Origin of the sequence: Caballeronia sp. TF1N1 (assembly GCF_022878925.1) — a bacterium.
Lineage (GTDB): Bacteria > Pseudomonadota > Gammaproteobacteria > Burkholderiales > Burkholderiaceae > Caballeronia.
Genome location: NZ_CP084627.1, coordinates 1,085,814 through 1,142,636, shown reverse-complemented (window position 1 = coordinate 1,142,636; position 56,823 = coordinate 1,085,814). Strand labels below are relative to the sequence as shown.

Below are 56,823 nucleotides of genomic sequence, written 5' to 3'. Positions count from 1 at the left end.
AAGTGCCGTTAATCAGTTTAATGCCTTTACTGCCGCATTTATGCGATTCAGCGAAAAAACGCAGCGCGAATGCGATGCGCGGGCAGCGTCAGTACAATAGCGTTTTGTTTGGCTTCAGGATTGATAGACATGACTTATTGCGTGGGTATGTGTGTGGACGAGGGCCTCGTGTTCCTTTCCGATACGCGCACGAATGCCGGTGTGGACCACGTAAGCGCCGCCCGCAAAATGACTGTTTTCGAACAGCCGGGAGACCGGGTGATCGTGCTGCTCGCGGCCGGTAACCTCGCGCTCACGCAAGCGGTGACGCACATGCTCGCCGAACCCGCGGACCCGGACGCGCCCACGCTTTATAGCGTCGCCACCATGGCGGAAGCCGCGCGCATCGTCGGCGACGCGGTGCGCGAAGTGCATCGGCGCGATGCGCTTTCGCTCGCGGAATTCAGCGTTGATTTCAACTGCAGCTTCATTCTCGGCGGTCAGATACACGGCCAGCCGCCGCGCCTCTTCATGGTTTATGCAGCCGGTAACTTCATAGAATCGACGCGCGTTTCGCCTTATTTTCAGATTGGCGAGTCGAAATACGGCAAGCCGATCATCGACCGCGTCATTACGCCGTCCACGGATCTCGACGAAGTCGCGAAATGCGCGCTTATCTCCATGGATTCGACGCTGCGTTCGAATCTCTCGGTGGGCTTGCCGCTCGACTTGCTGGTCTACGAGAAAGACGCGTTGCGCGTGACGCGTTTCGCCTCGCTCGACAACGACAGCGCGTATTACCAGATGATCCACCGCACGTGGGGCGAGCGCCTGCGGCAGATTTTCGGCGAGATTCCGAACCCTTCGTGGACCGATCTGGCCAACGTGCCGCTGCGTCCGCGCGAGTCGCGCACGATCGTGCCGCGGCTCGTCATTGGCGATCTGCCAAGTTCTGGTGAAGCGCCGGCGCAGACGCTCGCCGAGGACGTGGATTCAAACGGCAACGCGCCGCAGCAGTAGACCTTCAAGAATCCTTCAGGGCGCGTTTGCAGGGCACTGCAGCGGCTCGGCGAGGCTTGTCTTGCTCGCGTATGCCCGACGCGGCGAATCGGCCAGCACGGCGTCCATTCCAAGACACGCGGCGGCGCGATAATCCTCCGCCTGGTCGACCCCGATCGCCAGAATCCGGACCTTGCCGTTCGTCTTGAAGCAACTGACCGCCTGCGGCGTCCAGAGTCGCGCATCCACGGCGGAGCGCGCTTCGCCAAGCGTGAACGTCTCGACCAGTTCCATCTTTCTCCTGTATTCGAACGCCGTCCATGTGCCTTCGGGCGGCGGCTTTCGGCACTCGTGCTCCAGCGCGACTTGCGCCAGGCGCTCACGCGTCGCATCGCGCGATTCGAAAAGACGCGCTTCGCGATAAGGCGCAAACGCCGCCTGGTAGGCGGCATCCGTCGAATAGATCAGCACGCGCGGCCACGCGCTTTCCTCGCTCAGCACGCGGGCGACGGCGCTTGCCTGCGTTTCGGCCGGCAGCGCTTTCATGTCGAGTATGACCGTCGTGGACGATGGAATGGCCCGCAATGCCTCGGCGAGCGAGGGAATAGGCAACGGCCGCGCGCGATACGGATACTGCTTCGCGCCGTTCGCATCCGTCTGCGTGAAGTTCCAGCCCGCGTTCAGGCTTCGCAACGCGGCGAATTCGTGGCTGGCGACCGTGCCCGTGCCATTTGTGTTCGCGGAGAGATCGGCCGGACGATAGAGCACCGGGACGCCATCGCGCGTGAGTTGCACGGTGAGCCAGATCGCATCCGCGTGATTCGCGAGCGCGGTCTCAATGGCGAGCAGGGTGTTTTCAGGCGCGTCCGCCGCGCCGCCGCGATGCGCGACGATCGTTGGCAAAGCGTTGCGGGATGCGGCTGGTACAGGCGCGAAACGGCAGGCCCCGAGCAAGACAAGCCAAGCGAAACACGAGACAGCGGCGAGTTGGCGCGACAGCATGAACGAATCTCCCCCGGATGCTTGGTTATCCGAACGATTGTGCTTTATGCGCGCGCGTCGATGAAGCCCGTCGGCACAATTTGTTGCGGTTCACGCTGGCTCGAAGTGTGGGGCAAAGGCTTCGCACAAGAAAAAACAGCCACCGGAAAACCGGTGGCTGTCGAGGTGTGCTGCACTATCGTGTGACGCGGTACTCGCGTACCGGGCCATCCGCTTGTTCTTAGAACTTGTGACGCACGCCGATGATGACGATTTCTTGATGGCTGCTGCCGCTGTCGTAGCCGTAGGAACCGATCGAGGCTTGCGCCGAGTTGATGCCGCCCGTCGTGCCGTCGCGCTGATCGCCGCTTGCGTGCTGGTAAGCCGCAACTGCGTAGAAGTCCGTGCGCTTCGACAGCGAGTAGTCCGCACCCAGGCTGGCCTGGTGGTACTTGGCCGACGTGTCGCCGCCCGACTTCGTGTAGGTGTAGCCCACGCCGAGCAGCAGCGCCGGGGTTGCCTGGAAGTTCACGAAACCGTTGCCGACGTTGAAGTGTTCCGAGCCGAAGCGCGAACCACCGTCTGCCTTGAACTGTGCATTGCTGTACGAACCGCCGACCGTGAACGCGCCGATCGTGTACTGAACCGCGCCGCGAGCGATGCCGATTGCGTGCGCCGATGCGTATGCGTTGTTGATCGGGCCGTCGAACAGTGCGTCCGACGTCGTGCTGTTCCACGTGCTTGCGCCCGTCGGCGGAATGCGGCCGGCGTTCGGGTTGTTAGCGTAGAAGTAGCCGCCGGCGACTGCCAGGGGGCCGTTGTTATACGTTGCAGCGCCCGACCAGGTTTGACCTTGGCCCGTTGCGCCTGCCAGACCCGAGAAGCCGTAAAGGCCTTCGACCTGGAAGCCCGCGTAGTTCGGCGAAACGTACTTGACGGCGTTGCTCACGCGCAGCGAGTTGTCGTAGTTGTCGACGTCGCCCGGCGTTGCGAAGATTGCGCCCCAGTAGTTGTCGGCCGTGATGCCTTGGACCATGTCAACCAGCGGATCGTATTGGCGACCCAGGGTGACCGTACCCCACTGATTGCCCGACAAACCGACGAATGCTTGACGACCGAACTCGCGGCCACCTTGGCCGAGACGGCCGGTGCCGATGTCAAAGCCGCTTTCCAACTGGAAAATCGCCTTCAGACCGCCGCCCAGATCTTCTTGACCCTTCAGGCCCCAGCGATCGCCGGACAGATTGCCGTTGATCATGCCGTACAGGTGGTCGCCATTTGCGTTGGCGTTGCTCACATAACCGAGACCAGCGTCGATCACGCCATACAGCGTCACGCTCGTTTGTGCCTGTGCCGCGCCAGCTGCGCCGAGCAGCGCCAGCGAGAGGGACGTCAGTGCGAATCGTTTCATCGAATTCTCCACGCGATTGTTAAATATCGTTGTTGCCGGCGCAGAGAATAACGCAACGTTTCGAATCTTAAGAAACGAAAAAAATTTACTGTCTCGTAAAAGACACAGTTGCTAACGTGGTCTCAAAAAGGAGGATTTCTGTTTGTTTTGAACGGGTTGCGGGTGACAGGCTAACTTGAAATAAGTTCCGCGCTCAATTCTAGGATATTCCGATGGCGCGCGATTACCATCAATCCGATTAACAAACCGCAGCCGCGAGCGGGTATTTTCCTTTCACCGAGGCAACAAAAAACGCCGCGCCCTAGAGGCGCGGCGTTCGTGGAAGGCGAAAAGGAAATGCGGATCAGCTTTGCAGGTCGTCGTTTTCCCGATGCTCGGAGCCGCGGCGTGTGAGCAACGCGACTGCCATTCCCGCGCTTGCCGCGAAAAACACCGAGCGCCACGGGTGCCGCTTCACTGCGGCATTGGCGGTCGATGCCTTGCGGCCCGCGCCCAGCATGGCCATCGCCGTGGCGCGCGTCGCAGTGCTCTCGACGCGCGCGATCTTGCGCGATATCTCCAGCGCCTTCGCCACCGCCGATACCTTCTTGCGCGCCTGTCCCGTCAACAACTGCGCGTGTTGAGCGCGCGCGCCGATGGCACGCCGGGCGCTCGCGGGCACGGGCGCATCGATCCGAGCGCTGGCGGGCGATACGACTGGCGCTGTGTTGGATGCCTCCGTCGCCGCCGCCGATGCGGATGCCGCCGCCGGCATGCCCGCGCGCGTGGAAGCCGCGAGCATCGAACCGATCTTGGCGCGGCTGCCCGGCGGCACGCGTCCCATGTTTTGCTGGCCCCACGCGCCGCGCGGATCGTGCAGACGCGCGCGCGCCGCCGAGAACTCCGCGCCGAGCAACAACACGGCCGCCGAAAAATACAGCCACATGAGCAGAACCGCGAGCGATCCGGCCGCGCCGAACGCGCTGGCCGTGCCTGCGTGCGTCAAATAGAGCGCGAACAGTTTCTTGCCCGCCGAGAACAGCAGCGCCGCGACAAGCCCGCCGACGAGCGCGTCGCGCCACTGCACGGGGGCATCGGGGAGAAATTTGAGCAGCGCGCCGAACGCGACGGTCAGAATGGCGAGACCGGCGACCAACTGAACGATATCGCCGATGATCACGAACGGCGAGTCGCCCCAGAGCCACATGCCGACAGCCTGGATCGCGGTGTCCAGCACCAGCGAGACGATCAGGAGAAACGCCACGCCGAGCACGAGTCCAAACGAGATGAGCCGCACGCGCACCATCGCAAAGACGCTCGAGCGCTGATCGCCCGTGAGCGGCCATACAAGATTGAGCGCCGTATTGAGGGATGAAAACGTCGCCGACGCACCGATCGCGAGCAGCGCGAACGAGATGACCGCCGCGATGCCCGTCCCGCCGCTGCGATGCGCATTCTCGACAATACTCTGCACGCCCGCCGCGCCCTGATCGCCGAGCAGCCCGTTGACCTGATGAAAGAGCTGGCCGCGCGCGGCTTCGGCGCCAAACACCCAGCCGGCCACGGCGATCACCATGACGAGCGTCGGCGCGAGCGAAAACGCAGAATAGAAGGCGATACTCGCGGCCATCGCGGCGCAGCGATCCTCCGAAAATTTCTTGAGCGCGCCGAGCACCCAGGAGGCGTCCTTTTTGACGACGGCTTCGATCTTCTGTGTGGATACGGAACTCATGGCGGACCTCTGGATACGATGAACGGACTGACCAAACTCGAACGAAGGAGAGCAGGAACTATTCCAGTCCAACCGTAAGTCGACGGGACTGGGTGCAACGTTTGGCTCTTGAGCGCGCGTCGGCGCAACGCCACAACGAGGCTTCGCATCGAGTCGAAAGTGCCGTGTTCGCCAGCGAAATAAGACAGCGCGCCCTATAATTTCGCCACCCACATTACAAAACGCCGAGGCACTAAAATGCTGCAAATGTCACGGCGACAGTTCCTGAAGGTCTCAGCGAGCACGCTCGCCGGATCGAGCCTGGCGGCGTTAGGCTTCTCTCCGGCACCCGCGCTCGCCGAAGTTCGTCAGTACAAGCTGTCGCGTACCACGGAAACGCGTAATACCTGCCCGTACTGCTCAGTCGGATGCGGCATCCTCATGTACGGCCTCGGCGACAACGCCAAGAATGCGAAGGCCAGCATCATCCATATCGAAGGCGACCCCGACCATCCCGTCAATCGCGGCACGCTGTGCCCGAAGGGTGCATCGCTCATCGACTTCATTCATAGCCCCAGCCGCCTCATGCATCCCGAGTATCGCGCGCCGGGATCGGACGAATGGAAGCGCATCTCGTGGGAAGACGCGCTCGACCGTATCGCCAAACTGATGAAGGAAGATCGCGACGCGAATTTCGTCGAGACCACGGCGGACGGCAAGAAGGTGAATCGCTGGCTGACCACGGGCATGCTCGCGGCGTCGGCGGGCAGCAACGAAGTCGGCTATCTGACGCATAAAACTGCCCGCAGCCTGGGCATGCTCGCATTCGACAATCAGGCGCGTGTCTGACATGGCCCGACGGTGGCAGGTCTTGCCCCGACGTTTGGCCGTGGAGCGATGACGAACCATTGGGTCGACATCAAGAACGCGGACGTGATTCTGGTAATGGGCGGCAACGCAGCCGAGGCGCATCCGTGCGGTTTCAAGTGGGTGACCGAGGCGAAGGCGCATCGCAAGACGCGTCTCATCGTGGTCGATCCGCGCTTTACGCGCACCGCATCGGTGGCGGATTTCTATGCGCCGATTCGCACGGGAAGCGACATCGCGTTCCTGGGCGGCATCATCAATTACCTGCTCACCAACGACAAGATTCAGCACGAGTACGTCCGCAACTACACGGACATGTCCTTTATCGTGCGCGAGGACTTCGCGTTCAAGGACGGCGAGTTCTCGGGCTATAACGCCGAGAAGCGCAACTACGACAAGTCGAGCTGGGACTATGAACGCGGCGACGATGGCTTCGTCAAGGTCGATCCGACCTTGCAGCATCCGCGCTGTGTCTACAACTTGCTCAAGCAGCATTTCTCGACCTATACGCCCGAGATGGTGACGAAGGTCTGCGGTACGCCGACCGACAAGTTCCTCAAGGTCTGCGAGATGCTTGCCACGACCGCCGCGCCGAATCGCGCGGGAACCATTCTGTATGCGCTCGGCTGGACGCATCACTCGGTCGGCGCGCAGATGATCCGCACCGGCGCGATGGTGCAACTTCTGCTTGGCAACATCGGCATGGCGGGCGGCGGCATGAACGCGCTGCGCGGGCACTCGAACATTCAAGGCCTGACCGATCTCGGCCTGATGTCGAATCTGCTGCCCGGCTATATGACCTTGCCGATGGAAGGCGAGCAGGACTTCGACGAGTTCATCAAGAAGCGCGCGACGCAGCCTTTGCGGCCGAATCAGTTGAGCTACTGGAAGAACTATCGCGCGTTCCATGTGAGCTTCATGAAGTCATGGTGGGGCGACAACGCGACCGCCGAGAACAACTTCGGCTTCGACTATCTGCCAAAACTCGACAAGTCCTACGACATGCTCCAGGTGTTCGAGCTGATGGCGCAGGGCAAGATGAACGGCTATATCGCGCAGGGTTTCAATCCGCTCGCGGCCGCGCCGAACAAGGCGAAGATCGGGCTCGGACTGTCGAAGCTGAAGTGGCTCGTCATCATGGACCCGCTCGCCACCGAGACTTCCGAGTTCTGGAAGAACCACGGCGAGTTCAACGATGTCGACGCCTCGAAGATTCAGACTGAAGTCTTCCGTCTGCCGACCACGTGTTTCGCGGAAGAGCGCGGCTCGCTCGTGAGTTCGAGCCGCGTGCTGCAATGGCACTGGCAAGGCGCGGTCGCTCCGGGCGAAGCGAAGAGCGACCTGGAGATCATGTCGGGGCTGTGGCTGCGCATTCGGCAGGCCTATAAGGAGAAGGGCGGCAAGTATCCTGATCCTATCCTCAACATGACCTGGCCTTACGCGGACCCGGAAAGTCCGACGCCCGAAGAGATCGCGATGGAGTTCAACGGCCGCGCGCTCGCGGATGTCGCCGATCCCACCGACAAGACGAAGGTGCTGGCGAAGAAGGGCGAGCAGTTGTCGAGCTTCGCGCTTTTGCGTGACGATGGCTCCACGGCGAGCGGTTGCTGGATCTTCTGCGGATCGTGGACGCAAGCGGGCAATCAGATGGGCCGGCGCGACAACTCGGACCCGACCGGCATCGGTCAGACGCTCGGCTGGGCGTGGGCGTGGCCGGCGAATCGCCGTGTGCTTTACAACCGCGCGTCATGCGATGTGAGCGGCAAGCCTTTCGACCCGACGCGCAAGCTGATCGCATGGAACGGCAAGGCGTGGACCGGACCGGACATTCCCGACTTCAAGGCCGACGAGCCCCCGGAGAACGGCATGAATCCGTTCATCATGAATCCGGAGGGCGTGGCGCGTTTCTTCGCGCGCGACGGCATGAACGAAGGACCGTTCCCGGTGCATTACGAACCGTTCGAGACGCCGCTCGGCTATAACCCGTTCTTCCCGGACAACAAGGCCGTGGTGAGCAATCCAGCCGCGCGCATCTTCCCGGATGACCGCGCGGCGCTCGGCACCGCCGACAAGTTCCCGGACACGGCGACGACCTATCGCCTGACCGAGCACTTCCACTACTGGACCAAGCACGCGCGGCTCAACGCCATCGTGCAGCCGCAGCAGTTCGTGGAAATCGGCGAGGAACACGCAAAGGAAGTGGGCGTCGTGGCGGGCGAGCGCGTGAAGGTATCGAGCAATCGCGGGCATATCGTCGCGGTGGCGCTCGTCACCAAGCGCATCAAGCCATTGAACGTGGAGGGCAAGAAGGTGCATACCGTCGGCCTGCCGCTGCATTGGGGCTTCAAAGGCCTCACGCAGCCGGGCTATCTCGTCAACACACTGACGCCTTCCGTGGGCGACGGGAACTCGCAGACACCGGAGTTCAAGTCGTTCCTCGTGAAGGTCGAAAAAGCCGAGAAGGCTTAAAGGAGACGAGATGGCTCTGCAATCGCTCGACATCAAGCGCCTCTCGGCCACCACCACGCCGCCGCCGCAAGTCCGCGAGCCGGTGACGGGGACGGTCGCGAAGCTCATCGACGTATCGAAGTGCATCGGCTGCAAGGCATGTCAGACGGCGTGCATGGAGTGGAACGACCTGCGCGACGACGTCGGTCATACGACCGGCGTCTACGACAATCCGCGCGATCTCACCGAACATTCGTGGACGGTGATGCGCTTCACGGAGTACGAGAACCCGAAGGGCGACCTCGAGTGGCTGATCCGCAAGGACGGTTGCATGCATTGCGAGGACCCGGGGTGTCTCAAGGCGTGTCCGTCGCCGGGCGCGATCGTGCAGTACACCAATGGCATCGTGGATTTTCACGAGGAAAACTGCATCGGCTGCGGATACTGCGTCACGGGCTGCCCGTTCAACATTCCGCGTATCTCCAAGGAAGATCATCGCGCGTACAAGTGCACGCTCTGTTCGGACCGCGTCGCGGTCGGGCAGGAGCCAGCGTGCGTGAAGACGTGTCCGACGGGCGCGATCATGTTCGGCACCAAGGTGGACATGATCACGCAAGCGGAGGATCGCATCGAAGACCTGAAGGAGCGCGGTTTCGAAAACGCGGGTCTTTACAACCCGGCGGGCGTGGGCGGCACGCATGTGATGTACGTGCTGCATCACGCGGATCAGCCGCAGCTTTATCACGGGCTCGCGAAAGACCCGCACATCAGTCCGCTGGTGTCGATCTGGAAAGGCGTGACCAAGCCGCTTGCGATGGCGGGTATCGCGCTGGCCGCGATCGCCGGGTTCTTCCACTACACGCGTGTCGGTCCGAACGAGGTGAGCGCGGAAGAAGAAGCCGAAGCACAGCATGAAGCCGAAGAGGCGTTTCAGCAAAGGGAGCGTTCGAATGAAACACGATAGCGAACTGCGCGACGTGAAGGGCAACCGCCTGATCGTCCGTTACACGCCGAACGAGCGCAGCAATCACTGGATCACCGCGATCACGTTCGTCTTGCTGGCGCTCTCCGGTCTCGCGATGTTTCATCCGTCGATGGCCTGGCTCTACGCAATCTTCGGCGGCGGTCAGTGGACGCGCATTCTGCATCCGTTCGTCGGCTGCGTGATGTTCGTCTCGTTCATGATTCTTGCGCTGCGTTTCTGGCATCACAACTATCTGGACAAAGCCGACGTGCAGTGGATGAAGCAGATCGACGACGTGCTGGCCAATCGCGAAGACCGGCTGCCGGAGATCGGCAAGTACAACGCCGGGCAAAAGCTGCTGTTCTTCACGATGGCCGCTTGCCTGCCGCTTCTGCTGTTGAGCGGCATCGTGATTTGGCGGCGCTACTTCTCGTTCTACTTTCCCATCGAGATCATTCGCGTGGCGGCGGTCGTGCATGCGGCGGCGGCGTTCGTGCTGATCGTCGGGATCATCGTGCATATCTACGCGGCGATCTGGATCAAGGGTTCTGTCGGCGCGATGACACGCGGCACGGTCACTTATGGATGGGCCAGGAAGCACCATCCGCGGTGGTTCAAGGAGATCATCGGCAAGTAGGCCGAATGCGCGTCAGTCGAGAATGGCGTGAGGGCGCGCTAGCGCGTCGTCCGTCACTTCGATTGGCGCGCGTTCCATTCGACTCGCACCGCGCGCTTCGAGGTCTAACGTGCGGACCATGTTGACGAGCGCGACGCCTTGCGTCCTTGTGCCAAGCCCGGCGAGCGGGACTGCGAAACCGGCGTATCGCGGGAAGCCACCGCTCTGCATGACAGGCGCGACCAGTGCGGTCTCCAGCGCATTGAATGACGCAGCCGACAGCACGAGCCCGGGCCTGAAGTCGCTTTGTTGCTCATGGCCGATTGCCGGACTCAGGCCGACGTGCGCAATATCCCGTGTCGAATTTGTTGCGTTTCACCATAGCTCACGTCCTACCGGTTTTAGATTGTTCCAGTCAGCCAATTCATCGGAGATAGGCGCCTTCGGGTCGCACTGCGCCTGCAGTTCCTCGAGCGACAATTCGCGACGAGCCGGCATCGGCATGATTCCGTCCGGGCGCACCTCGACATTGAATTTGTCGCCAAGGGTTCAGTTTCATGCCTTCCAGCAGCGCGGCGGGCAACCGGACTGCCGCGCCATTTCCCTGCTTCCGTATTGAAAGTTCCATTTTGAATTTCCGTTTGCGTGAACTCATTTTCGTACCTCCGCGCGGAGCATGAGCATCCCTGAGCGCTCCGTTATAAGCTGTTATTCTTGATCCCGCCCCGACCTTCCTCAAGGAATCCCGTGGTCCAACGCATTCTCGAAGCCGCCAAGATCGAGTCTCTCGATCCTTCGGCTATCCCCCGTCTTCGCATGCCCGAACGCGGCACCGTGTTCGCCGCCCGCGCCGCGCGTCTGTTGCAACTCGCCGAAGCGAGCAATCCGATCGCGGGCTATCTGCGCCTCATGGCCGCGCTCGCCGATGCGCAGCAACGCATCCTTTCAACCTCCACCGCTTTGATGCCCGCGCGCGAGTCGATCGAACGCAATCAGCAGCATTCGATGCCTATCGTCCCCGCGCTCACCGACGAGCGCGATCCCGCGTGGCGCGACGTGCTGTTCATGCTGCTCGACATTATCGAGGCCGCGGGCGCGCTTACGCCGCCGCTCGCGCAACTCGTCGCGCGTCTGCGCACGACCGACGCCGCCACGCTCGACACGCAGGCCGACGCGATCATCGCGCTGCGCTTCGCGGAGATCGATCCGGCGGCGGCGCCATTCATCGTCGCCGCGCTGCAAGTGGTGTGGACCGATCTGGCCACGCGCATCGCCGTGTCGGATGTGCCTTATCTCGATGCGCCCGGCGTCTGCCCGCTCTGCGGCTCGATGCCGGTGGCGAGCATCGTGCGCGTCGGCGGCACGCATGATGGTTATCGCTACGTGCAGTGCGGCTTGTGCTCGACCGAATGGCATGTCGTGCGCGCCAAATGCTCAAATTGCGATTCCACCAAGGGCATTGCGTATCACGCCATGGGCACGCCCACGGACGACGAAACCGAGGAACAACGCGCCGCCCGCGCGAAGCAGGCCGCGCTCAAGGCCGAGTCGTGCGACGAATGCGGCACCTACAGAAAGATCGGCTATCAGGACAAGGCCTACGACTTCGAGCCTTACGCCGACGATCTGGCAAGCCTCACGCTCGACCTTCTGATGGGCGACGCCGGTTTTCGCCGTGCGTCGCCGCATCCGTGGCTGTGGCCCGAACACGTCGATGAAGCATGAAGGGAAGAGGATAGAAGCGTGAGTAATGTCACCGGCAACAACGACAGCGAATTGCGCGCGCTGATGGCACGAGTGCCATCGGTGGAGCGCGTGCTGGCATCGGCGGCATTCGCGCCGGTCTTGGCCGCGCACGGACGCACGCAGACGCTCGCCGTGCTGCGCGCGTCGCTCGACGCATGGCGCGCCGAAGCGCAGGCGGGCCGCGCATCCGTCGAGGCACTGGCCGATGCGAGCCTCGCGGCAAGCGTCGGCGCGACGCTCGACAAGCGCGCGGAAAGCAGCGTGAAAAGCGTCTTCAATCTCACGGGCACGGTGCTGCACACGAACCTCGGCCGGGCGCTATTGCCGGATGAAGCGCTGCGCGCCGTCGCCGAAGTCCTGACGCGGCCGGCCAATCTCGAATTCGATCTGGCGACCGGCGCGCGCGGCGACCGCGATGACCTCATCAACGAACTTATCTGTGAACTGACGGGCGCCGAAGCCGCGACGGTCGTCAACAACAACGCGGCCGCCGTGCTGCTGACGCTGTCCGCGCTGGCCACGCGTCGCGAAGTGATCGTGTCGCGCGGCGAGCTGGTCGAGATTGGCGGCGCGTTTCGCATTCCCGACATCATGAGCCGCGCGGGCGCGAAGCTGCGCGAAGTCGGCACGACCAACCGCACGCATCTGAAGGATTACGACGAAGCGATCAACGCCAGGACCGCGCTCCTGATGAAAGTGCATTGCAGCAACTACGCCGTCACGGGCTTCACCAAGGAAGTCACGCTCGCGGAACTCGCGCCGCTCGCGAGGGCGCGCGGCTTGCCGGTTGTCGTGGATCTCGGCAGCGGCACGCTCGTCGATTTGGCGCAATGGGGCTTGCCGCGCGAGGCCACGGTTCGCGAGACGGTCGAGGCTGGCGCGCAACTCGTCACCTTCAGCGGCGACAAGCTGCTCGGCGGTCCGCAGGCGGGCCTGATCGTCGGTACGAAGGAACTGATCGTGAAGATCAAGAAGCATCCGCTCAAGCGTGCGCTGCGGGTCGGCAAGCTCACGCTCGCGGCGCTCGAAGCGGTGTTGCGGCTTTATCGCACGCCGGAGACGCTCGCCGAACGTCTCACCACCTTGCGCCTGCTGACGCGTCCCGCGGACGCCATGCGCCTTGCCGCCGAACGCATCCGGCCCGTGCTGCGGGCAATGACCGGTGCGGATTTCGTGGTCGCCACTGAGCCGATGTTCAGTCAGATCGGCAGCGGCGCGTTGCCGGTCGATGTCCTGCCGAGCTACGGCCTCGTCGTGCGGCTCACGAGCGGAAAGAAGGCAGGCGGCCAGTTGAATCGCATCGAGCGCAGACTGCGCGATCTGCCGCGCCCGGTCATCGGGCGCATTGCGGATAACGCGCTGTGGCTCGATCTGCGCTGTCTCGAAGCACAGGACGAAGCCGCGTTCATCGCCCAGTTGGAGATGCAGGCAACGGGCCGCAACGCATGATCGTCGGCACGGCGGGGCATATCGATCATGGCAAGACGACGCTCGTGCGCGCGCTGTCGGGCGTGGATACGGATCGTCTGAAGGAAGAGAAGGCGCGTGGCATTTCCATCGAACTGGGTTATGCATACGTGCCGCTCGGCGATGGCGGCGTGCTCGGCTTCATCGACGTGCCGGGGCACGAAAAGCTCGTGCATACGATGGCGGCGGGCGCATGCGGCATCGACTTCGCGCTCGTGGTGATCGCCGCCGACGATGGCGTCATGCCGCAAACGCGCGAACATCTCGCGATTCTTCAGTTGCTCGGCGTGAAAGATGGCGCAGTGGCGGTGACGAAGTCCGATCGTGTCGATGCCGCGCGCCTGAACGAAGTCCATGCCGAAATCGCCGCGCTTCTAGCCGGCACCGCTTTGCAACACGCACCGCTCTTTAACACCAACGCCACGCGCGATGACGACTCCGGCGTGGCCGCGCTGAACGCGCATCTGCACGATGTCGCCAAGCACTGGCGCGCGCGCCGCGACGACGGCTTCTTTCGTTTGGCCGTGGACCGCGTGTTCACGCTCGCGGGCCAGGGCACGGTGGCGACCGGCACGGTGTTCGCGGGGCAGACGAAGGTTGGCGACACGCTGGCGCTCGCGCCGCGCGAGGGCGAAGCGCCGGTTCGTGTGCGCAGCATTCACGCGCAGAATCGCGCTTCGGAGACGGGGCGCGCGGGGGAGCGCTGCGCGCTCAATCTCGCGGGCATCGAGAAAGGCGCGCTGTCGCGCGGCGACTGGATTCTCGATGCGCGTCTCGCGCGCGCGTCCGAGCGAATCGACGTCGAACTCACGCTTCTCGCCGATGCCTCGCCGGCGCTCACGCACTGGAGCCCGCTGCATGTACATCTGGGCACGATGCACCGCGTCGCGCACATCGCCTTGCTCGACGGCGAAACGCTCGCGGCCGGGCAGACGGCGCGCGTGCAACTCGTATTCGATAGGCCGGTTTGCGCGCTGCCGGGCGACCGCTTCATCGTTCGCAACGCGCAGGCGGATAAAACGGTAGGCGGCGGGCGTGTGCTCGACCCGTTTGCGCCCGCACGCAAGCGCCGCACGCCGCAGCGCCACGCGTGGCTCGATGCGCTCACCGCGATGCTCGACACCGGCGCCATCGACGAACTCTTCGCGCAGTCGCCGTATGGCTTGCCGCGCTCCCTCGTCGAGCATCTTGCAGGTCGAACGCTTGGATCGATGACCCAGCCCGACGGTCTGCGCAGCATACCCATCCACGACGATGCGCTCTTGATCAGCGTCGCGCGATGGGACGCGTTGCACGCGTGTCTGACGGATGCACTCGCCGCCTTCCACGAACGCTTTGCGGACGAGCAAGGCCCGGATACCGCGCGCCTGCGCCGCATGGCCGCGCCGCTCGCGCCCGAAGCGCTGTGGCGCGCGCTCATCGACGACGCCGTGACGCTAGGCACGATTGCGCGAAGCGGTCCGTGGCTGCATCTGCCATCGCATACGGTTACGCTCGATGCCGCCGAGGACGCGCTGGCCCGCGTCGTGCTCTCATCGATCGAGGAAGGCCGCTTCGACCCGCCGTGGGTCAGGGATTTGGCCACCACGCATGGCGTGCCCGAAGACGCGGTGCGGCGTCTGTTGCGCAAGCTCTCGCGCCGTGGCGATGTCTTTCAGGTGGTGCGCGACTTGTTTTACGGACGCGCGTCCATTGCAGCACTTGCACGGCTGGCTGCCGAACATGCAAACGCGAACGGTGCGATAGGCGCGGCCGCATTTCGCGATGCCAGCGCGCTCGGCCGCAAACGCGCGATCCAGGTTTTGGAGTTCTTCGACAGGGTTGGGTACACTCGGTTTCACCGCGACCTTCATCTGTTGCGAACCGACAGCCGCTGGCACGAATCCGTCTGACTATCGAACGTCGAGTTACGACGTGGAGACCTTCGCGGCGCACGCTGTCGCGTGAAATCCGATGGAGCATTCCTACTACAAGCTCTTGCATCTTCTGTCGAGCCATCCCGAATGGACGCTCGTGGTAGTGCTGCTTGCGTCGTTTCTGGAGTCGCTCGCATTCATTGGCACCTTCATTCCGGGCAGCACGGCCATGTTCATCGCGGGCGCGCTCGTCGGAACCGGCGCGCTCAATCTCGGCTGGGTGATGGTCTGCGCGGTCGTCGGCGCCATTGCGGGCGACGCGGTCAGCTTCTGGTTCGGCAAGCGCTATGCAACGAGCATCGCGCAGATGTGGCCGTTTCGGGCACATCCCGGCGCACTCGTCGCCGGCCGAAGATATTTCGACAAACACGGCGCGAAGAGCGTGGTGCTCGCGCGTTTCGTCGGACCGATGCGCGCGGTGGTGCCGGTCGTCGCTGGCGTCGCGGGCATGACGCCCGCGCGCTTTCTGGCCGTCAACATCATTTCCGCGCTGATCTGGGCGCCGCTGCACATCCTGCCGGGCGTGGTCTTCGGAGCTTCGATCGAACTGGCGGGCGCGGTATCGATCCGGCTCGTGGTGATCCTCGTCATCCTCGCGGCGCTTGCGTGGCTTGTGTTCAATCTCGCGCGCGTGGTGATTTCGCATGCGAAGGAATGGACGTTCGCCTCGCGCGACATGTTGCTTGCGACCTGCCAGCAACGCCGTGGTCTGGCCGCGCGGATGCTCGCACGCGCGCTCGATCCGGGCAATCCTGCGACCGGGCTCATCGTGATGATTTCCGCGCTGCTGCTCGTCTCGGCGGTCGCGTTCTTCTACGTGCTGTCGGGCGTGGCGCGCGGCAGTTCGCTCGTGCAGGTGGATACCTCCATCTTCCGGCTGTTGCAGTCGTTCCGTTCGACCTGGGCCGATTCCATCCTCGATGCCGCCGCCACGCTCGGCAGCACGCCGACGCTCGCCGCGCTCGCCGTGACGGTCGTCGTGTGGATGGTGTTCGAGCGGCGCTGGCGCACGGTCACGTACTGGCTCGTCGCCGTCGTGTTTTCGCAAGTGCTGGTGCTCGCGATCCGCTTCACCGCGCGCGATCCGATGCTCGTCACGCTCGCGCCCGCCGACCATTCTTTTCTGAGCAGTCACGTCTCGGCCACGGTCGTGATCTACGGCTTTCTCGCGTTCTTGCTGCTGCGGCGCGTCGGCACCATTTCGGGTGTGTTGATCGCGACGGCGACATCGGCGATCGTCACGGCCGTCGCGCTCGCCGGGTTGTACTTCGGCCGCTTCACCATTTCCGCCGTGCTCGGCAGCGTCGCGCTCGCGGCCATCTGGGTGTTCCTGATCGCGCTCACGGCGGTGTGGCGTAATCCCGGAAAACCGAAGCCGCGTCCGTGGATGCCGTTCGCGGTGCTGGCCGTCATCTGCGCAAGCGTGGCGTTGCAGTTGAGCGATTCATCCGAGGCGCACAGCGCGCCGCCCGTCACGGTCGTCATCACGCCGATTCAATGGACCGATACCTTCTGGCGCACGTTCTCGTGCTACCGGTCGGCCATGGATGGCGACCGTCGCGAGCCGATCACCGTGCAATGGGCGGCCACGCCCGCGCAGATTCGCGCGCAACTGACGAGCCGCGGCTGGACCGAGGTGTCGGGTGTGTCGGTGAAGAGCGTGATGTCGGTGGTGTCGCCCAACGCACCGGCGGTCGCCTTGCCCGCGCTGCCGCGTCTGAACAACGGCGAGCCGTCGAAGCTCGTGTTCACGCGATCCCATCTCGGCCCGCAGGAGCGCGACGTCCTGCGTTTTTGGCCCACGAACTACGCGCTAGGCATGGGCGCCCGCGCGCAGCCCATGCCGATCTGGCTCGGGTCCGTGGTCCATGAGCGCATCAGGCGACCGACCTGGCCGTTCAACGTGCTGCGCCCGGACTTGCGTGGCGACCCGATGGCGTTCGACCGTGGCGCGAGTTCGCCGTGGGGCGGCATTGAAATTGCGAATAGCGCGGGGTGCGGCGGCATTCCCGTGATGCTCGTCGAATCGCGGGCCGATTGAGCGCGTCCGGCCGCGAGACCACAGACCACAACGAACCGAGGAAGACGCGTGATTCAGATACCGCCATCGGCGATTGCGCAGTGGGGCGGGGCGGCGGTGTTCGCCAATGTGCTGCTGACGCGGCTCGGTGTGCCGCTGCCTTCCGCGCCGTTGCTGCTGTTCGCGGGAACGGCTGTCGCGAACGGGCGGCTCTCGTTCGTCTCCGTGCTGGTGGCTGCCGTGGCGGGCGCGCTCATCGGCGACGGTGTGTGGTTTGCGGCGGGACGCATCCACGGGCGCAAGCTCATTGCCGCGCTTTCGCGTCGCTCCTATGCGATCGACAACGGCATGCGTACGACCGGCGCTCTTTTCGAGCGGCATGGCGCGCCTATCGTCGCGGTATCGAAGTTCATACCGGGACTCGGACTCGTCACGCCGCCCTTGATGGGTACGACGCAAATCGCCGTGCCCGCGTTCTTTCTTTGGGATACGGGTGGGATCGTCGCGTGGGCTGCGTTCTGGCTGCTGGGCGGCGCGCTCTTTCAGCGGCAACTGCAATGGACGCTGATGGAGTTGCATCTGCACGGCGCGACGGTGATCGACCTGCTGGTGGTGCTCGCGCTGATCTTCTTCGCGTACCGTCTGTTACGCCGCAAGCCGCCGCATCAGCCTAGCGACAAGAGCGGTTAATGGCCGGTGCGCCGGCACGTATGCGAATTACGCATCACCGCTATAATCGCGGCGCGCCTGGTCGAAGTGTTGTCAGCGTGCTGAGTTTCTCCGCAGGAAGGCATTCGTATCCGGTGGTACGGCCGGGCTTCAAACCCGGTTGGGGATGTCAGACATTCCCAGGTCGGTTCGACTCCGGCTGCCTTCCGCCAATGCCTTTCCTCGCGCCTCTTTGGGTGCCGTTAGCGACGCTCGTACGACAACGTCGCCGGATCGCTGTTTCTGAAAACCGCGAACCACGGATCGACGAGGCCTCCGCCAACCGGAACGACGACGTCGCATTTCTTCGTGCGCGTGTCGCATCGGCGCAATTCGCCTGTCGTCTCCGCTGCGCTCCCAGAGATCGGAATGTACAGCTTTCCTTCGGGACCGAAGATCAGTGCCTGCGCGGATGCTCGCGGTTTATCGAAGTCGGATAGCGGCAAGGAGTCGACGACTTTCCCGCTCCTCACGTCGAACTTCAGAATGCGGTCGACGTTGTTCTTATCCAGCGGATCGGCGCTGCTGGTGGTATCGCGAAAACTCGTGACCCAAAGGTAGCCCTTGTCGTCGAACACCAAGCCTTCTGGCCGATGGAATCCGAACTTCAAGCCCTGACTTTGCACCGATGCATTGGTCGCAATCACCTTGTCCAGTTTATGGGTGTAGGGATTGAAGCGAAGGATGTACGCGAGCAGCGATAAGGGGTCCGTCGGCGCTACCGCAGGACAGCCGCGCGCCGCGACATACAGCATGCCGTCCGGCCCGAACACGACGCCACGCGGATAGAAACCCGCCGAGAATCCGACACGGTCCAGCGTGCGAACGAACGCGCCCGATTCGCTGTATTCCCGCACATCGCCTTCGTCCACCTTCGTGCAGGTTTGCCCGCTCTTGATGACGTTCGCGACGTAGTAATGGTCCGGCTGATAACCGTAATGCCAGTCGCGCGTGCCGCCGCCGAAAACGATGCCCTGCGGCGCATAAGGTACGTTTCGCGATTTTGGATTCACGAGGTACTGCTCGAACATGCCTGTGCGCCCATTAAGCTTGATGACGTCGCCGCTCGCCGCGGGATCTTCGCTGAAGTTTTGAATGCTGGCGATCAAGGAGGCGTCGTTGAAGATGATGCCCATGACGCCGTTCAACTCGGCACCGAAGGTAGAAGATGCGAAAACGCGCACGGCTCCGGTACGGAGGTCGACCTGCTTGATGGTGTCATCGTTTGTGTCATTCGGGTCGCCGATATCGCCGACGAAGATGCTCTCGCTTCTGTTGCCGCCTCCTCGCGAGAACGAGTCATCGGCTTGCGCCCAATGCGTCGTGAACATGCCGCCCGCGACGGCCGCACCCAAAAGGAATGAACGAAGAATCTTCGACGCGAATACCGCTCTTGCGTGCCGCGTCTCACTTGAGACCGGGAAAGCTGGTTTCATTGCCGCCTCCATGGATGAACTTGATGTGTTCCTCGTATGCGCCACGGTCCGATCGCGCATCTGTGTCGCGACATGTGTGTACGGCCGTGGCTTTCATCGACGTCGCGTGCGGCGTCTGGTCTTGCTGAATTGCGCGGACAAAAGGAGAGGCGTGCTCGTGTCCGTCGAGCAGCATGAATTCGTTTGGAGTCTGAAATATACCGAACGGTCGGATGCGCGCTTGCTTTCTGGCGCGCGCTGGGACGCTGGCGATGACCTGACTTAGCATAGTCGGAACGAAGCGGAATGCAAGGCAATGACAAGACGCTCGTCGGATGCGTCCGGTGGGTTTCGAGTACAGCCGATTCAGCGCGAATCTTCGAGCCATGTGGAATTCACAATTCAGACTTGCTTTGACCTCTGTATAGATTTTGGCTAACATCCAAGCACTTGGTGTGTTCGTTTCGGGTTTCTGCAGTTCTTGTCCGCGCTTAAAAGTGCATATGCACTTTAACCGGCCAACCCGGAACGGACGTGCTTAACCACGAAACAGGAGAGGCATCATGGGACAGCAACGAATTTTGGTTACGGCAGCGGCGGGCAAGACGGGCGTGCATACCGTTCAGAACCTCCTCGACAGCGGACATGCAGTCCGCGCGCTCGTGCGAACAGTGGATGCGCGCAGCGAGGCGCTTCGGCAGGCCGGGGCGGAAGTCGTCGTCGGAGACTTGCTCTCGCACGACGACGCCATTCGTGCGACGGATGGCGTCTCTGCCGCGTATCTCTGTTTTCCCGTGCGTCCGGGCTTCATCCAGGCGACCGCGTATTTCGCCGATGCAGCGCGTCGCAACGGACTCGATGTCGTCGTCAACATGTCGCAAATCTCCGCGCGAGAAGATTCGAAGAGCCACGCCGCGCGCGACCATTGGATTGCCGAGAGAGTGCTCGACTGGTCGGGCGTGCCGACGGTGCATATCCGTCCGACGTTTTTCTCCGAGTGGATGGTTTTTCCGTGGGTGCGCGATACGATCGTGCAGGACGGCAAGATTGCGCTGCCATTCGGCAACGGACGTCACGCGCCGATTGCCGCCGAAGATCAGGCGCGCTTCATCGCGACAGTGCTCGCGAACCCCGCAGGTCATATCGGCAAGACGTACGAGCTTTGCGGTCCCATCGAGCTGAGTCAGAAGGAAATTGCCGAGAAGATCGGCGCGGTGCTCGATCGCAAAGTCGTCTACGACCCGATGACGCTCGACGCTTATCGCGAGCATCTGAGCCAATACAAGTTGCCCGAATTCATGATCCAGCATTTCATCGAAGTGGCGGTGGACTATCAGAACGGCGTGTTCGAAGGGCGCAACGAGATCATCGGCCGGGTCACCGGGAAGGCGCCGCAGACCGTCGAGGAGTTTGTAGAAGCCAATCGGGCTGCGTTCGAAAAGCGCGGCATTTAAGGCGCGTGCTCTGTAGCGTTGCCGTGGCGCGTTAGCGTAAGAGCGCGTCATCGGCTCGCTTCAGCATCACGGACGTGCGCCGTTTCCAGATGTTCTCTGCATTCACGCGTTGGCAATTCGCTCGTCGCATGCGTTCCAACTCGCAGCGGCCTTTGGGTTCGCTGGCTCGTTTGCCTGCAGAGCACGAACCGCGTCGTCCGTTGCCGTGTACCGCCGAATAGCCTGAATTTGCAACTGATCGAAATTGTTATCGGCCGATTGGCAGGGCAACGAATATGCGTCTTGCTAAATGACAGACGCATTTAGGACGTTTAACAAAGTATCTTGCACGCAGCTTGGTTACGATTGAGGTTCCGCTTGCTTTCGAAGCCCGAGCCTGCCGGCTTCGGTTGTCGATAGCTTGAGTATCTGGCGACAGCATATCTTCTGAAAGCGGACTGTCGCCCCACATAACCAAAAAAGGTTTGAAATGATCAAGATCGATCGCATTGCACTGGCACAATCGAATATCGCTGGCGGCGCTGTTAAGCAGGACACCGGCTCGTGCTCGCCGAGCACGCCCGCCTCTCCGACGCAAACGGGCACTGCCAGTTCCGTCATCATCGTCAACGGTCAGACGGTCATCAGTCAAAGCGTCACGTTTTAACGAACGCTGCGGCTGACAGTCGACAAAGGCGGATCGCACGATCCGCCTTCCTTCGAGTGTGTAACTGCCGTTCAACCTGCCTGCGCGGGTTGTACGCTGTCTTTCTGCCTGCGCTGCAGTTCCTGCGTCGTCTCGCCTTGACCGTTCGGCAACCAACCCGGCGGGCGAAGCACGAAGGAGACAGCATCCGAAACGCGCTTTGCACCGGCCATGTCTTTTGCAAGGCTCACCCAGTGCTCCGTCTCCACGACGATCGGGTTATGCGAAGTGGTCGGCGTTGTCAGGCCGTAGCGGCAGGGTTCATCGGCGCGTTCCTCCACGTAAGTGCCGAACAGCCGGTCGAAGATAATCAGCACACCGCCGAAGTTGGCATCGAGGTAAGTGGCATTCGAAGCATGATGAACTCGGTGTGAAGAAGGCGTGTTGAACACGTATTCGAGCCAGCCGAGCTTGGGTATCCACGTAGCGTGCAACCAGAACTGATAGAGCAGATTGATGGACACGACGGCTATCACCACTTCCGGTTTCACGCCGAGCCACGATAGCGGCGTGAAGAAGATGGCTGAGCCCGTGAGCTTGGTGGTCCAGCCGAGCCGATAAGCGGATGACAACGTCAACTGGTTCGGCGAGTGATGAACCGCGTGGCTCGCCCAGAAGAAGCGCACCGTATGCGCGATGCGGTGATACCAGTAGTAGCAGAACTCCTGGCCAATGAAGAGCAGGAAGATCGTCAGCAAGTCGTTGGTCGCGACGGTATGAATACGGTGTTCCCACGCGAAATGAAACACAGGCGTTGCTAGCGAGAGCGGCAAAAACGCGAGCAGCTTTCGGCCGATCAGATCGGCGAGCGAAATCCAGAACTCGTGCCAGTCAAACGCGCGGTCGGTGCCTTTGTACTTGCCATGCAGCACGAACGCTTCGGTCATCGATGCAACAAGCACGATGGCCATCATGTACGTCGTGATTTTGCCGATCAATTCCATGATTTCACTCGGTTCCAGTGGGTTGCGAATGAAGTCACTTTAGCGATCGACTTCGTTGAAAACCATGCAGAAGTTATTTCGCGGGATGTCACGTCAACGACCTGCACCGGGCCTGCCGAAAAATCGAATTTAGATGCGCTTGCCTTTGGACAGCCGTCTGAATGTTGCGTCGCTACAAATTTTCCATGCGGTTAATGATAACGAATCGCATTTACCCTATAATGCCGGCGACAATAGAACAGACCGAACGTGCATGAGCCTTTCGGCGTTCGCCAAAATAATCCCGCCCGGATTCCCCTTGCCCTGGGACGGTAACCGACCATCACCGACGTTCTTCCGATTCATGCCCGTGTTCCGTTCGAATTCCGCGCAGGCCTTGCCTGCCAAGGCGCTTGTTCATCGCGCCGCTATCGTTGCCGCTATCGCCGTCGTGTTTTCCGTGTCGGCCCAAGCTCAAACTGCCGACGCTCCATCCAGCACCGATAACAGTGCTTCTTCCGCCAATACTTTGCCTGCGGTCAAGGTTCAGGCTTCGAAAGAAGCGTTGCCCGGTTCGCTCGAACCGACTTATGCAGGCGGCCAAGTCGCGCGCGGCGCAAGTTTTGGCGTGCTCGGCCAGCAGAAGATGCTCGACGTGCCGTTCAGCATGACGACTTACACGTCCAAGCTGATCGAAGATCAACAAGCGCGCACTATCGGCGACGTGCTGATGAACGACCCGTCCGTGCGCACGTCTTACGGCTTCGGCAACTTCGCCGAGACCTACGTCATTCGCGGCTTCCAGTTGCAGGGCGACGACGTGTCGCTCAACGGTCTCTATGGCATCACGCCGCGCCAGCTCGTCGCGACCGACGCGCTCGAACGCGTCGATGTCTTCAAGGGCGCAAATGCGTTTCTGAATGGCGCATCGCCGGGCGGTTCGGCGGTGGGCGGCGGTTTGAATCTGCAATTGAAGCGCGCCGACGACAAGCCGCTTACGCGCGTGACGGTGGAGGAAACCGCTTCGGGCGATTTCGGCGCGCATGTCGACGTGGGTCGCCGTTTCGGCAGCGAAGGGCAGTTCGGTATTCGCGTGAACCAGGCGAATCACGACGGCGAGACGAGTATCGACGGCGAACATCGGCGCGACAATACGACGGCCGTGTCGCTCGACTGGCGCGGCGAAAAGCTGCGTCTCTACGGCGATTTTCTGTATCAGCGCCAGCGCGTGAACGGCGGCCGGCCGACGGTCAACGACTCGGCGAACTACATCCCCGAGCCGCCCTCGGCCACGTATAACTATGCGCAGACGTGGAGCTATTCATCGCTCGAAGATACCGTCGGCATCCTGCGCGCGGAATACGATTTTCTGCCTGGCTGGACGGCTTACGTGACGGGCGGCACGCGTCACACCAACGAGCACGGCGAGTATTCGTCGCCCACGGTGAGCGCGACTGGCGTGACGGCCACGCGTCTCGGCGTGCCGCACCAGGAGGACAACACGTCGGCGGAAGCGGGTGTGCACGGTCATTTCAACACGGGACCGGTGTCGCATTTCGTGGCGGCGGGCGCGTCGATCGTACGGACGGATTCCCAATCGGCCTACACGCTTTCCGGTTCGTTCCCGACGAGTCTGTATGACACGCCGCAAGTCGGCTATCCGGCTAACGCGTTCACGGGCGGCAATCTGCAAGATCCGCAGACCACCGCGCTGAATCTGCTGCGCAGCATTTCCGTGTCGGATACGCTCGGCTTCCTGAACGATCGCGTGCTCTTCACCATCGGCGCGCGGCACCAGGAATTGCTGTCGAATTCTTACTCGTACACCGGAGCGCAGACGGCGAACTATAACCAGTCCATCACGACGCCGGTCTTCGGCCTGGTCGTGAAGCCGTGGGAAAACGTGGCGCTGTTCGCGAATCGCAGCGAAGCGCTGACCATCGGCGACACGGCGCCCAACACCGCGCTCAACTTCGGGCAGCAACTCGCGCCCGAGAAGTCGAAGCAATATGAAGTCGGCGCGAAGTACGACAACGGCAAGTACGGCGCGTCGCTCGCGCTATTCCAGATCGAAAAGCCGATGACCTACACCAACACCGCGGGCTTCTTCGTCGCGGACGGTGACGAGCGCCATCGCGGCGTGGAGGCATCGGTGTACGGCGAGCCGGTAAAGGGCGTGCGCCTGATCGCGGGCGCGACTTACATCAACGCGACGCAGCAGGACACGGGCACGGCCGTGACCAACGGTAACAAGCCGATCGGCGTGCCGACCATGATGTTCAACCTGAACGCGGAATACGATGTGCCGATGCTGAACGGCCTCACGCTGACGGCGCGCTGGATACACACGGGGTCGCAGTATCTGAACGTGAACAACACGTTGTCGATCCCGGCGTGGGATACCTTCGACCTCGGCGCGCGCTACTCGACGGCGGTTTTCGGCCGTCCGACGACCTTCCGCGCAAGCGTGCTCAATGTGGCGAACAAGTCTTATTGGTCGTCGACGAGCGGCGGGTATTTGCTGCAAGGCGCGCCGCGCACGGTGCTGTTGTCGGTGACGACGGACTTCTGATGTTCACGTAAAAACGCCGCCGGTTCGCAATGGGACCGGCGGCGTTTTCGTCTGCGCGATGCACGTCAGGCAATCAGGCGTTCAGGCACTTATGCAGCGAAACCCGGCGTAGACGTACTGGTAATGCCCTTGAAACCAGTTGCGAAAACTCGGTCTCAACATGCATGCCGCGGTACGCGGTGAGCCGCCCTTCATGATGAAGTGCTTGCCGTCGAAGAAATTGGCCGAATAGCCGAGATAGAACGGGAAGGGCTCGAAGCCTTCGAGCGGCCCGAAGACCGTCGAGGTCCATTCCCAGCCATTGCCAAACTGGCCTTCGACGCCAAAGCCGCTGCGATTCTCCGGATACGCCTGCACGGGTGAGGGGTCCCAGCGCCGGAAGTCGAAGTTGCCTTCCACTTCGTGCGGCGCGCCCTCCGCCGCGCGCTGCCATTGCGCCTCGCTCGGCAGCGCCTTGCCGGCCCAGCGCGCATAGGCGTTCGCCTCGGCATAACTCACGTACACCGGCCAGTCGAGCGGCAGCTCGATTTCCTCGAACATCGTGCGCAGTCGCCAGCCATCGGAGCTGTCGCTTTCGGCGGGAATCCAGAAGGCCGGATGCGCCACGCGTTGCTCCTCCTTCCACGCCCAGTCGGCATCGGTCCAATAGGCACGATTCCAATAGCCGCCGGCATCGATGAAGCGCAAATAGTCGCCGTTCGTCACCATGTGACGGTCGATCTCGAACGCAGGCACGTCCACGCGAACCTGGCCGAACTCGTTGTCCCAACCGAACATGCCGCCTTGGCGCGTCAGCCCGAGTGTCGCCGTTCCGGCCGGCACGCTCACCGTCTCGTGGGAAAGTTCACGTTCGGAGTTTCGCTGCGAAATCGCATTCGCCGGCGCGATTTTTCTATCGACTGGCAATTGATGCAGCATGTAGGCAAGCGTTTCGGCGTGCATCAGCCGATGTTCGATTGCGACCTCCAGCAACTGCGCGGGTGATTCGTCGGCGGAAAGCGGCCGTGCGGCGATGGTCACCGGATCGAATTGCGCGTCGATATCCGCGCGCACGCGGTCGCGATACGCCCGCACTTCGGCGAGCGTGGGCCAGTCGGCGGGCTGATCGGTGGGCAAGCCGCCATCGACCGGATCGATGCCGAAAGCAAAGAGTTGGTCGTAGGCAGGATTGAAGTCCGGCAGGTCGAAGAGCCGTTTGTCGAGCAGATTACGGTCGAAGGCTTCGAGATGCCCGATGTAGAAAACGATGCGATGCCGTTCGGCAATCGGCCGGTCGTAAAGATGCTCCGGCTTGACGATATCGAACAATTCGTCGGTCACGCGACGCGCCTCGGCGAGCCGGTCGAGCAACGGGTGACGCAGGGAAGGTTCGCGATTCATGTCGCCCAATCTCCGTGGCTTGGCCAATCAGAAAGATTAAAGCGTAGCGAACCGCGTGCCAACTGAAAAATCCACGCGGTTTATGCGCGTTTTGGCTAACAATCGCGGCGCAAGGCGCGCCGCGCAAGGCTTGACGTCAGATGCTGCGCAGGCGTTCGAAATCGTTGATGCGAATAGATTTGCCCTTCGCTTCGATGAGGCCGAGCTTGTCGAAACGCGAGAGCGTGCGGCTCACGGTTTCAAGCGTCATGCCGAGATAGCTGCCGATATCGTCCCGCGTCATGCGCAACGTGAACTCCGCCGTGGCATACCCCCGCTTGGCGAGCCGCATGGACAGATCGAGCAGCAAGCGCGCAACGCGCTCTTCGGCGCGCAGCAGGCCGAGTTGCAGGACATGATCCGCCTCGCGATTGATAGCCTGTCCGAGCATGCGAAGCATCCGCTTTTGCAGGGTGTCGGTTTCGCGGCACATGCGCTCGAAAAGCGCATACGGAATGACACACACGGAACTGTCTTCGAGCGCGATTGCGTCGCAGGCATGCTCGCCTTCGCCGATACCGTCGAGCCCGAGCGCGTCGCCCGCCAGCAAGAGGCCCGTGACCTGTTCGCGTCCGCCTTCGCGGATGACCACGGTCTTGATCGACCCCGAGCGCAACGCGAACAGCGAATCGAACGGAGTGCCCGCACGGTAGAGCGCTTCGCCACGCCGCACCGAACGCGTAACCGAGATCACATGTTCGAGCTTGGCGATGTCACGAGCGTTCAGGCCTTCGGGCATGCAGAGATGGCGCATGGCGCAGGTCGAGCACTGAGCCAGATTGCGCCGCGAGGGAAAAATGTCGGACATGGCGACCGCTTTTGTTGATGGATGACAAAAACCATTGTCCCATCGCGGGATTGTTAACCCTGGCGACAAAATGCCGCGCATCCGTTTGCGCTAGTCCGTGGTCAGGCGCTCTCGTCGCCTTCCGCGCTGGCTGCCGAGGGAATTAGCAAAACGGGCAGCGTGGCTTGCCGCAGGCATCGCTCCGCAACGCTGCCAAGAAGCAGGCGCTGAAAGCCTTTGCGTCCGTGCGTGCCCATGATCAGCACATCGGCGTTGAAGTCGACGGCGGCCTTGGTGATAAGCATCGCAATGTCGTCGCTCGCGGTGGCCTCGACGGTCACGACCTGCCCTTCGATGCCGCGTTGCCTGAGCGCGTCCGCCGCCTGTCGAGCAAGGTCGGAGCCTTCCTCCGCCAGCGTTTTCTGCAACTGGCTCGGATCGTAGCCGGGCACGTCGAAATACACGGCCCCGCTCTCGACGACGTAATACGGCTGCACGACGGCCTGATGCGTGACAGCGAGATCGAGCGCGATTTCGAAGGCGCGCTGTGAAGTCCGGCTTCCGTCGATGGCGACGACAATGCGTTTGAACATGACGTTTTCCTCTTTCCCGGTCGATGTTTCACCGTGGATTGCACGGCGAGAAGGCGCTTCCAGCATAGCGCGCGAGTAGTCCGAAGACGTGCGGTTAATTTTGCGCTGAGTCGATCTGCCGCAAGCTAACCCGTACAATTCGTCTTTCTGACATCAGCGCCCGCTTAAAAATTCCACGGGCGTTCCTCCGACTCGTTTTCCCCAGCCCGCCGCATGACCGAAACACAGCCGCCAGCACTCGCCTTCAAAACCGCGCTTTACGCGATGCTCGGCATCGGACTCGTCAACATGCTCGTGGCGCTCGATCAGACCGTGGTGAGCACCGCGCTGCCGTCTATCGTCGCGGAACTGCACGGCTTCGAGTATTACGCGTGGATCGCGAGCGCGTATCTGCTGGCGTCGGTGGTGACGGTGCCCGTGTTCGGACGTCTCGGCGATTACTTCGGCCGCAAGCGTTTCGTGATCGCCGCGGTGATCACGTTCACCGTGGCGTCGGTGCTGTGCGGACTTGCGCCGGACATGCTGTTTCTCGCGCTTGCGCGCGGCTTGCAGGGCGTGGGCGGCGGCATGATGGTCGGCACCGCGTTCGCCGCGATCCCCGATCTCTTCCCCGATCCGCGTGCCCGCGTGCGCTGGCAGGTGGTGCTGGCGGCGGCATACGGCATAGGCACGGCGGCGGGGCCGTCGCTCGGCGGCTGGATGAGTCAGCACTGGGGCTGGCGCTCGACCTTTCTCGTGAACTTGCCGGTCGGCGCGCTGGCGCTGTACTTCATCTGGGCGCATTTGCCGAATCTGCATCGGCCGCGTGAAGGCGGCGTGAAGATCGACTGGCCCGGCGCCGTGCTCGTCGCGCTCGTGCTCGGCGGTTTTCAGGCGTTGATCGAGGCACTGCCGAAAGGCGGACTGTCGGCTGGCAATCTCGCGCTCGGCGGCGCGGTGATCGTGGGCGCGGCGGCGCTTCTGATCTGCGAGCGGCGCGCGACGCATCCGATCATCCCGCTCGATATTTTTCGTGAGCCACAACTCGTCACGTTGTTCACGCTGTCGTTCCTCGCCGGCTTCGTCATGTTCTCGCTGATCTTCTTCGCGCCGCTTTTGCTGCAGGGCGGCTTCGGCCTTTCGCCGCAGGAGGCGGGGTTGCTCGCCACGCCGATTGCCGCGTGCATTGCGCTTGGCAGCTTCATCAACACGCGTATCGTCATTCATTTGCGCAAGCCGACGATGATCCTCACCATCGGCTTCACGCTGCTGATGCTGGCGTCGGTGGCGCTTGCCTTCGCGCAGGAAACGACGCCCTATTTGTATATCGAGCTGCCGATGGGCGCGGTCGGCATTGGTTTGGGCTTCGTGCTCAACAACATGAACATCTTCGGGCAGGAGATCGCGGGGCGCGAGCGTTTCGGCATCACGACGGCGCTCTTGCAGTCCACACGCATGGTCGGCGGGATGCTCGGAACGAGTATCGTCGGGACGATCGTCGCGCATCATTACGCGAGCGTGGTTTCGCGCACGATCAGCGTTCTGGGTACGAGCGCGGCGTCGCAGTGGCGGCCGCGTTTTATCGACCCGCGCATTCTCGTCGATGAAGCGTTGCGCGACACACTGCTGTCCGAACTGCGCACGGCCGGGCTCGATGCTCCCGCGCTCTTCGATGCCGCCCGCGACGCGCTCGTGCAGTCCATTCACATTGGCGTGATGTTGACCGCAGTGGCCGCGCTGGTGGCGGCGTTGCTCGTGCGGCGGATTTCGCATATCACTTTTCGGCGGGCTGGGGCTTCGGCGAAAGACGCGGCGTAAGGCGCGGCGGTCAGGCTGAACGGCTGCCGCGCTCGAAGTACGATCGGTTGCGCCTTCCACGGTTTGGTACCTTTCTGGCGCCAGTGTGCTAGCTTTTCGACGCGATCACCGCAGCTACGACACGCGTCGCTCATGCATTCGCGGAACGCTTCCCTCGCGTCGCCGGTCACTGGAATCAAGACGCGCAGCGCCGCATGCGGCACGCTTACTGCGCCCGTTCGTCGACACGTTCATTGCCGCGCGCCCTCGGATTTAATGAAAGAAGGCGCATCCGGCCTCATCGATACAAGGAGCTGACATGAAGATCACCGGCGAAATGCTGATCGGCGCATCGGCCGTACGAGGCACCGACGCCACGCTGCGCGCCTTCGATCCCGCACGCGACATCGAACTCGAACCCGTCTTCGGCGGTGGCGGCGACGCCGAAGTCGCGCGTGCCTGCGAACTCGCGGATGCCGCATTCGACGCGTATCGTCTCGCGCCGCTGGAAACCCGCGCGCAGTTTCTCGAAGCGATCGCGGACAACATCATCGCGCTCGGCGATACGCTGATCGACCGTGCGCACGCGGAATCCGCGTTGCCGAAGGCGCGAATCGAAGGCGAACGCGCGCGCACGGTCGGACAACTGCGGCTCTTCGCGTCGCTCGTGCGTGAAGGCCGATGGCTTGCCGCCACGCTCGATTCCGCCCAACCCGACAGAAAGCCGTTGCCGCGCTCCGATCTGCGTTTGCAAAAGATTCCGGTCGGTCCGGTTGCCGTGTTCGGCGCTAGCAATTTTCCGCTGGCGTTCTCGGTCGCGGGCGGCGACACGGCGTCGGCGCTCGCGGCGGGCTGTCCTGTCGTCGTCAAGTCGCATCCGGCTCATCTCGGCACGTCCGAACTCGTGGCACGCGCGATCCAGAAAGCCGTTGCCGACAGTGGCCTGCCCGAAGGCGTGTTCTCGCTGGTGGTCGGCGCGGGCAATGCCATCGGCGAGGCGCTGGTGGCGCATCCCGCGATCAAATCGGTTGGTTTCACGGGCTCGCGCCGCGGCGGCCTCGCGCTCGTGAACATCGCGGCGAAGCGCCCCGAGCCGATTCCCGTTTTCGCCGAAATGAGCAGCGTGAATCCGGTCTTCGCTTTGCCGGGCGCGCTCGCCAAGCGCGGCGATACGCTCGCTTCGGGCTATATCGATTCGGTGACATTGGGCGTCGGCCAGTTTTGTACGAATCCCGGCCTTGTGATCGCGCTGGCGGATTCCGATCTCGACGATTTCATCGATCACGCAGCGGCCGCGCTCGAAAAGAAGGGCACGCAGACAATGCTGACCGCGGGCATCGCCGACGCCTACGCGAACGGCGTGAAGGAACGCGACGCGACGGGCGCGGAACGCATTGCAACGGGCAAGCAGGAAGGTGGCGCAGGTGGCAAGGGCGGCGCGTTGCCGGCGCTGTATCGCGTGACGGCGGAGCAGTTCTTGACCGTGCCGCAGCTCGCCGACGAAATTTTCGGGCCCACGTCGATCATCGTCGTGTGTCAGGGCGAGGACGAGATGATCGACGTCGCGCGTCGTTTGGAAGGCCAGTTGACCGCGACCTTGCTGATGGACAACGACGACATCGATCTCGCGCGCCGGCTCATGCCCGTGCTCGAACGCAAAGTGGGCCGCATTTTGGCGAACGGCTTTCCGACCGGCGTCGAGGTGTCGTACGCGATGGTGCACGGCGGCCCGTACCCGGCGACTTCCGACAGCCGTGCGACTTCGGTCGGCGCGATGGCGATCGAACGGTTTCTGCGGCCGGTGTGCTATCAGGATTTGCCGGCAGCGCTCTTGCCCGAATCGCTTGCCGATGACAACCCGCTCAATCTCTGGCGCCTTCGCGATGGCGAGCTGGGACCGAATTGATCCACTTGAGCCAAACCGAGGAGACCCCAAGCATGACAAGCAACGAGCGCCGCTATCCCGACCCTGCCGTCCGCGTGCTGGACCCGCGCTTCAATGCGTTGAGGCTGGCATCGGCGTCGGTGGAATGTCTGTATCAGGGCGCGCGATGGTCGGAAGGCCCGGTCTGGTTCGGCGATGGCCGCTATCTGCTGTGGAGCGACATTCCGAACAACCGCATCCTGCGCTGGGACGAAGAAAGCGGGCAGGTCGGCGAATTCCGCAAGCCGTCGAATAATGCGAACGGCAACACGCGCGATCGCGAAGGGCGGCTCGTCACGTGCGAGCATCTCACCCGGCGCGTGACGCGCACCGAGTACGACGGTTCGATCACCGTGCTCGCGAATCAATACCAGGGCAAGCCGCTCAATTCGCCGAACGATGTGGTCGTGAAGTCGGACGGCTCGATCTGGTTCAGCGATCCGCCTTTCGGCATCGACGGCTATTACGAAGGCGAAAAGCAGACGGCGCAATTAAAGCCTGCGGTGTATCGCGTCGACGGCCAAAGCGGCGAGGTCACGCTCGTGTTCGATGGCTTCATCGGGCCGAACGGGCTGGCTTTTTCGCCCGATGAGTCGGTGCTGTATGTCGTCGAATCGCGTTCGTCGCCACGCACGATTCACGCGTTCGATGTGCTCGACGACGGCCGGAAGCTAGGCGAACCGCGCCTCGTCATCGACGCCGCACGCGGTACGCCGGATGGCTTTCGCGTGGATATCCACGGCAATCTTTGGTGTGGCTGGGGTATGGGCGACGCGGAACTAGACGGCGTGCGCGTCTTCACGCCGCAAGGCGAGGCGATCGGACATATCGATTTGCCGGAGCGTTGCGCGAACGTGTGTTTTGGGGGAAGGCATCGCAACCGGCTGTTCATGGCGGCAAGTCACGGCCTGTACGCGCTTTATGTGAATACGCAGGGCGCAAAAGGCGGTTAAGCCATTCAGAATGCGCCGTGTGGAAGCGCGGCGCGTTCAAGCCGATGCTTTCTTAAAATCTGAACGTGTCCCGGCACCGAGCGCAGGGCCTACGCGATTCAGGCTGTAGCGCGCGGCGGCATCCGCGAGACGAGATAGAGCGATGCCGCGAGCTTGCATACCAGTGCCGCACCGCAAATGACCGCGCCGGTCGGCAACGCATGCCATTGCAGGGCGATGGTCGGCGCCACGAACATGACGGACACGAAGCCGAGCGCGACAGTCATCCAGCGCGCCCACTGCAGCCGCGCGGCGACGCACAGATAAAGCAAGCCGACAAGCAAGCGCGAGACAATCGATGCAGCGAGCGGATGACTCGCCGCATCGCCGGGAAATCCAATCGCGATAGCTAGCGCAAGCTCGGCCCATGACAGCGCGTACGCCGCGCCAAGGCACACGAGCGCGGATCTGAAGCGCTGTCCGGCCGCCGTGCGCGGCTCAGGAGGACGCGTGTGGTCAGTTGGGACGGATGCGGCGGTGTTGCTCGCGTAGCTTTCGTAGGCTTCGATCGTGGCCATTTGTTCTTCCCCTTGGTCGCGCTTTAGTCGATTAACGCGGTATCCGCGCTGTCGTTCTCATACCTGTTCACAGGCGTTTTTTCGCTGTATGACCTTAGCATACGGTGTGCCTGAGCGATCATCGTTCGTCGGAGGAACACGCGTTGCTCGCTGAACATCAGCTTTCACCACGACAGGAGCCGAACATGAGCAACCAGAAAGAGCAGAATCCTCACTCCGAGCGCGACGAGGAAGACGTCGACAAAGCCGTGGAAGATACTTTCCCGGCAAGCGACCCGCCAGCAACCGGCGGCGTCACGCGTATCGAGCCGGATGAAGAGAAAGATCAGAAGAAATGAAAAAAGCCACGCTTCGCGCGTGGCTTTTAGTGGCGTCACGCCAGCGTGGCGTCGCGCTACGTTACGACTTGTCGATTTCGAAAAGCCGCGAAGGCCGCATGTGATTCAGGGCGTAATGCTTACGGCCACGCAAGGTGTTGCCATGTGCATCGCGGCTCACGTAAACCTGATTTTCCTCGACGGCGCGAATGCTTGGCGGCACCATCCCGCGGTCGATCACGCGATAACCGTGATCTAGCGCCAGCAATATTCCGTTGCGACCTGGCCGGCTGTCGAATCCGCCAAAGCCGTCGCCTTGCTCGGCGACATGGTTGGCATGCGTCGCGTTCGAATTGATGACGGCATCCGGATCGGTGGCCTGCATCTGCTCATAGCGCTTCGCCTGGATGTTCTTGCCATCGGCATCGACGGTGTCGTCGAGGGTCTCGTCGTTGGCGACGTCGATGCCGCGCGGCCGCGATTCCGGCGTGCCGAGCGGTCCGATATTGCGGTCGGCCTGGCCCGCGCTTTCCTGCTTCGCGCCCGCGCCCGCGCCCGCGCCTGCATGCGCCTCGCGGCCGGACTCGGCCTTCTTTGCATCGCTCATGTTCACGCGCGCAGTCTCCGCGCTCGGCGTCTTGATCGGGCTGTCGGCGGCGCGATCGGCTTGCTTATCTTGGGACTCGTTGGATTCGGCGTTATTCATTTCCTGCTCCTTGGGAACTGGCTAAACCGTTTTTCTTCACGCAAGACTCGTTCCGGAAATTTGGCGACGGAACTCCAGCCCTTGCAGGCGGGACACTCAATCCTCATCGAATTTTTAAGGCTTTTTTTTCAATGCCAAGCGGATTTCCTGCAAGTATTATTTGGAACCTGCTGGCAGCAAAGCGCGAATGCGGGACGCGAGCAACAAGGAGGGCGTGTCCAGTACGGCTGCTGGTTGAGCAAGTCATACGAACGAGCAGGGCACTTCACACAGGTGACTCATGCAACAAGATGCAGCCTTTTCACATCGAGGCTATCTACTCAACTGTGCGCCAGCCAGGACGGGGGATGGCAATTATCAGCCGTACGTCGTGATTTCGCGATCCAGCGACGGCGAGCTCGTTGCGAACCGATTCTTCCCTGCGGACTTGCGATTTCGCAACGAGGGGGAAGCCATCGCGCACGGCCGCGATTGGGCCGTCCGATGGATTGACGCAAGTCACGTTACCGTTTAATCCGCGGGCCGTACACGCAGCACGCTTGCGCAAAACCGTTTACGCTTAGCGTTCATCCGCCGCCACTGCGCGGCCTCCGAACGCCAGCCCAGAAGACATGCAGAACAAGTCCTTACCCGAGCAGGCAGCGCCATCCGATTCTTCCACTCACGCGCCCCACGAATGGGGCTTGTCGCGCATCGTCGCCGACTTACGCCAATCGCGCGAGGAACTGCATCGCACGCGGCATCCGCTTGGCATACGTGAGTTGCCTTCGCGCGAGGCGATCGTGAGGATCGTCAACGGCCTGCGCTCCGCGCTCTTTCCCACGCACTACGGCGCGCCCGATCTGACCGATGAAAGCGTCGACTACTATGTCGGCCAGACGCTGGAAACTACCCTGCGTCTCTTGCATGAGCAGATTCGCCGCGCGCTGCGCTTCTTGCCCGAGCATCGTGAGACGGGCGAAGCGGAGGTCACGGCGCAAGCGTTCGCCATTGCGCGCGAGTTCGGCTCGCAGTTGCCGGAGATTCGCGCGCTGCTCGTCAGCGACATTCAGGCTGCCTTCACGGGCGACCCCGCCGCGCAGCACATCACCGAGATTCTGCTGTGCTATCCCGGCATCTGGGCGATGACGCATCACCGGCTCGCGCATGCGTTGCATCGGTTGGGCGTGCCGCTGCTCGCGCGCTTTATCAATGAGATCGCGCATTCGCTGACGGGTATCGACATTCATCCGGGCGCGACCATCGGGCCGAGCTTCTTCATCGATCACGGCACAGGCGTGGTGATCGGCGAAACGGCCGTGATCGGCCGGCATGTGCGCGTGTATCAGGCCGTGACGCTGGGCGCAAAGAGCTTTCCGTCCAGCAGCGACGGCGTGCTCGTGAAAGGCAACGCGCGGCATCCGGTTGTCGAGGACGATGTCGTGATCTACGCGGGCGCGACCATTCTCGGGCGCGTGGTCATCGGCAAGGGCTCGGTAATCGGCGGCAACGTTTGGCTCACGCACAGCGTGCCGCCGGGCAGCAGCGTTTCGCAGGGCAAGATCCGCGAAGGCAGCGGCGCCGATTCACCGAGCAACGGTTACGGCGCTTGATAGCTCTAAGTGTTCGAGACGTTGAACACGCTTTGAGTGCCGACGATAGACAAGAACTCACGCCGCGTCGATGGGTCGTCGCGGAACGAGCCGAGCATGCGCGACGTAACCATCGACACACCCGCCTTGTGCACGCCGCGCGTCGACATGCATTGATGCGCGGCTTCCAGAATCACGCCGACACCGAGCGGTTGCAGCACTTCGTTGAGCGTATCGGCAATCTGCGCGGTCATCTTCTCTTGAATCTGAAGGCGCTTGGCGAAGGCGTCGACCAGACGCGCGAGCTTGGAAATGCCGACCACGCGTTCTCGGGGCAGATACGCGACGTGCGCCCGCCCGATGATCGGCACCATGTGATGCTCGCAATAGCTCTCGAAGCGGATGTCCTTCAGGACGATCATCTCGTCGTAGCCCTGCACTTCGGAGAAAGTGCGGGCAAGGATTTCATGCGGGTCTTGCTGATAGCCGGCGAAGAACTCTTCATACGACCGCACGACACGCGCCGGGGTGTCGAGCAGGCCTTCGCGACGCGGATCGTCGCCCGCCCAGCGCAAGAGAACGCGCACGGCGGCTTCGGCTTCCTCGCGGGACGGACGATCGGCCGGTTTAGCGTGGATGTCCGAATCGGAAAAATGGGTTTTGCGCGGGGCGCTCATTATTAGCTCCTTTCACATCGAAAGTGCGGATAGCACCCCTGTATTGTTCCATGTTTTCGGACCCTATCAGGGGTCAGGTCTTTCCTCCACCGTCGATGCCTGAGCCCGTCCGCCAGACTTGCTTGCCGTCTTCGGTGAGCGTGCCGCTACTGTTGTCTTTGTCAGGCTCGGTGCCCGGTTCGGCCAGATGGCCGCCCGGTTGCTCCTGCGCGGGCTGCTTCTCGCCCTTGCGCTGCTCGATGCGCTCCTCTTGCGAACGTCCCGCGTAATTGTTGCTGCCTGCATTAGTCATGGCGCTTCTCCTCGATTAAGTTACGACCAGAAGCGCGCAAGAGCTATACCTAAGCGGGTTTGTTTTCCGCGCCGCCAACCACCATCCACGACACGCCAAACTTGTCCTGCACCATGCCGAAGCGCTTGGCGAAGAACGTCTGCGTGAGCGGCATCTGCACCTGTCCGCCGTCCGATAGTGCGTGGAAGAACTTTTCGGCTTCCTGCTCGTCTTCCGTAGAAATGGACAGCGACACGCCCTGGAAATTCGGCTTGCCGCTGCACATGCCGTCGGACGCCATCAGCATGGACTGGCCCACGGTGAAGGCCACATGCATGACCTTGTCTTCCGATCCGGGCGGCATGCCGCAACCGCTCGCGGCCTCGTTGCCGCTGCCGGATTTGCCGGCGTCAGGGTTGTCGCGAAAGCGCATCATCATCAGCACTTGTGCGCCGAGACTCTCGCGATAAAACGTGATCGCTTCTTCGCAGCGGCCTTCGAAGAACAAATAGGGTTGCACTTGCATGTCTGCTCCTTGAGTAATGCGTGAGTTGCCAGGTGAATTACTGGGACTCGTCGGGGTCCATGTCCATTGTCAATGGCACCGACGCGTGTTCGTGCACAACGCGCCAGTCGCCGTCGATTCTTCTGAAGCACACGGTTGCACGCACGATGTCGTCGCGCCCGCCCGCGGCCACGCGATTCACCGCATGCGCGAAGGCGAGATCGCCGCTCACCGCCACGTGCAGATCGCGCACCTCGAACACGAGCGGGCCGCTGATGCTGTCGAACCAGGGCTGCCAATGCTCGCGATACAGCTCGACGCCTTTGAAGGATGCGGGCGGCACGACATCGAACACGACGACATCCGTCGCGTAATGAGTCACGAGCGCAGCCGCGTCTTTTGCAAGCACGGCCTGACGCCACGATTCCGTGAGTTCACGGATGCGTGCTTCATCTTGCGCACGTTCGTTCTTGACGACCATGACCTTCTCCTCGATGACGTTGAACCTGAGTCGTGACAATGCAACGACACAGCCTTTGTTTCAGGCGATATTTTTGTTTGTGTACACCGTCCACAAAAAATAGCAGAGATAATGGACAGTGTCCACATAGGTAAAGCCTCGCTTATAAAAATGACAAAAGCCAAGCCGCGCAGCACGTATCGACATGGCGATTTGCGCCGCGCAATGATCGATGCCGGCATTGCGCTCGCACGCGACGGCGGGCCGGACGCCATCGTGCTGCGCGAAGTCACGCGGCGCGCGGGCGTGGTGCCGAACGCCGCGTATCGTCACTTCGGAAGTAGACAGGAGTTGTTGACGGCCGTGCGTTCCGCGGCGTTATCGGCGGTCGCGCAAGCAATGGAGGAAGAACTCGCCGCGCGGCCGAAAAAGCGCAAGCGTGCCGATGCCGCGAAGGCGGGGCTACGCGCGGTCGGCGTGGGTTATCTGCGTTTCGCGCAGACCGAGACGGGTCTCTTTCGCACCGCGTTCACCGCGCCGCCAACCGAGTGGGGCGAGCATGAAGCCTCGTATGGCGTGGGGCCGGGCGGGCTCGATCCCTTTCAGTTGTTGAGCCGCGCCCTCGATGAGATGGTGGATGCCGGCGCGCTCGATCCGTCAAGCCGGCCAGAAGCCGAGTATCTCGCGTGGAGCGCGGTGCATGGCTTCGCGCTCTTGCTGATCGAAGGGCCGTTGCAGGGATTGCCCGGCAAAGCCATCGAACCGCTTGCCGAGCGCTTGCTCACGATGGTGGAGAACGGTTTGTAATCGCCATGAAAAAAGGCCGCGAGAGAATCGCGGCCCTTGGCAGAAGCGAACGCTGGTTACACTCGTTCTATTTTTCCCGACGCAGGCTCGACCACGCTGAACAACAGCAACAGACAAAGCAGCGAGGTCCCGAGCATGTAAAGGAACACACTGGTCCAGCTATAGCTGTCGAGCAGGAAGCCCACCGCGAGCGGTGCGCACGCGCCGCCTATCTGCCCGAGCGAATTGACGATACCGAATGCAGTCGGATACGTCGCCTTGCTTGCAAGTCCCATGGGATACGCCGAGTATCCCGCGAAGCCGATGCCGAGCATGAGGCCCGAGAGAATCAACGCCGCGCCGAGATAGACCACGCTGTCCGGCGCGTCGATGAGCGCGAACATCATGAGCATGGTGCCGAGCGCGCCGAGCATCATCATCGGCTTGCGGCGGCCGCCGAGCAGACGGTCGGAGATCAGGCCGCCGAGCATGTTGCCCGCCACCGCGCCGATGAACGGCGCCGAAGCCAGAAAACCCATCTTTACCGAGGCAAAGCCCTTCACGGTGACGAGATACGTGGGGATCCACGAGATGAAGATGTTGCTGATGCCGATCATGCAGCCATAGCCCAGCGCAATGCCGAAGATATTCCACGAGCGGAACACTTGCCCGACCGTTTCCAGCGGCGCCACGCGCTTCGTGCGATTGATGCCGTCGAGCCAGGGCATGGGCTCCATTTCGCCACGGCGCACAAGCTTGCCGGTCGAGCCATCGGTGGCGGATTCATCGAGAATATAGCGGCGTTCCGCGGGCGAGCAGAAGCGGTTTTCGCTCGGCGAATTCGTGACGAGAAACATCCATGCGACGGCAAAGAGAATGCCCGGAATGGCGAACACATAAAAGATTTCGCGCCAGCCCCAAAGCTGGATCACGATGATGCACACCGAAGGCACGATCAACGGTCCGAGCTTCGATGCGGCGATCCAGAGTCCTGCTGCCGTGCCTTTTTCGCGCGTCGGGAACCAGCGGTTGATGACGTTCGTGCAGCCAATGCCGAGCGGCCCTTCCGACAGCCCCAGACCCACGCGATACGTCATCAGAAGCAATACCGAGGACGTCGTTCCCATCAAGCCCGTGAAGACCGATGTCAGCAGCATGAAGACGGAAAACAGAATGCCCGTGGTGCGTTCACTGAGCCGTTTGTAGAGCAGGCCAACCGGAATCTGCACGAAACCGTAAGCGAAGGAAAAGAGACTGACGATCATCCCCGCTTCCGAATTGGAGATGTGATATTCCTTCTTGAGATACGGCAAAGCGAAGCCGAAGTTGGCGCGGTCCGCGCACGCTATGGCCCAGATGCAGAAGATCAGGCCCATCACTACCCAGCGATGGCTGGTTCGTTTCTCCGCGATCGGTTCTGCTTTCGCCGCGCCCGCGACGCTGTCGGCATTGTTCATTCGTCTTCCTCCGGTTCATACGGCTTCAGCGCTTCGACGCCTTTTCCGCGCGATGCTGCAACAGATGAATTTCAGCGCGCGTTGCCGCCGAGATAGACCGACTGGGTGGAATGCGATGCAGAAGGGGAAAAGAAGCGGCGTGTTTTCAAGCTGTGTCTCCGATCTGTATGCAAGGCTTTTTTATGGTGTTCCTGCCGGTGAACCCATTGTCGGGGTGGTGATTTTGGGCGTCCAATCTTTTATTGCTATTACCTGATTCCCGGATTGAATCGATCGAGCGATACCTTTGAGAGCACGCCAATAACGGTATCAGTTGATAGCGCTTTGGGATTGGACGCGCCATGCAAAAGGCGACATGATCCGTCGACATCGCGGCCTGGCGCATGGCAGGCGAGACACGACCCAAAGGAGCCACCCAATTGAAGCCGACGAAGCCGAGCATTCTGCAACTGAACCCCATCCTCGTTCCCGCGATCAACGAGACGCTGGAGTCGCTCTACATCATGCATCGTCTCTTTCAGGTGGACGATAAGGACGCGTATATCCGCGAGCATGGCGCTGCGATCGAAGGCGTCATCACGGGCGGCCATACGGGCATCTCCAACGATCTCGTCGACAAACTGCCCGCGCTCAAGGTGATCGCGGTCAATGGCGTGGGCACCGATGCCGTCGATCTCGCGTACGCCCGTTCGCGCGGCATTCCGGTCACAGCCACCTTCGGCGCCTTGACCGAGGACGTCGCGGATCTCGCCATTGGCCTGATTCTCACGGTGTTGCGTGAAATCTGTCCGGGCAACGACTTCGTGAAGGCCGGCAAGTGGCCTGAAAACCCGAGCCCCGCTGCGATTCCGCTGTCACGCCGTTTCAGCGGCAAGCGCGTGGGTATTGTAGGCATGGGCAAGGTCGGGCGCGCCATCGCCGTGCGCGCCGCGGCGTTCGGCTGTCCTGTCGCCTATACCGATGTACGCGCCATGGACGACATTGCGCATCGCTTTGTGCCCGACCTGCTGCAACTCGCGCGCGACAGCGACATCCTCGTGCTTGCCGCAGCCGCCGATAAAGCGCAAGGCATCGTCGATGCAGCCGTGTTGGACGCCCTGGGCCGCGACGGCTATCTCATCAACATCGCGCGCGGCAAGCTCGTGGTGGAAAGCGATCTCGTGCAGGCGTTGCAGGGCGGCGTGATCGCGGGCGCGGGTCTCGACGTATTCGTCGATGAACCCAACGTGCCCGCCGAACTCTTCGGCATGGACCGCGTGGTGTTGCAGGCGCATCGCGCGAGCGCGACGGTGGAATCGCGCACGGCCATGGGCGAGATGGTCCTGTCGAGCATCGCGCAGGCGCTTGCCGGGCAGCGTCCCGAAGGCAGCCTGACGACCTGATGCATGCACGGCCGTAAAGCAACGCAGGAGCCACTCGCGAGCCTCGACCTATAATGATCGGCTATTTCGTCAAAGTCGATTCCGCATGCTCGATCTCGGACAAGTGCGTTGCTTCGTCGCCGCCGCGACGGAACTGAACTTCAGGCGTGCGGCTGCGCTGCTCAACATGACGCAGCCGCCGCTTTCCAGGCAGATTCATCTGCTTGAAGAGAATCTCGGCGTCATGTTGTTCGAACGCGTTGGCCGCACGGTCAAACTGACGCCGGAAGGGCGTGTCTTCCTTGCCGATGCCGCGCGCCTCCTGAATCTCTCTGAGCAAGCGGAAAGCACGGTGCGGCGCGCGAGCAAGGGCAAGACGGGACGCGTGCGGCTCGGCTTCACGGGCGCAGCCGGCTACGAGTTGATTCCGCAACTGCTCGTCGCGGCCAAGCACGCGCTGCCCGATATCGATGTCGTCCTGCTCGAACTCGTTTCCGTCGCGCAGATCGAGGCCTTCGCGGCCAATACCATCGACCTCGGCTTTCTGCGGCCCTTGCCTTCGCGGCAACAGCTCGAATTTCTGCTCATCGACAAAGAGCCGCTGATCGTCGCGCTGCCCGCCGGTCACGAGCTATGCGCTTATGACGAGATCGCCCTGCCGCAACTCGATCAAGAGCCGTTCATCATGCACTCGCCGGTTCACGGCAAATACTTCTGCGACCGCATCATGGGCATGCTCGCGAGGGAAGAAGTGAACCCGCATTTCACGCAATATATCGACCAGACGCCCACCATTCTCTCGCTCGTGCGCGCGGGGCTTGGTCTTAGCATCCTGCCGGCGTCGGCGCAGCGCTTTCATTACGACAACGTCGAGTTCAGGCATATCGCCAACAATCACGTGCAGGCGGAAATGAGCATGGCATGGCGCGTGGATCAGGATAATCCCGCTGTGACGGCCTTCAGACTCATGGCCGCGGATCACTTCGCGAGCCGGGTGCAGGATTGATCGACGCTTGCGCCCCAAGCGCCCATGCGAGCTTCAAAAGCAGCGCTCGAATTGGTTTCCCGCGCGCCGCTTTTTGATGCAATAAGGCCGAAGCGTGCATTTCATCGATAATGACGGCTCGCTCGCCCAACGCACGACTCAGCCCGATTCAAGCCGATTCAAGCCGACTCCCGACCGCGCCCGATGCTCGCCAACTTGCTCGTCCAACTCGTCAACGGTTTCGCCGATGCCTCCGCGCTCTTTCTCGTCGCCTCGGGTTTATCGCTGATATTCGGGGTGACGCGCATCGTCAACTTCGCGCACGGCTCGCTCTACATGCTCGGCGTGTACGTCGCGTACAGCCTGACGAGCCGTTTCGGACAGAGCGTCGCGGGCTTCTGGATGTCGGTGCTGGCGGCGGCGCTCGTCATCGGCGTGCTTGGCGCGCTGATCGAAGTCGGCGTGTTGAGGCGCATCTATCGCGCGCCCGAGTTGTTCCACCTGCTCGCAACCTTTGCGCTGGTTTTGATCTTTCGCGATGCCGCGCTCTATCTCTGGGGCCCCGAAGACCTGTTCGGTCCGCGCGCGCCGCATCTCGCGGGCGCCGTGCAATTGCTCGGTCACGCGTTGCCTTCGTATGACATCGCGCTGATGTGCATCGGCCCGCTCGTGCTCGCGGTGTTGTGGTGGGCGCTGACGCGCACGCGCTGGGGCACGCTCGTGCGCGCAGCAAGCGCCGACCGCGAGATGCTCGGCGCGCTCGGCGTGAATCAGGCGTGGCTTTTCACCGGTGTCTTTTTCGCGGGCGCGTTTCTCGCGGGGCTGGGCGGCGCGCTGCAAGTGCCGCGCATGTCGGCGAATCTCTCGCTCGATCTGGAGACTATCGGCAACGCGTTCGTCGTGGTCGTCGTGGGCGGCATGGGTTCGATACCCGGCGCGTTCGTCGCTGCCTTGCTGATTGCGGAGATCAAGGCGCTATGCATTGGCATCGGGCATGTGTCGCTCGGCGGTATCGACTTTTCCCTGTCGAAATTCACGCTCGTCGCGGAGTTCGTCGTGATGGCTGTGGTGCTCGTGTTGCGTCCGTGGGGACTCTTCGGCCGTCCGCAAGCCATCGCGCGCACTGCCGCGCCCGCCGATACGCCGCTTCGTCCCGCCACGCGCCGCCTGAAAATCGCAGCAGCGGGCGTCATCGTCTTGCTGGCGCTTGCGCCGCTCGCCGCTGGCGCGTTTCCCTACATGCCCGTGTTGCTCGTCGAAATCTTTATCGCCGTGTTGTTCGCCGCGAGCCTGCATTTCATCATGGGACCGGGCGGCATGCATTCGTTCGGGCACGCGGCTTATTTCGGCTTAGGCGCCTATGGCGCGGCCCTTTTCCTGAAGCTCTTTTCGTGGCCGATGGAAGTGTCGCTCGTGCTCGGCCCGCTCATGGCAGGCGTCGGCGCGATCGTGTTCGGCTGGTTCTGCGTGCGCTTGTCGGGCGTCTATCTCGCCATGCTCACGCTCGCGTTCGCGCAGATCGTATGGTCCGTCGTGTACCAATGGGATGAAGTCACCGGCGGCAGCAATGGTGTGCTCGGTATCTGGCCAGCGGCGTGGCTGGCGTCGCCGGTTGCGTTCTACTATTTGACGCTCGTGTTCGCGATCTTCGGCGTATGGCTGTTGAGGCGCATGCTGTTCGCGCCGCTCGGCCTCGCCATGCGCGCCGGCCGCGATTCGCCGTTGCGTGCGGAAGCAATCGGCATCGACGTCATGCGCGTTCAATGGATGGCGTTCGTCGTCGCGGCGCTCGTGTGCGGTCTCGCCGGATCGCTCTATGCCTTTTCCAAAGGCAATATCTCGCCGGATGCGATCAGCGTCTCCCGATCCGTCGATGGTCTCGTCATGGTCCTGCTCGGCGGCATACAGACGCTATCCGGGCCTGTCGTCGGCGCCGCACTCTTCACGTGGCTGCAGGACACCGTCGCGCGTCAGACCGACTACTGGCAGGCGCTGCTCGGCGGCGTGATCCTGCTGTTCGTGATCGCGTTTCCGCAGGGCATCGTGGGCTTTACGCGCGAACGTTTTGGGAAGGCGCAATGACGCTCTTGCGCATCGAGCATCTTTCGAAATCGTTCGACGGCGTCAAGGCTGTCGATAGCGTGTCGTTCGATCTCGCGGCGGGCCAGTTGCTTGCGCTCATCGGGCCGAATGGCGCGGGCAAGTCGACGTGCTTCAACATGATCAACGGGCAGTTGAAGCCTTCGTCGGGATCGATCCGTTTCGACGGTCACGAGATCGCGGGCAAGCGTCCGCGCGATATCTGGCGGCTGGGCGTCGGGCGCACGTTTCAGATTGCCGCCACGTTCAATTCGATGACGGTGCTCGAAAACGTGCAAATGGCGTTGTTATCGCGCGAGCGTCGCGTGTTCAATCCGTTTGCGCGCGTGGCCGCGTGGCGCGAGGATGAAGCGCTCGCACTGCTCGAACTCGTCGGCATGACGTCGCACGCGAACCGTAGTTGCGCGGTCTTGGCGTATGGCGATGTGAAACGCGTCGAACTGGCGATCGCGCTTGCGAATCGACCGAAGCTGCTGTTAATGGATGAGCCCACCGCAGGCATGGCGCCGCAAGAGCGTCACGCGCTAATGGCGTTGACGGCGCGGCTTGCAAGGGAGCGCGATATCGGCGTGCTGTTCACGGAGCACAGCATGGACGTGGTGTTCGAATATGCGGACCGGTTGATCGTGCTGGCGCGCGGCAAGCTGATCGCGGCAGGCGACGCGCGCACCGTACGCGACGATCCGCGCGTGCGCGAAGTCTATCTCGGGGAGGGCAGCGAATGAGTCGATCGAACGCGCTCCTCAAGGTCGAGGCCTTGAACGCATACTATGGCCGCGCGCAGATTCTGTTCGATGTCGGCTTCGAAGTGGGGCGCGGCGAAGTCGTCGCGTTGATGGGCCGTAACGGCGCGGGCAAATCCACGACGATGAAAGCGGTCATGGGCATGCTCGCGCGGACATCGGGCACCATTCGCTTCATGGGCGAGGACATTGCGGGCATGGCGCCTTATCGTATCGCGCGCATGGGCCTTGGTTACGTGCCGGAAGACCGGCGCGTGTTCGGCGATCTCACGGTGATGGAAAATCTCGACACGGGACGCCAGCCGCCGCGCGAAGGTGCGCCGCAGTGGACGCCGGACAAGCTCTTTCGCGTATTTCCGAACCTTGGCGAGATGCGCGAGCGGCGCGGCAGCCGCATGAGCGGCGGCGAGCAGCAGATGCTCACGGTTTCGCGCACACTGATGGGCAATCCGCGCCTCGTGTTGCTCGACGAGCCATCGGAAGGCGTTGCGCCGGTGATCGTGCGGCAAATGGCCGACATGATCCTCGAACTGAAGCGCGAGGGCTTGTCGATCCTGCTGTCCGAGCAGAATCTGAACTTCGCGGAACGCGTCTGCGACCGCGCGTATGTGCTGGAGAAAGGGCAAGTGCGCTATGCGGGCGCGATGCGCGATTTCGTGCGCGACGGCACCGCGCGACGCGACTTGCTCGGCGTCTGACGGAACGAATCGACCAAAGGAGAACGCTTGATGATTACCCGAGCAGGCACGCTGATTCGCCTGACCCTGACTTCCGCCGCCATGAGCGTGACCCTCGGCGCGCACGCCGACACCATTCGCATCGGCGAGATCAATAGCTACAAGGCGCAGCCTGCGTTTCTCATGCCGTACAAGAACGGCTGGAATCTGGCGCTCGACGAGATCAACGCGGCGGGCGGCATCAACGGCAACAAGCTCGAAGTCGTCTCGCGCGACGACAACGGTAATCCGGGCGATACGGTGCGCGTCGCGCAGGAACTCATCGCGCGCGAACAGGTGCAACTGCTCTTCGGCGGCTACTTGTCCAACACTGGCCTCGCGCTCTCGGACTTCGCCAAGCAGCGGCGCATTTTCTTCCTCGCCGCCGAGCCCTTGACGGACAAGATCGTCTGGCAAGATGGCAACAAGTACACGTATCGGCTGCGGCCATCGACCTATATGCAAGTGGCGATGCTCGTGCCCGAAGCCGCGAAGCTCAAGAAAAAGCGCTGGGCGCTGGTGTATCCGAATTACGAGTACGGACAATCGGCCGTGGCGACCTTCAAGCGTCTGCTCAAGGCCGCGCAGCCGGATGTGGAGTTCGTCGCCGAACAAGCGACGCCGCTCGGCAAGGTGGATGCGGGCGCGGTGACGCAAGCGCTCGCCGACGCCAGGCCCGACGCCATCTTCAACGTGCTCTTTAGCGCCGACCTCGGCAAGTTCGTGCGCGAAGGCAATACGCGTGGCTTGTTCAAGGATCGCGCGGTGGTGTCGTTGCTGACGGGCGAGCCTGATTATCTCGATCCGTTGGGCGCTGAAGCGCCGGTCGGTTGGGTGGTGACGGGCTACCCGTGGTATTCCATCGATACCCCCGCCAACAAGAAGTTCGTCGCGGACTACGAGGCGAAGTATCACGACTATCCGCGGCTCGGTTCCGTGGTCGGTTATACCGCGATGATGTCGCTTGCCAACGGCCTGAAGAAAGCCGGTTCCGCCGATCCCGACAAGCTCGCGGCCGCTTTCAAGGGCCTTGGCGTCGATTCGCCGTTCGGACCGATCACGTACCGCAAGCAGGACAATCAATCGACGATGGGCGCGTATGTCGGCGTCACCGCGCTCAAGGACGGCAAGGGCGTGATGACGTCGTATCGTTATATCGACGGCGCGAGCGTGCAGCCATCCGACGACGAAGTGAAGAAACTGCGGACCGCCGACTGACGTATCGACATTAAAAATGGACTACCTGACAAGCCTGAAGATCTTTCGCACGGTAGTGGAGGCGCGGAGCTTCGCGCGCGCGGCGGATATTCTCGGCTTGTCGCCGCCGGTCGTTTCGCGCGCGATCGCGGGCCTGGAGCAGCGCCTGGGCAGCAGGCTTTTCAATCGCACGACGCGGCAGATATCGCTGACCGAAACCGCCGAGCGCTTCTTCACCGACTGCTCGCGGCTTCTCGACGAACTTCAGGCAATGGAGGAACGCGCGTCCAATCGCGCGAGCGAGGCGACAGGCCTCTTGCGGCTCGTCGCGCACACCACGGTGATGATGAGCCGCTATGTCCCGTTGATCGCGAGCTTCAGACGCGAGCATCCGCAAGTGCGGCTCGATGTGACGCTGACCGAGCGTCCCGTCGATCTCGTTGGCGAAGGCTACGATCTGGGTATCGTCATGCCGTTCATGTTGTCGAGCGATACCGTGGTCACGCGTCTGCTCGAAACCATTCCGCTTGCGCTCGTCGCCAGTCCCACGTATCTTGCGGCTCATCCGGCGCCGCGTCATCCATCCGAACTCATCGATCACGACTTCGTGCCGATGTCCGCGTCCATCCGCAAACCGGCGCTGACGTTTAGAATCGGTGGCGAGGACGTGATCGTGCCGCTGCGTTACGATACCTCGTCGAACAGCGCCGTCTTCAATCGCGCGATGGTGCTGGAAGGCTTCGGTATCGGCATGTTGCCTGTCGCCCTCGTGCACGAGGAAGTGCAAGCCGGCCGGCTCGTGACGTTACTCGATGCCTACGAACTCGTCGATGGCGCCATCGAATTCAAGCTTGCCTTCAGCACGCGTACGCTCTTGCCCGCCAAGGTGCGCGCCTTCGTCGAACATGCGGTGCGTTTCTGCTCGGACCAAAGCGCAACAGCCCGCCCGCACGCCTGATCCCCGATTCTTTCTCTCCGCGTTATTCACTCATGTCGGCCGCGCAGGTTGACCGGGTGCATATGCACATATAGTCTTTCGAGTCATCATGCGCGGCTCGAAACGCGCGCTATTCCGTTCACTTTCGTGCATATGCACAACGACTCGCAAATGACGACTCCATCGACCAATCTTCCTTCGGCCACTTCGCCCGCAGCGGCCGCGAAGCCGCGCCGGATACCGTGGATGCTGCTCTCGCTAGGGCTTGTCGCGATCATCGTGATTGCGGCTGCGGCATATTGGGCGCTCGTGCTGCGCTTCGTGCAGACCACCGACGACGCTTACGTCGGCGGCGATGTCACCGTGCTCGCCCCGAAGGTCAACGGCTTCGTGACGGATGTGCTCGTCACGGACAATCAGCCGGTGAAGGCAGGCCAGGTGCTGATTCGCCTCGATGCGCGCGACTACGACGCCCGCCTGGCGCAAGCGAACGCGGAAGTGTCGAGCGCGCGGGCCGCGGTCGATGAACTGCGCGCCAAGGACGCGTTGCAGGCGGCGGTCATCAACCAGCAGCAGGCGGAAGTGCGTGCTTCGTCGGCGGAATTGTCGCGCAGCACGTCCGACCGTTCGCGTTATCGGGAACTCGTCAAGGACGACGCGGTGTCGAACCAGATCGTCGAACGCGCCGATGCCGACTATCTCAAGGCGCAAGCGGCGATGGATCGCAGCGGCGCATCGCTCGTCGCGGCAAAACGCCAGTTGACGGTGATCGAAGCGCAGATTGCGGACGCGCAAGCGCGCGTGGAGACCGCCGAAGCCGCGCGGCGCGTGGCCGAACTCAACGTCGAATACACGACGATCCGTTCGCCTGTCGATGGCTACGTGGGAAATCGCACGGCGCGCGTCGGCGTGCTCGCGAACGTCGGGACATCGTTGTTGACCGTGGTGCCCGCCACGGGCCTCTGGGTCGACGCCAACTTCAAGGAAGACCAGCTCAAGAAAATGCGCGCCGGCGATGAAGCCGATGTGGACCTCGACGCATCGAGCGTGCCGCTGACGGGTCACATCGAAAGTCTCGCGCCGGCCACGGGCGCGACCTTCAGCGTGCTTCCCGCCGAAAACGCCACCGGCAACTTCACCAAGATCGTTCAGCGTGTGCCGGTGCGCATTCGTCTGGACGTACCGAAAGGCATGGAGCACGTGTTGCGGCCCGGCCTTTCCGCGACGGTGAAGGTTCATCTCGACAAATCGCGCGGATAAGACGATGACACAGACCGCTCCCTTGGACCCGGCAAGTCAGCCCACGCGTCAGCGCGTGCTCGCGTTCGCGCTGATGTGCCTCGGCTTTTTCATGGCGACGCTCGATATTCAGATAGTCGCGTCATCGCTCAAGGATATCGGCGGCGGTTTATCGGCGAGTCAGGACGAGCTTTCGTGGGTGCAGACGTCGTATCTGATCGCGGAGATTCTCGTCATTCCGATGTCGGGCTGGCTCTCGAAAGTGTTCTCCACGCGCTGGCTGTTCGTGGCATCCGCGGTGGGCTTCACCATCACGAGCATGTTGTGCGGCATGGCGTGGGACATCAATTCGATGATCCTCTTTCGCGGCATGCAGGGCGCGCTCGGCGCCGCGATGATCCCGACCGTGTTCACGACCGCCTTCGTGCTGTTCCCCGGCAAACAGCGACTGATTGCATCGACAACTATCGGCGCGCTGGCCTCGCTCGCGCCTGCAATCGGACCGGTGATCGGCGGGTGGATCACCGATCAATGGTCATGGCACTGGCTCTTCTATCTGAACGTCGTGCCGGGAATCGTGGTCGCGGTGCTGGTGCCGAAATACGTGCATATCGATTCACCCGATCTTTCGCTGCTCAAGAAGGGCGATTACGTCGGCATCGCGCTGATGTCCGGCTTCCTCGGCTGTCTGGAATACGTGCTCGAAGAAGGGCCGCGCAAGAACTGGTTCGGCGACAACGTAATCGTGGCCTGCACCTGGATTTCGGCGATCTGCGGTTTCCTGTTCCTCGTGCATGCGTTCACCGCGAAAGAACCGATCGTCGATCTGCGCGCGCTCGCGGTTCGCAACTTCGCAATCGGCAGTCTGCTCTCGTTCGTGACGGGCATCGGCATCTTCGTGTCAGTGTTTCTGACGCCCGTGTTCCTGAGCCGCGTGCGCGGCTTCGACTCGTTGCAGACGGGTCTCGCGCTGCTTTCCGTCGGCTGCTTTCAGTTGATCGCGCTCGGGGCTTACGCGTTCGCCACGCGCTTCTTCGACATGCGCATCTTGCTGGTTTTCGGGCTCATCTGCTTCGGCGCGGGATGCTTTCTCTATACGCCGCTCACGCATGACTGGGGCTGGCAGGAACTGCTTCTACCGCAGGCGTTGCGCGGCATCGGGCAACAGTTCGCGGTGCCGCCCATCGTGACGATGGCGCTCGGGTCGTTGCCACAGTCGCGGCTCAAATCGGCGAGCGGACTGTTCAATCTGATGCGTAATCTGGGCGGCGCGATCGGCATTGCAGTGAGTGCGACCATGCTCAACGACAGGCTGAATCTGCACTATCTGCGGCTGAGCGAGAGCGTGACCGTTGGCCGGCCTGTCATCGAGCAGATGCTCTCGCGCAGTTCCGCGCATCTTGCCGCCGCCGCCGGCGATGCGCTCGATGCATCGCAAGCCGGGCTCGCTTCGCTGCATGCGCTCGTGTTTCGCGAAGCACTCGTTCTGACTTTCGCCGACTGCTTCTATCTGCTCGCGCTGTGCTTTCTCGTCGGTATCGTCAGCGTGATTTTTTCGAAGCCGATTGCAAGCGCGCCGCCTTCGTCCGATGCGCATTGAGTGAATACGACCATGAAGAAGCTCCTCATCGAATTACTGGCCTTGAGCGCGTTCAGCGCGTTGAGTGCTTGCGCCGTGCAACCCGCGACGCACGCCGATCTTCCGGCGACGGTTCAGACGACGGCTCCTGTCGATTGGAACGTGGACGTGCCCGCCAATACCGCCGATCCAGCGGCATGGTGGAATCAGTTCAACGACCCGGTGATGCATGAACTCGTCGCGTCGGTGCTGAACGGCAATCTCGACCTCCAGGCCGCAGTGGAGCGCGTGAAGCAGGCCGAGGCGCTCACCACGCAACGCCGCGCTGCCTTGCTGCCGCAACTCGACGCGAACGCCACGGCGTCCGATACGCGCCAGAACACGCCGCCGCCGCTTGGCTATGTGCGTCAGGCGGGCGTCGGTCTCGCACTGAGCTGGACGCCGGATGTGTTCGGCGGCGAGCGGCTCGAATTGCTGGCGGCGCAGGCGCAACTGGTCGGCCGCGAACACGCGTCGGATCAACTGCGTCTTGCACTCGCTGCCGATACGGCCGCTGCTTACGTCGATTTACGTTGGGCGCAGGCCGAACTCAAGATTCTGCAAGACAACGAGGCGATCCGCGAACGCGCGCTGAAGCTCACGCAACGCCGCCTGCAATTCGGCTTGTCGACGAAACTCGACGTGGCGCGCGCGCAGAATCAGCTCAGTGATCTGCAATCGCGCATGCCGCGCACGCAGTCGACCATTCAGCATCAGTTGAGCCTTATTGCCGTGTATTCGGGCCGCACGCCGGAGTCCATCGACCAACTGATGCTCGCCAATCCCGGCGCATCGCCCGTAATTCCCGTCCCTGCCGATGGCGCGCCGCAATTGCTGCCTTCCGAAGCGCTGCTGCGTCGACCCGATGTGCTGGTGGCCTACGCGACGCTTCAGCAACGCGCGGCGGAAGTGGGCGTCGCGCGCGCGGAGCGCTATCCGAAGTTCTCGCTGCGCTTGTCGGATGGCTTGCTTGCATCGTCTTATCTCGGCTTGCCGACGCTCACCGACAACCTGTTTTCGGCCGCGCTCAACGCCACGAGTCCGATCTTCAACGCGGGGCGTATCACGGCCGAGATCGAACAGAACGAGAGCAGGATGCGTGAGTCGGAACTGCATTTGCGGCAGACCCTGCTCGAAGCGCTCAAGGACGTGGAAGATACGCGCAGCGACCTCGTCAGCTCGACCGAGCAGAGCGCGAGATTGACCGACGCGCTCGGTGCATCGGGACAGTCGCTCACGCTTTCGACGCAGCTCTACAAGGGAGGCGCGGCAAGCTTTCTGGATGTGCTCGATGCCCAACAGTCCTATCTGCGCGACGCCGATGCGCTGAACCAGGCGAAGCGCGAGCACGCGCTCGCGGCGGTGGCGCTGTATCGGTCGCTCGGCGGCGGCTGGAGCGTGACTAACGATGACGATCCCATCAAGACAGCGAGTCTCAAGGAGAACACGAAATGAGCTTGATCGACGAAACCGCACCCGGCCTCGACGGCCTCGCTCAATTGCGCCGGCTGATCGCTAGCGGCCGCAAGCCCGGCATATTCGAGTCGCTCAGGCTCGACTTCGTGGAAGTGGAAGCGGGCAGGGCCGTGTTCGAAGGCATACCGGGCGATCATGCGTATAACCCGATCGGCACGGTGCATGGGGGCTATGCGGCCACCTTGCTCGATTCGGCATGTGGATGCGCGGTGCATTCGTGTCTGACCGCGACACAGGCCTATACGACGCTCGAGTTGAAAGTGGCCTATCACAAGGCCGTGACGCGCGATTCCGGTGTGGTGCGCGCCGAAGGACGCGTGCTGACGATGGGGCGGCGCGCGGCGTTTGCCGAAGCGACACTCAAGGACGCGAGCGGAAGGTTGTTGGCTTCGGCGACATCGACGCTGCTGGTCATCGAGCGGTGAGAAGGCCCGGCATCCTCGAATCGGGATGCCGGGCAATGGCGCTTACTTCACGCTCTGCAACACCTTGCGCACCGTGCCGAAGATATGATCGATCTGATCGTCCTCGACGATCAGCGGCGGCGAGAACGCGAGGATATCGCCGGTGTAGCGCACGAGCACGCCTGCCTCGAAGCACTTCACGAACACTTCATACGCACGCGCACCCGGCGCGTTTTCACGCGATTCCAACTCCACGCCCGCGACGAGTCCGAGATTGCGGATGTCCTTCACATACGGCGCATCGCGCAACGCGTGCACGGCGCTTTCGAACTTCTCCGCCTTCGACGCCGCGCGCTCGAACAACTTGTCACGCGCGTACAGATCGAGTGTCGCGACAGCCGCCGCGGTTGCGACAGGGTGTGCCGAATACGTATAGCCGTGGAACAGTTCGATCGCGTTCGCCGCGCCTGCATCGACGATTGCGTCGTGCACCTTGCGATGCGCCGCGACCGCGCCCATGGGAATGGTGGCGTTGTTGATGGCTTTCGCCATGGTGATGAGGTCCGGCGTCACACCGAAATACTCGCTCGCCGTGGCCTTGCCCAGACGCCCGAAGCCGGTGATGACTTCGTCGAAGATCAGAAGAATGCCGTGCTTCGTGCAGATTTCGCGCAGCTTCTGCAAGTAGCCCTTCGGCGGCACCAGAACGCCAGTCGAACCCGCGAGCGGCTCGACGATGACCGCGGCAATCGTCGATGCATCGTGCAGCGCGACGATACGCTCCAGTTCTTCCGCAAGATGCTCGCCCCACGCGGGCTGACCCTTGGAAAACGCGTTGTGCGCGAGGTCGTGGGTATGCGGCAAGTGATCGATCGACGGCAACAGCGCGCCCGAGAAGGTTTTGCGATTCGGCGCGATGCCGCCCACCGAGATGCCGCCGAAGCCGACGCCGTGATAACCGCGCTCGCGGCCGATGAGACGCGTGCGCTGACCTTCGCCGCGCGCGCGATGGTAGGCAATCGCGATCTTCAACGCCGTATCGACGGATTCGGAACCGGAGTTCGTGAAGAAGATGCGATCCAGTCCTTCGGGCATCAGGCCCGCGACCTTGGTGGCCGCCTCGAAGGCAAGCGGATGGCCCATCTGGAAGGTCGGCGCGAAGTCGAGCGTCGAGAGCGCCTTCTGCACCGCTTCGACGATCTCGTCGCGGCAATGGCCTGCGTTCACGCACCAAAGGCCCGCGCATCCATCGAGAATTTCGCGGCCGTCCGTCGAGCGGTAGTACATGCCTTTCGCGCTTTCGAGCAGGCGCGGTGCGGCCTTGAACTGACGGTTGGCGGTAAAGGGCATCCAGAACGACGAAAGGTCTTCGATGACGGGGCGGGCATTCATATCAAGTCTCCTCAAGGAACGGTCACTCTATTCCTCGACAAAATGGCGAGGCATAGACAGTTGGTTCACTGCATTGCCAACTGTGCTGGCAAAATGATGCAAACTGTAGTGGCGAGCGCGGCGCATATTCATCGAGTCCCGCGTGTTTCGACTATCCATATACATGATAGAACTCAGGCTCGAACGCGGCTCGCGTCATGCGCCGACGCTCGTCGAACAACTCGTGCAGGCTTTTTCGGGCGCTATCGAGGCCGAGACGCTGCGCGCGGGCGCGCTTTTGCCCTCGGTGCGCCGGCTGGCCGAGTCGCACGCGCTCAGCACGTTCACGGTGACCGAAGCGTATGGCAGGCTCGTGTCGATGGGTCTTGTCATCGCGCGGCGCGGTTCGGGGTATCGCGTGGCGGTGCGCCAGAAAAGCGAGCGCGTGCGGGCCGTCGAATGGCAGCCGCCTAGTCTCACGGCGACCTGGCTGCTCTCGGATGTCTTCGCCGATCATTCCGTGCCGATTAAATCCGGCTGCGGCTGGCTGCCCAACGAATGGGTCAACGAAAGCGGTTTGCAGCACGCGTTGCGCGCGGTGAGCCGCGTGCCGGCGGCGCGCATTGCCGATTACGGGCGGCCTTATGGATTTGCGCCTCTGCGCGAACGCATTGCGGAGCAGCTCGACCGGCACGGCCTGCCCGTCGATGCCGCGTCGAACGTACTGTTGACGGCCGGCGCCACGCAGGCGCTCGATCTTATCGTGCGCACGCTGCTGCGCCCGGGCGACGCGGTCGTCGTCGAAGATCCCGGCTACTGCAATCTGCTGCAGATTCTGCGGCTCGCGGGTCTCGACGTGCATGGCGTGCCGCGCACCGTGGCGGGCATCGATACGGAAGCGTTCGAGCGGATTGCAATCGAGCATCGGCCGAAAGCGGTTTTTCTCAATACGACTCTGCAGAACCCGACGGGCGCGACGTTCAGCATGGCGTCGGCGTTTCGTCTGATGCAGATTGCGGAGCGCCACGGCATGTGGGTCGTCGAGGACGATGTCAATCGTGAACTTGCGCCGCCCGGCGCGCCCTTGCTCGCGGCGATGGAAGGGTTGCATCGCGTGCTGTATGTCGGCGGTTTCGCGAAGACCATCACGCCTTCGTTGCGATGCGGTTATGTCGTCGCCGAGCGCGAAGTGCTGCGCGAACTGGCGCGCACGAAGATGGCGGTGGGACTGACATCGTCGGAGACGACTGAACGAATCGTCGAGAAAGTGTTGACCGAAGGCCGCTACGCGCGGCATGTCGAATTCGTCGTGGAAAAACTGAAGGACGCGCACGCGCTCGTGGAGGAGCGCATGGACGCGCTCGGCATAGCGCTGTTCCGCCGGCCGCGCGCGGGGCTGTTCGTATGGGGCGAATTGCCGATCGATCCCGCCGATGCAGGCGACATCGCAACGCGCGCGTTATCGCATGGAATCTGGCTCGCGCCTGGCTCGTACTTTCGCCCGGGCGACGCCGAGAGCGCGTCGTTCCGCTTCAACGTCCCGTATTCGATGGACGATTCGCTGTGGTCGTTCCTGGAGGGCGCGATTACGTAAGCAACCGCGATGCAGCCTCAAGCACTTCCGCTGGACTCATGCGTGCGCTGCCTCGCGATGTTCGCGTTGCGTGGCGGCGTCACCGCTGCGCTTACGTCGGAAGGATTGCGCAGACCATGCCGTGTCTCGCGCGACGCGGCCAGATGCGCCTGTAGCCGCTCACACACGTCTTTTCTGCGTACGGGATTGAGCGGATCGCACAGACGAATGGTGAGCGTGCAAGCGTCGATATGCTTGAGACGATTGGTGGCGGGCTCGGGCGCCTCCCACAGCACGACGGTGTGCGTGCCATCGGAAACCTGCACGACCTGAAAACGTGCAAGATCGATCTTGGTCAATTCATGCGGTTCGATCGCCTGATGCATGGTGTCCTCGACATTAGCCGGCTGGGTGAGCGAGAGCAATGCAAGCACCATGCCGAGATGCGCAAAGCACGTCGGATGGTCGAGCGCGTTTCCAGGCGCATTCGCCCGCGTGCAAAAAGGACAACGCGCGCTTCAAACTACGCGCCCCGTCTTCGTGCACGCGTCATTTCCTGACCGCAACGAAGGCCGCAGTCGTGTAGGGCACGGTGACGACATCCTTGCCGCGCAACTCCGGTTCGGCTTCGATCAACGCGCGTACTTCATCGTCGATGAGCACGCGTTCCGCTTCCGGCAACGCCGCGATAAAACTGGTCGAGCGCACGCGATGCACGATCACATCGTCGGGGGAACCGGTGTGTCCGATCGAAAAATGGGTTTCGGCGAGCGCGTCGAAACCTTTATGCGGAAACGCGTGGCGCCATTCGCCTGTATAAAAGCGCGGCGCATCGCCCTCGTAGCGGTTCACGATGGCGTCGAGCTTTGCCACCCACGGCACACGAAAGTCGCGCAGATTCCAGACGAGGCCGAGCTTTCCGCCCGGCTTCAACACGCGATGAATCTCGCTCAACGCTTCGCCGTTCGCAAACCAGTGGAACGACTGTGCGCACACGACGGCATCCACCGATGCATCGTCAAGCGGAATGGCTTGCGCGGCGCCTTCGAGCACTTCCACACTCGGCTGGGCGGCGGCGAGCTTCGCGCGCATCGAAGCGACGGGTTCGACGGCAATCACGCGCGCGCCGGTTGCAACGAGGCGCGGCGTGAACTTGCCCGTGCCCGCGCCCAGATCGACGACGCTCGCGCCCGGCCGCAAGCCGAGCGTCTCGGCGAGCCAGCCCGCGAGTTCGGGCGGATAGTCGGGCCGTCCGCGCACGTAGCTATCCGCGTTCGCCGTATAGCCGACGCTTGCGGCCTGATGAACGTTGGTCATGGCAGCTCCTTCATTCGCCATAGATATCGAAATCGAAATACTTTTGCTCGATGCGCTTGTACGTGCCGTCTTTGATCATCGCGGCGATGGCGCCATCGAGCTTCTCCTTCAAGTCGGTGTCTTCGCGACGCAAGCCGATAGCCGTGCCCGGTCCGAAGATCGCGGG

General features: G+C 62.4%; 51 protein-coding genes, 1 tRNA gene and 1 pseudogene (1 of these 53 cut by a window edge). 32 read left to right on the top strand and 21 right to left on the bottom strand.

The window, feature by feature from the left end; genetic code table 11:
* Window positions 1-129: 129 nt before the first annotated feature.
* Window positions 130-999, top strand: coding sequence for a proteasome-type protease (locus LDZ28_RS19260; protein ID WP_244828698.1), 870 nt, complete (start codon window positions 130-132; stop codon window positions 997-999).
* A gap of 15 nt (window positions 1,000-1,014) precedes the next feature.
* Here the strand turns inward: LDZ28_RS19260 and LDZ28_RS19255 are convergent, their stop codons facing one another.
* The 3 genes from LDZ28_RS19255 to LDZ28_RS19245 all read right to left on the bottom strand — a co-directional run bounded on the left by LDZ28_RS19255 (window position 1,015) and on the right by LDZ28_RS19245 (window position 5,081).
* Complete coding sequence (locus tag LDZ28_RS19255; protein WP_244828697.1) at window positions 1,015-1,980, bottom strand: glycerophosphodiester phosphodiesterase family protein; 966 nt, start codon at window positions 1,978-1,980, stop codon at window positions 1,015-1,017.
* Window positions 1,981-2,200: 220 nt separating this feature from the next.
* Window positions 2,201-3,370: a porin gene (locus tag LDZ28_RS19250; protein ID WP_244828696.1), complete on the bottom strand. Its 1,170-nt coding sequence runs from the start codon at window positions 3,368-3,370 to the stop codon at window positions 2,201-2,203.
* Between the two features lie 343 nt (window positions 3,371-3,713).
* A complete protein-coding gene (locus LDZ28_RS19245) occupies window positions 3,714-5,081 on the bottom strand; it encodes a YihY/virulence factor BrkB family protein (protein ID WP_244828695.1) in 1,368 nt (455 codons plus the stop codon).
* Window positions 5,082-5,318: 237 nt separating this feature from the next.
* On the opposite strand from LDZ28_RS19245, the gene fdnG reads away from it, so the two are divergent.
* The 3 genes from fdnG to LDZ28_RS19230 are packed head-to-tail and all read left to right on the top strand — an operon-like array spanning window position 5,319 to window position 9,976.
* A complete protein-coding gene (gene fdnG, locus LDZ28_RS19240; protein WP_244828694.1) occupies window positions 5,319-8,396 on the top strand; it encodes a formate dehydrogenase-N subunit alpha in 3,078 nt (1,025 codons plus the stop codon).
* Window positions 8,397-8,406: 10 nt separating this feature from the next.
* Window positions 8,407-9,339: a formate dehydrogenase subunit beta gene (fdxH, locus tag LDZ28_RS19235; protein ID WP_244828693.1), complete on the top strand. Its 933-nt coding sequence runs from the start codon at window positions 8,407-8,409 to the stop codon at window positions 9,337-9,339.
* Window positions 9,326-9,976 (top strand): formate dehydrogenase subunit gamma, encoded by a 651-nt coding sequence (locus tag LDZ28_RS19230; protein ID WP_244828692.1) that lies wholly within the window; start codon window positions 9,326-9,328, stop codon window positions 9,974-9,976. Before fdxH ends, LDZ28_RS19230 begins: the two co-directional genes overlap by 14 nt.
* 12 nt (window positions 9,977-9,988) lie before the next feature.
* Here the strand turns inward: LDZ28_RS19230 and LDZ28_RS19225 are convergent.
* Window positions 9,989-10,337: pseudogene (locus LDZ28_RS19225) on the bottom strand (type II toxin-antitoxin system ChpB family toxin).
* Window positions 10,331-10,459: a hypothetical protein gene (locus LDZ28_RS32685; protein WP_255784613.1), complete on the bottom strand. Its 129-nt coding sequence runs from the start codon at window positions 10,457-10,459 to the stop codon at window positions 10,331-10,333. The pseudogene LDZ28_RS19225 and the gene LDZ28_RS32685 overlap by 7 nt, the downstream one beginning before the upstream one ends.
* Before the next feature lie 243 nt (window positions 10,460-10,702).
* On the opposite strand from LDZ28_RS32685, the gene fdhE reads away from it, so the two are divergent.
* The 6 genes from fdhE to LDZ28_RS19195 all read left to right on the top strand — a co-directional run bounded on the left by fdhE (window position 10,703) and on the right by LDZ28_RS19195 (window position 17,985).
* Window positions 10,703-11,680 (top strand): formate dehydrogenase accessory protein FdhE, encoded by a 978-nt coding sequence (fdhE, locus tag LDZ28_RS19220; RefSeq protein WP_244828691.1) that lies wholly within the window; start codon window positions 10,703-10,705, stop codon window positions 11,678-11,680.
* 63 nt (window positions 11,681-11,743) lie between these two features.
* Window positions 11,744-13,150 (top strand): L-seryl-tRNA(Sec) selenium transferase, encoded by a 1,407-nt coding sequence (gene selA, locus LDZ28_RS19215; RefSeq protein WP_370652217.1) that lies wholly within the window; start codon window positions 11,744-11,746, stop codon window positions 13,148-13,150.
* Window positions 13,147-15,060 (top strand): selenocysteine-specific translation elongation factor, encoded by a 1,914-nt coding sequence (gene selB / locus LDZ28_RS19210; RefSeq protein WP_244828689.1) that lies wholly within the window; start codon window positions 13,147-13,149, stop codon window positions 15,058-15,060. Before selA ends, selB begins: the two co-directional genes overlap by 4 nt.
* Before the next feature lie 61 nt (window positions 15,061-15,121).
* Window positions 15,122-17,125 (top strand): bifunctional DedA family/phosphatase PAP2 family protein, encoded by a 2,004-nt coding sequence (locus tag LDZ28_RS19205; RefSeq protein ID WP_244828688.1) that lies wholly within the window; start codon window positions 15,122-15,124, stop codon window positions 17,123-17,125.
* A 48-nt stretch (window positions 17,126-17,173) separates the two neighbouring features.
* Window positions 17,174-17,794, top strand: coding sequence for a DedA family protein (locus LDZ28_RS19200; RefSeq protein WP_244828687.1), 621 nt, complete (start codon window positions 17,174-17,176; stop codon window positions 17,792-17,794).
* Between the two features lie 95 nt (window positions 17,795-17,889).
* Window positions 17,890-17,985: transfer RNA gene (locus LDZ28_RS19195), tRNA-Sec, on the top strand.
* A 30-nt stretch (window positions 17,986-18,015) separates the two neighbouring features.
* On the opposite strand, the gene LDZ28_RS19190 is transcribed toward LDZ28_RS19195, so the two are convergent.
* Window positions 18,016-19,248 (bottom strand): hypothetical protein, encoded by a 1,233-nt coding sequence (locus LDZ28_RS19190; RefSeq protein ID WP_244828686.1) that lies wholly within the window; start codon window positions 19,246-19,248, stop codon window positions 18,016-18,018.
* A gap of 542 nt (window positions 19,249-19,790) precedes the next feature.
* Between LDZ28_RS19190 and LDZ28_RS19185 the strand changes: the two genes are divergently transcribed.
* A complete protein-coding gene (locus LDZ28_RS19185; protein WP_244828685.1) occupies window positions 19,791-20,681 on the top strand; it encodes an NAD(P)H-binding protein in 891 nt (296 codons plus the stop codon).
* Window positions 20,682-21,150: 469 nt separating this feature from the next.
* On the top strand, window positions 21,151-21,327 hold the full coding sequence (locus LDZ28_RS19180) for a hypothetical protein (RefSeq protein WP_244828684.1): 177 nt from the start codon (window positions 21,151-21,153) through the stop codon (window positions 21,325-21,327).
* Window positions 21,328-21,398: 71 nt separating this feature from the next.
* On the opposite strand, the gene LDZ28_RS19175 is transcribed toward LDZ28_RS19180, so the two are convergent.
* Window positions 21,399-22,310 (bottom strand): sterol desaturase family protein, encoded by a 912-nt coding sequence (locus tag LDZ28_RS19175; RefSeq protein WP_244828683.1) that lies wholly within the window; start codon window positions 22,308-22,310, stop codon window positions 21,399-21,401.
* A gap of 343 nt (window positions 22,311-22,653) precedes the next feature.
* Here LDZ28_RS19175 and LDZ28_RS19170 point away from each other — a divergent pair, with 343 nt between their 5' ends.
* Window positions 22,654-24,861 (top strand): TonB-dependent siderophore receptor, encoded by a 2,208-nt coding sequence (locus LDZ28_RS19170; protein ID WP_244828682.1) that lies wholly within the window; start codon window positions 22,654-22,656, stop codon window positions 24,859-24,861.
* 81 nt (window positions 24,862-24,942) lie between these two features.
* Here LDZ28_RS19170 and LDZ28_RS19165 read toward each other — a convergent pair whose 3' ends face one another.
* From LDZ28_RS19165 to LDZ28_RS19155, 3 genes are all read right to left on the bottom strand, one after another.
* Complete coding sequence (locus LDZ28_RS19165) at window positions 24,943-26,241, bottom strand: SUMF1/EgtB/PvdO family nonheme iron enzyme (RefSeq protein WP_244828681.1); 1,299 nt, start codon at window positions 26,239-26,241, stop codon at window positions 24,943-24,945.
* Window positions 26,242-26,377: 136 nt separating this feature from the next.
* Window positions 26,378-27,088 carry a helix-turn-helix domain-containing protein gene (locus LDZ28_RS19160; protein ID WP_244828680.1) on the bottom strand — a complete coding sequence of 237 codons (711 nt, stop codon included), beginning with the start codon at window positions 27,086-27,088 and terminating at the stop codon, window positions 26,378-26,380.
* A gap of 101 nt (window positions 27,089-27,189) precedes the next feature.
* A complete protein-coding gene (locus tag LDZ28_RS19155) occupies window positions 27,190-27,660 on the bottom strand; it encodes a universal stress protein (RefSeq protein WP_244828679.1) in 471 nt (156 codons plus the stop codon).
* Between the two features lie 264 nt (window positions 27,661-27,924).
* On the opposite strand from LDZ28_RS19155, the gene LDZ28_RS19150 reads away from it, so the two are divergent.
* From LDZ28_RS19150 to LDZ28_RS19140, 3 genes are all read left to right on the top strand, one after another.
* Entirely contained in the window at window positions 27,925-29,457 is a 1,533-nt protein-coding gene (locus LDZ28_RS19150) for an MFS transporter (RefSeq protein WP_244829721.1), read from the top strand.
* A 298-nt stretch (window positions 29,458-29,755) separates the two neighbouring features.
* Window positions 29,756-31,342, top strand: coding sequence for an aldehyde dehydrogenase (NADP(+)) (locus tag LDZ28_RS19145; protein WP_244828678.1), 1,587 nt, complete (start codon window positions 29,756-29,758; stop codon window positions 31,340-31,342).
* A gap of 32 nt (window positions 31,343-31,374) precedes the next feature.
* Window positions 31,375-32,313: an SMP-30/gluconolactonase/LRE family protein gene (locus LDZ28_RS19140; protein ID WP_244828677.1), complete on the top strand. Its 939-nt coding sequence runs from the start codon at window positions 31,375-31,377 to the stop codon at window positions 32,311-32,313.
* A 98-nt stretch (window positions 32,314-32,411) separates the two neighbouring features.
* Here LDZ28_RS19140 and LDZ28_RS19135 read toward each other — a convergent pair whose 3' ends face one another.
* Window positions 32,412-32,870, bottom strand: coding sequence for a hypothetical protein (locus LDZ28_RS19135; RefSeq protein WP_244828676.1), 459 nt, complete (start codon window positions 32,868-32,870; stop codon window positions 32,412-32,414).
* A 185-nt stretch (window positions 32,871-33,055) separates the two neighbouring features.
* Here LDZ28_RS19135 and LDZ28_RS19130 point away from each other — a divergent pair, with 185 nt between their 5' ends.
* Entirely contained in the window at window positions 33,056-33,208 is a 153-nt protein-coding gene (locus LDZ28_RS19130) for a hypothetical protein (RefSeq protein ID WP_244828674.1), read from the top strand.
* A 61-nt stretch (window positions 33,209-33,269) separates the two neighbouring features.
* Here the strand turns inward: LDZ28_RS19130 and LDZ28_RS19125 are convergent, their stop codons facing one another.
* Complete coding sequence (locus LDZ28_RS19125; RefSeq protein ID WP_244828673.1) at window positions 33,270-33,893, bottom strand: DUF3005 domain-containing protein; 624 nt, start codon at window positions 33,891-33,893, stop codon at window positions 33,270-33,272.
* Between the two features lie 280 nt (window positions 33,894-34,173).
* Here LDZ28_RS19125 and LDZ28_RS19120 point away from each other — a divergent pair, with 280 nt between their 5' ends.
* Window positions 34,174-34,407, top strand: a complete 234-nt coding sequence (locus tag LDZ28_RS19120; RefSeq protein ID WP_244828671.1) for a hypothetical protein — start codon at window positions 34,174-34,176, stop codon at window positions 34,405-34,407.
* A gap of 97 nt (window positions 34,408-34,504) precedes the next feature.
* The gene (gene epsC / locus LDZ28_RS19115) at window positions 34,505-35,485 is read left to right on the top strand and encodes a serine O-acetyltransferase EpsC (RefSeq protein WP_244828669.1); all 981 of its coding nucleotides are present in this window, start codon (window positions 34,505-34,507) and stop codon (window positions 35,483-35,485) included.
* Window positions 35,486-35,490: 5 nt separating this feature from the next.
* Here the strand turns inward: epsC and folE are convergent, their stop codons facing one another.
* The 4 genes from folE to LDZ28_RS19095 form a co-directional block, all read right to left on the bottom strand.
* The gene (gene folE, locus LDZ28_RS19110) at window positions 35,491-36,141 is read right to left on the bottom strand and encodes a GTP cyclohydrolase I FolE (protein ID WP_244828667.1); all 651 of its coding nucleotides are present in this window, start codon (window positions 36,139-36,141) and stop codon (window positions 35,491-35,493) included.
* A gap of 73 nt (window positions 36,142-36,214) precedes the next feature.
* The gene (locus LDZ28_RS19105) at window positions 36,215-36,433 is read right to left on the bottom strand and encodes a hypothetical protein (RefSeq protein WP_244828666.1); all 219 of its coding nucleotides are present in this window, start codon (window positions 36,431-36,433) and stop codon (window positions 36,215-36,217) included.
* 49 nt (window positions 36,434-36,482) lie between these two features.
* On the bottom strand, window positions 36,483-36,938 hold the full coding sequence (locus LDZ28_RS19100; RefSeq protein ID WP_244828659.1) for a VOC family protein: 456 nt from the start codon (window positions 36,936-36,938) through the stop codon (window positions 36,483-36,485).
* Window positions 36,939-36,975: 37 nt separating this feature from the next.
* Window positions 36,976-37,398: a nuclear transport factor 2 family protein gene (locus LDZ28_RS19095; protein ID WP_244828658.1), complete on the bottom strand. Its 423-nt coding sequence runs from the start codon at window positions 37,396-37,398 to the stop codon at window positions 36,976-36,978.
* 150 nt (window positions 37,399-37,548) lie between these two features.
* On the opposite strand from LDZ28_RS19095, the gene LDZ28_RS19090 reads away from it, so the two are divergent.
* A complete protein-coding gene (locus LDZ28_RS19090) occupies window positions 37,549-38,184 on the top strand; it encodes a TetR/AcrR family transcriptional regulator (protein ID WP_244828656.1) in 636 nt (211 codons plus the stop codon).
* A gap of 56 nt (window positions 38,185-38,240) precedes the next feature.
* Here the strand turns inward: LDZ28_RS19090 and LDZ28_RS19085 are convergent, their stop codons facing one another.
* Entirely contained in the window at window positions 38,241-39,620 is a 1,380-nt protein-coding gene (locus tag LDZ28_RS19085) for an MFS transporter (protein ID WP_244828654.1), read from the bottom strand.
* 419 nt (window positions 39,621-40,039) lie between these two features.
* Between LDZ28_RS19085 and LDZ28_RS19080 the strand changes: the two genes are divergently transcribed.
* The 11 genes from LDZ28_RS19080 (at window position 40,040) to LDZ28_RS19030 (ending at window position 52,417) form a co-directional block, all read left to right on the top strand.
* Window positions 40,040-41,002, top strand: coding sequence for a 2-hydroxyacid dehydrogenase (locus LDZ28_RS19080; RefSeq protein WP_244828652.1), 963 nt, complete (start codon window positions 40,040-40,042; stop codon window positions 41,000-41,002).
* An 85-nt stretch (window positions 41,003-41,087) separates the two neighbouring features.
* Complete coding sequence (locus LDZ28_RS19075; protein WP_244828650.1) at window positions 41,088-41,987, top strand: LysR family transcriptional regulator; 900 nt, start codon at window positions 41,088-41,090, stop codon at window positions 41,985-41,987.
* A gap of 183 nt (window positions 41,988-42,170) precedes the next feature.
* Window positions 42,171-44,048: an ABC transporter permease gene (locus tag LDZ28_RS19070; RefSeq protein WP_244828648.1), complete on the top strand. Its 1,878-nt coding sequence runs from the start codon at window positions 42,171-42,173 to the stop codon at window positions 44,046-44,048.
* A complete protein-coding gene (locus LDZ28_RS19065) occupies window positions 44,045-44,791 on the top strand; it encodes an ABC transporter ATP-binding protein (protein WP_244828647.1) in 747 nt (248 codons plus the stop codon). Before LDZ28_RS19070 ends, LDZ28_RS19065 begins: the two co-directional genes overlap by 4 nt.
* Window positions 44,788-45,507, top strand: a complete 720-nt coding sequence (locus tag LDZ28_RS19060) for an ABC transporter ATP-binding protein (protein WP_244828646.1) — start codon at window positions 44,788-44,790, stop codon at window positions 45,505-45,507. Before LDZ28_RS19065 ends, LDZ28_RS19060 begins: the two co-directional genes overlap by 4 nt.
* A gap of 30 nt (window positions 45,508-45,537) precedes the next feature.
* Complete coding sequence (locus LDZ28_RS19055; protein ID WP_244828645.1) at window positions 45,538-46,743, top strand: ABC transporter substrate-binding protein; 1,206 nt, start codon at window positions 45,538-45,540, stop codon at window positions 46,741-46,743.
* A gap of 16 nt (window positions 46,744-46,759) precedes the next feature.
* On the top strand, window positions 46,760-47,680 hold the full coding sequence (locus tag LDZ28_RS19050) for a LysR family transcriptional regulator (protein ID WP_244828644.1): 921 nt from the start codon (window positions 46,760-46,762) through the stop codon (window positions 47,678-47,680).
* Between the two features lie 150 nt (window positions 47,681-47,830).
* Window positions 47,831-48,919, top strand: coding sequence for an HlyD family secretion protein (locus LDZ28_RS19045; protein ID WP_244828643.1), 1,089 nt, complete (start codon window positions 47,831-47,833; stop codon window positions 48,917-48,919).
* Window positions 48,920-48,923: 4 nt separating this feature from the next.
* Window positions 48,924-50,498: a DHA2 family efflux MFS transporter permease subunit gene (locus LDZ28_RS19040; protein ID WP_244828642.1), complete on the top strand. Its 1,575-nt coding sequence runs from the start codon at window positions 48,924-48,926 to the stop codon at window positions 50,496-50,498.
* Between the two features lie 12 nt (window positions 50,499-50,510).
* Entirely contained in the window at window positions 50,511-51,971 is a 1,461-nt protein-coding gene (locus tag LDZ28_RS19035) for an efflux transporter outer membrane subunit (RefSeq protein WP_244828641.1), read from the top strand.
* Window positions 51,968-52,417, top strand: coding sequence for a PaaI family thioesterase (locus tag LDZ28_RS19030; RefSeq protein ID WP_244828636.1), 450 nt, complete (start codon window positions 51,968-51,970; stop codon window positions 52,415-52,417). Before LDZ28_RS19035 ends, LDZ28_RS19030 begins: the two co-directional genes overlap by 4 nt.
* A 42-nt stretch (window positions 52,418-52,459) precedes the next feature.
* Here the strand turns inward: LDZ28_RS19030 and LDZ28_RS19025 are convergent, their stop codons facing one another.
* Window positions 52,460-53,788 carry an aspartate aminotransferase family protein gene (locus LDZ28_RS19025; protein WP_244828628.1) on the bottom strand — a complete coding sequence of 443 codons (1,329 nt, stop codon included), beginning with the start codon at window positions 53,786-53,788 and terminating at the stop codon, window positions 52,460-52,462.
* A 163-nt stretch (window positions 53,789-53,951) separates the two neighbouring features.
* Between LDZ28_RS19025 and LDZ28_RS19020 the strand changes: the two genes are divergently transcribed.
* A complete protein-coding gene (locus LDZ28_RS19020) occupies window positions 53,952-55,361 on the top strand; it encodes a PLP-dependent aminotransferase family protein (RefSeq protein WP_244828626.1) in 1,410 nt (469 codons plus the stop codon).
* A 17-nt stretch (window positions 55,362-55,378) separates the two neighbouring features.
* Here the strand turns inward: LDZ28_RS19020 and LDZ28_RS19015 are convergent, their stop codons facing one another.
* The 3 genes from LDZ28_RS19015 to LDZ28_RS19005 all read right to left on the bottom strand — a co-directional run.
* Window positions 55,379-55,777, bottom strand: coding sequence for a hypothetical protein (locus tag LDZ28_RS19015; RefSeq protein ID WP_244828624.1), 399 nt, complete (start codon window positions 55,775-55,777; stop codon window positions 55,379-55,381).
* 112 nt (window positions 55,778-55,889) lie between these two features.
* Entirely contained in the window at window positions 55,890-56,657 is a 768-nt protein-coding gene (locus LDZ28_RS19010) for a class I SAM-dependent methyltransferase (protein WP_244828623.1), read from the bottom strand.
* 10 nt (window positions 56,658-56,667) lie between these two features.
* Window positions 56,668-56,823 carry the end of an ABC transporter substrate-binding protein gene (locus LDZ28_RS19005; RefSeq protein ID WP_244828621.1) on the bottom strand. 624 nt of this gene lie beyond the right edge of the window, so only the last 156 of its 780 coding nucleotides appear in the window; its start codon lies off the right edge, out of view — the gene reads right to left on this strand; the stop codon is at window positions 56,668-56,670.

Coding starts and splice junctions, on each gene's coding strand:
- LDZ28_RS19260 (WP_244828698.1), top strand. CDS start 130: ATGACTTATTGCGTGGGTATGTGTGTGGACGAGGGCCTCGTGTTCCTT.
- LDZ28_RS19255 (WP_244828697.1), bottom strand. CDS start 1,980: ATGCTGTCGCGCCAACTCGCCGCTGTCTCGTGTTTCGCTTGGCTTGTC.
- LDZ28_RS19250 (WP_244828696.1), bottom strand. CDS start 3,370: ATGAAACGATTCGCACTGACGTCCCTCTCGCTGGCGCTGCTCGGCGCA.
- LDZ28_RS19245 (WP_244828695.1), bottom strand. CDS start 5,081: ATGAGTTCCGTATCCACACAGAAGATCGAAGCCGTCGTCAAAAAGGAC.
- fdxH (WP_244828693.1), top strand. CDS start 8,407: ATGGCTCTGCAATCGCTCGACATCAAGCGCCTCTCGGCCACCACCACG.
- LDZ28_RS19230 (WP_244828692.1), top strand. CDS start 9,326: ATGAAACACGATAGCGAACTGCGCGACGTGAAGGGCAACCGCCTGATC.
- LDZ28_RS32685 (WP_255784613.1), bottom strand. CDS start 10,459: ATGCCGATGCCGGCTCGTCGCGAATTGTCGCTCGAGGAACTGCAGGCG.
- selA (WP_370652217.1), top strand. CDS start 11,744: ATGGCACGAGTGCCATCGGTGGAGCGCGTGCTGGCATCGGCGGCATTC.
- selB (WP_244828689.1), top strand. CDS start 13,147: ATGATCGTCGGCACGGCGGGGCATATCGATCATGGCAAGACGACGCTC.
- LDZ28_RS19205 (WP_244828688.1), top strand. CDS start 15,122: ATGGAGCATTCCTACTACAAGCTCTTGCATCTTCTGTCGAGCCATCCC.
- LDZ28_RS19190 (WP_244828686.1), bottom strand. CDS start 19,248: ATGAAACCAGCTTTCCCGGTCTCAAGTGAGACGCGGCACGCAAGAGCG.
- LDZ28_RS19185 (WP_244828685.1), top strand. CDS start 19,791: ATGGGACAGCAACGAATTTTGGTTACGGCAGCGGCGGGCAAGACGGGC.
- LDZ28_RS19180 (WP_244828684.1), top strand. CDS start 21,151: ATGATCAAGATCGATCGCATTGCACTGGCACAATCGAATATCGCTGGC.
- LDZ28_RS19175 (WP_244828683.1), bottom strand. CDS start 22,310: ATGGAATTGATCGGCAAAATCACGACGTACATGATGGCCATCGTGCTT.
- LDZ28_RS19170 (WP_244828682.1), top strand. CDS start 22,654: ATGCCCGTGTTCCGTTCGAATTCCGCGCAGGCCTTGCCTGCCAAGGCG.
- LDZ28_RS19165 (WP_244828681.1), bottom strand. CDS start 26,241: ATGAATCGCGAACCTTCCCTGCGTCACCCGTTGCTCGACCGGCTCGCC.
- LDZ28_RS19160 (WP_244828680.1), bottom strand. CDS start 27,088: ATGTCCGACATTTTTCCCTCGCGGCGCAATCTGGCTCAGTGCTCGACC.
- LDZ28_RS19155 (WP_244828679.1), bottom strand. CDS start 27,660: ATGTTCAAACGCATTGTCGTCGCCATCGACGGAAGCCGGACTTCACAG.
- LDZ28_RS19150 (WP_244829721.1), top strand. CDS start 27,925: ATGCTCGGCATCGGACTCGTCAACATGCTCGTGGCGCTCGATCAGACC.
- LDZ28_RS19145 (WP_244828678.1), top strand. CDS start 29,756: ATGAAGATCACCGGCGAAATGCTGATCGGCGCATCGGCCGTACGAGGC.
- LDZ28_RS19140 (WP_244828677.1), top strand. CDS start 31,375: ATGACAAGCAACGAGCGCCGCTATCCCGACCCTGCCGTCCGCGTGCTG.
- LDZ28_RS19135 (WP_244828676.1), bottom strand. CDS start 32,870: ATGGCCACGATCGAAGCCTACGAAAGCTACGCGAGCAACACCGCCGCA.
- LDZ28_RS19130 (WP_244828674.1), top strand. CDS start 33,056: ATGAGCAACCAGAAAGAGCAGAATCCTCACTCCGAGCGCGACGAGGAA.
- LDZ28_RS19125 (WP_244828673.1), bottom strand. CDS start 33,893: ATGAATAACGCCGAATCCAACGAGTCCCAAGATAAGCAAGCCGATCGC.
- LDZ28_RS19120 (WP_244828671.1), top strand. CDS start 34,174: ATGCAACAAGATGCAGCCTTTTCACATCGAGGCTATCTACTCAACTGT.
- epsC (WP_244828669.1), top strand. CDS start 34,505: ATGCAGAACAAGTCCTTACCCGAGCAGGCAGCGCCATCCGATTCTTCC.
- folE (WP_244828667.1), bottom strand. CDS start 36,141: ATGAGCGCCCCGCGCAAAACCCATTTTTCCGATTCGGACATCCACGCT.
- LDZ28_RS19105 (WP_244828666.1), bottom strand. CDS start 36,433: ATGACTAATGCAGGCAGCAACAATTACGCGGGACGTTCGCAAGAGGAG.
- LDZ28_RS19100 (WP_244828659.1), bottom strand. CDS start 36,938: ATGCAAGTGCAACCCTATTTGTTCTTCGAAGGCCGCTGCGAAGAAGCG.
- LDZ28_RS19095 (WP_244828658.1), bottom strand. CDS start 37,398: ATGGTCGTCAAGAACGAACGTGCGCAAGATGAAGCACGCATCCGTGAA.
- LDZ28_RS19090 (WP_244828656.1), top strand. CDS start 37,549: ATGACAAAAGCCAAGCCGCGCAGCACGTATCGACATGGCGATTTGCGC.
- LDZ28_RS19085 (WP_244828654.1), bottom strand. CDS start 39,620: ATGAACAATGCCGACAGCGTCGCGGGCGCGGCGAAAGCAGAACCGATC.
- LDZ28_RS19075 (WP_244828650.1), top strand. CDS start 41,088: ATGCTCGATCTCGGACAAGTGCGTTGCTTCGTCGCCGCCGCGACGGAA.
- LDZ28_RS19070 (WP_244828648.1), top strand. CDS start 42,171: ATGCTCGCCAACTTGCTCGTCCAACTCGTCAACGGTTTCGCCGATGCC.
- LDZ28_RS19065 (WP_244828647.1), top strand. CDS start 44,045: ATGACGCTCTTGCGCATCGAGCATCTTTCGAAATCGTTCGACGGCGTC.
- LDZ28_RS19060 (WP_244828646.1), top strand. CDS start 44,788: ATGAGTCGATCGAACGCGCTCCTCAAGGTCGAGGCCTTGAACGCATAC.
- LDZ28_RS19055 (WP_244828645.1), top strand. CDS start 45,538: ATGATTACCCGAGCAGGCACGCTGATTCGCCTGACCCTGACTTCCGCC.
- LDZ28_RS19050 (WP_244828644.1), top strand. CDS start 46,760: ATGGACTACCTGACAAGCCTGAAGATCTTTCGCACGGTAGTGGAGGCG.
- LDZ28_RS19045 (WP_244828643.1), top strand. CDS start 47,831: ATGACGACTCCATCGACCAATCTTCCTTCGGCCACTTCGCCCGCAGCG.
- LDZ28_RS19040 (WP_244828642.1), top strand. CDS start 48,924: ATGACACAGACCGCTCCCTTGGACCCGGCAAGTCAGCCCACGCGTCAG.
- LDZ28_RS19035 (WP_244828641.1), top strand. CDS start 50,511: ATGAAGAAGCTCCTCATCGAATTACTGGCCTTGAGCGCGTTCAGCGCG.
- LDZ28_RS19030 (WP_244828636.1), top strand. CDS start 51,968: ATGAGCTTGATCGACGAAACCGCACCCGGCCTCGACGGCCTCGCTCAA.
- LDZ28_RS19025 (WP_244828628.1), bottom strand. CDS start 53,788: ATGAATGCCCGCCCCGTCATCGAAGACCTTTCGTCGTTCTGGATGCCC.
- LDZ28_RS19020 (WP_244828626.1), top strand. CDS start 53,952: ATGATAGAACTCAGGCTCGAACGCGGCTCGCGTCATGCGCCGACGCTC.
- LDZ28_RS19015 (WP_244828624.1), bottom strand. CDS start 55,777: ATGGTGCTTGCATTGCTCTCGCTCACCCAGCCGGCTAATGTCGAGGAC.
- LDZ28_RS19010 (WP_244828623.1), bottom strand. CDS start 56,657: ATGACCAACGTTCATCAGGCCGCAAGCGTCGGCTATACGGCGAACGCG.